This window comes from Stenotrophomonas maltophilia (assembly GCF_004920835.1).
Taxonomy (GTDB): Bacteria; Pseudomonadota; Gammaproteobacteria; order Xanthomonadales; family Xanthomonadaceae; genus Stenotrophomonas; species Stenotrophomonas maltophilia_AQ.
In genome coordinates this window covers 1-56183 of sequence record NZ_QFHO01000008.1, presented here as the reverse complement: position 1 = coordinate 56183, position 56183 = coordinate 1, and the positions used below count along the sequence as shown (strand labels likewise).

The window sequence follows — 56183 nt, the reverse complement described above, 5'->3', positions numbered from 1 at the left end:
GCGACGGTGTGATGGCCACGATCCAGTTCCGGCCGAACAACAGCTGGACCAGCACCTTCGACGCGTTCCACACCGAAGCAGAGCAGATCGACACCGCCAACCAGTTCGAGCTCAACCTCAGCAACTACAACGGCAACTACACCCCGGGCCTGCTGGTCAGCAACCCGCAGGTCAATGCCAATGGCACCTTCACCGGTGGCACCGCCAGTGGCGTGTACCCGCTGGTGCGCGGCATGTACAACAAGCGCAAGGACAAGATCGATGCGTTCGGCTGGAACAACGAGTTCACCTTCGGCAGCGTCAAGCTGGTCGCCGACCTGAACTATTCCAAGGCCACCCGCGACGAACTGAACCTGGAAAACAACCTGCAGCTGACCCCGATGCCGCAGCTGGATACGGTCGGTGTGCAGTTCCGCCAGGATGGCTTCTCGCAGATCAGCCCGGGCCTGAACTACTCCAACCCGGACGCGCTGTTCCTGACCAACACCATCTACGGTTCTGGTTACGGCAAGGTGCCGAAGGTGGAAGACCGCCTGAAGGGCGGCAAGCTGGCCGCGACCATCGCCCTGCCCGAAGCAATGGCGTCGTGGGCACCGGATGTGGATATCGGCGTGAACTATGCCGACCGCCGCAAGGTGAAGACCCAGTCCGAAGGCAACATCCTGCTCGGCGCGCAGGGCGATGCCAACATCGCATCGGATCTGCAGTACCGCCCGGTCAACCTCGGCTTCGCTGGCCTGGGCACCATCCCGGCCTGGAACGTGCCTGGCGCGGTCGGTCGCTACATGACCTTCAATCCGGTCGACAACCTGGACTACCTGATTCCCAAGTCGTGGACGGTGCAGGAAAAGATCACCACCGCCTGGGCGCGCCTGAACATCAACACCGACATCGGTGTGGTGGGCGTACGCGGCAATATCGGCGTGCAGATGCAGCACACCGACCAGAGCTCGGACTCGCGCTATTGGGACAGCTCGCAGGCGGCCGGCAACAACATCCAGCCCTACTCGGACGGCCGCAAGTACAACGACTGGCTGCCCAGCTTGAACCTGGCCTTCATGTTCCCGCATGAGCAGACCCTGCGTTTTGCTGCAGCCAAGCAGGTCGCGCGCCCGCGCGTGGACCAGATGCGCGCGGGCCTGGAGTTCGGCGTGGATACCGGTACCGGCCGCCCTGGCGGCAGTGGCGGCAACCCGCTGCTGGATCCGTGGCGCGCCACCGCGCTGGACCTGTCCTACGAGAAGTACTTCGGCGAGAAGGCCTACGTGGCCGCCGCGATCTTCTACAAGGACCTGAAGAGCTACGTCTACACCCAGTCGGTGGACAACTACGACTTCACCGGCCTGCTGGGCAACTATGTGCCGCCGCCGGGCATGGTGGTGCCGGTGCTGCCGACCGGCACCTTCTCGACCCCGGTGAACGGCAAGGGCGGCACCTTGAAGGGGCTGGAGCTGACCGGGTCGTTCCCGCTGGAGATGCTGACCGACAGCCTGCGCGGCTTCGGCGTGCAGGCCAGCGCGACCTTCAACAAGAGCGACATCACCATCCTGGATCCGGAAAGCGCGTCCAGCGTGGGCACCGACCCGATCAGCCTTCCCGGCCTGTCCAAACGTGTCTACAACTTCACTGCCTACTACGAGCGCAGTGGCTTTGAAGCACGCGTGAGCCAGCGCCGCCGTTCGGACTTCATTGGTGAAATCGGCAACTTCAACGGTAACCGCACCCTGCGCTACGTGGTGGGCGAGAACGTGACCGATGCCCAGGTCAGCTACACCTTCAGCGACAGCAGCACCCTGCGCGGCCTGACCCTGCTGCTGCAGGGAAGCAACCTGACCAACGAGCCGTACCGCACCTACGCCGGCAGCAAGGACCGCCCGCTGGAATACATCGAATGGGGCCGCACCTACATGCTGGGCGTGAACTACAAGTTCTGACCACGACCGGGTAGTGCCGGCCGCTGGCCGGCAACGACCCATCGGAAACCCGCTGCGCAGGCAGCGGGTTTTCTTTTGCGCGAATGCCGGCAGTAGATCCACGCCATGCGTGGATGCGTTTCGCCGGAATCCCGGCCACAAAAAAGGGACGGGGCGCTTCGGCCCCGTCCCCGCAAGTACCGCCACCGGAGAAAACGGTCAGCTGCGTCGGGCGCAATACACCGCGCGCGGCGGCAGCTGGAGTTCATTGCCCTGCACCGTGCCCGCATCCGGGCCCGGTACCGCCACCTGCTGCCAGTTGCCCGGCGGCAGCGGATGGCTCACCGCCTCGGCCGACAGGTTGAACGCCAGCAGGAGGGTTTCATCTGCAAGCATACGCTCGAACAGCAGCACTGGTTCGGCGCTTTCGATGAATCGGATGCTGCCATGCAGTAGCGCAGGCTGGGTATGCCGCCAGCCCAGGAATGCCCGGAACGCGGCCAGCACCGAGTGCGGATCCCGCTCCTGCACGGCCACCGCCGTCGCCCGGTGCTCGGCCGGGATCGGCAGCCACGGCTGGCCCGTGGTGAAACCCGCCAGCGGCGCATCGGTCCACGGCAGCGGGGTGCGGCAGCCGTCGCGGCCCTTGAAGTTCGGCCAGAAGGTGATGCCATACGGGTCCTGCAGGGCCTCGAACGGCACCTCGGCCTCGGCCAGGCCCAGTTCCTCGCCCTGGTACAGACAGACCGAACCGCGCAGCGAGCACAGCATCGCCACCAGCATCCGCGCCAGGCGGGGATCGGCCGGGTGGCCGCCCCAGCGGCTGACCGCCCGCTCCACGTCGTGATTCGAAACCGCCCAGCACGGCCAGCCTTCGGTCATTGCCGCTTCCAGCCGCGAGACCGTGTCGCGGATGTAGGCCGCGCTGTAATCGTCCACCAGCAGCTCGAAGCTGTAGCCCATGTGCAGGCGGCCATCGCGGGTGTACTCGGCCGTGGTCGCCAGCGAGTCCTCCGAGGAGATCTCGCCCAGGCTCACCGCGCCCGGGTACTCGTCCAGCAGCGCGCGCAGCTGCTCCAGGAACGGCAGGTTTTCCGGCTGGGTGTTGTTGTAGTAGTGATACTGGTAGGCGTACGGATTGTCCGCGCTGAAGCCGCGCCCTACCCGCTTTTCGGCCGGCTTGGCCGGGTTGTCGCGCAGCTGCGCATCGTGGAAGCAGAAGTTGATCGCGTCCAGGCGGAAGCCATCCACGCCACGGTCCAGCCAGAAGCGCACGTTGTCCAGGGTCGCCTGCTGCACGTCCGGGTGATGGAAGTTCAGGTCCGGCTGGTCGACCAGGAAGTTGTGCAGGTAGTACTGCTCGCGGCGCGGCTCCCACTGCCAGGCGCCGCCGCCGAACAGCGACAGCCAGTTGTTGGGTGGGGTACCGTCCTCGCGCGGATCGGCCCAGACGTACCAGTCCGCCTTCGGGTTGGTGCGGTCCTGGCGGCTCTCGCGGAACCAGGCATGCTCGATCGAGGTGTGGCTCAGCACCTGGTCGATCATCACCTTCAGGCCCAACCCGTGGGCCTTGGCCAGCAGGCGGTCGAAGTCCTCCAGGCTGCCGAACAGCGGGTCGACGTCGCGGTAATCGGCGATGTCATAGCCGAAGTCGGCCATCGGCGATTTGAAGAACGGCGAGATCCAGATCGCGTCCACACCCAGCGCGGCGATGTGGTCCAGGCGCTGGATGATGCCGGGCAGGTCGCCTACCCCGTCGCCGTTGGCGTCGAGGAAACTGCGCGGATAGATCTGGTAGATGACGGCTCCGCGCCACCATGGATAGTGCGACATCGACAGCCCCCCTCCGGGCGTGCGGGACCCGCCGGGAGCGGGCCGAAATCCTGATGCCGCAAGCTTAGCGGTGGGTCCCCGGGCTTGGCGCAACCTGCATACGTATTCACGCGGGCGGCAGCCGTGGCCGGGCCAAGGACGTCGGCCAGCCCGGTTTGCGCCCGAATTCACAGGCAACGCCTATAATCAGCGATGAGCCTGAAAGCCTGATCGCATGACCATCACCGAAGACACCCGTCCCGCCCTGGGCCTGCCCCAGATCCAGTCGCTTGCCGCGGCCGACATGGCCGCCGTCGACGCCCTGATCCGGCGCCGGCTGTCCTCGGACGTCGTGCTGATCAACCAGATCGCCGATCACATCATTTCCGCCGGCGGCAAGCGCCTGCGCCCGATGCTGGTGATGCTGGCCGGCCATGCGGTCGGCCAGGCCGGCCCGGATCACCACCAGCTGGCGGCGATCATCGAGTTCATCCACACCTCCACCCTGCTGCACGACGACGTGGTGGACGAATCCAGCCTGCGCCGCGGCCGCAGCACCGCCAACGCGCTGTGGGGCAACGCACCCAGCGTGCTGGTCGGCGACTTCCTGTACTCGCGCAGCTTCCAGCTGATGGTCGAGCTGGAGCGCATGTCGGTGATGCAGATCCTGGCCGATGCCACCAACCGCATCGCCGAGGGTGAAGTGCTGCAGCTGCTGCACGTGCACAACCCGGATACCGACGAAGCGGCCTACCTGCGCGTGATCGAGCGCAAGACCGCGGTCCTGTTCGCTGCCGGTACCCGCCTGGGCGCGCTGGCCAGCGGCGTGGACGAAGCCACCCAGCAGGCCCTGTTCGACTACGGCATGCACCTGGGCTACGCGTTCCAGATCGCCGACGACGTGCTGGACTACTCGGCCAATGCCGAGGAGCTGGGCAAGAACCTGGGCGACGACCTCGCCGAGGGCAAGGCGACTCTGCCGCTGATCCACGCGATGGCCCACTCCGACGACGCCACCCGCGAGCGCCTGCGCACCATCGTGCAGGACGGCGACGCCTCGGCGATGCCGGAAGTGCTGGCCGCGATCCGCGCCACCGGCGGACTCGAGTACAGCCGTGCGCGTGCCGAGGAGTATGCCGAAGCCGCCGAGCGCGCGCTCGATGGCCTGGGCGACAACGATGCCGTGGCCGCCCTGCGCGGCCTGGCCCGCTACGCGGTGCAGCGTTCGCATTGACCAGCGGAGGTGTGCCGAGCAACGGTCGGCACCCACAATGACCGGTAGGTGCCGACCGTTGGTCGGCACTGAAACATCGGTAGGTGCCGACCGTTGGTCGGCATATCTCTTCAGCGTTTCTCGAAGCGCTCCTCGAAGAACTCATCCAGCGCCTTCCACGCGCGCTTGGCCGCCCGTTCGTTGTACTGGCAGCCCGGCGGGCTGTTGGCATCGCGCTCGGCGAAGCAGTGCACTGCCCCGCTGTAGTTGGTGAATTCCCAGTCGACCTTGGCCGCGTTCATTTCCTTCTGGAAACCGGCGATGTCCTCGGCGCTCACGCTCTTGTCATCGGCGCCATTGAGCACCAGCACCGATGGGTGCGTGCCACCGGCCTGCGCCGGCAGCGGCGAACCCAGCCCGCCGTGCAGGCTGACCACACCGGCCAGCGGCGCACCGGCACGGGCCAGCTCCAGCACCGTGGTGCCGCCGAAACAGAAGCCCACCGCGCCGATCCGGTTCGCATCGAGCGGCGTCTTGCCGGCCTGGGCCTTGAGCACGTTCACCGCCTCCAGCGCGCGTGCGCGCAGCAGCGACCGGTCATTGCGCAGCTTGGTCGCCACCGGCCCGGCCTCGGCATCGGTCTTCGGCCGCACGCCCTTGCCGTACACATCGGCCACCAGCACCACGTAGTCATCGCCAGCCAGCTGTTTGGCCTTCTCGACCGCCGATTCGTTCACGCCCTTCCAGTTCGGCACCATCACCAGACCGGGACGCTTGTCGTTGTCGCCGTCGTCATAGACCAGCACGCCACTGAAGGTCGTGCCCTGGTGTTTCCACTCCACCGGCTGCGTCTTCATTGCCGCCCACGCCGGCATCGCCGCCAGCCCCAGCATCACCGCTACACCGCATCGCCAACGATTCATGCGCCTGCTCCGCAAGAAAAAGGGGACGGAGGGGATTAAGCCGTATTTGCCCCTCCCGCGTCGCATTCTGCATTGGCGACGTGACGCAGGTGTGGTTGGATACGACTTAATCCCCTCCGTCCCCTTTTTCGCATGAACCTGGTTGATCGCTTTCTGTCTGGCCTGATTCCACGCCTGCCTGCCGACGATGCCCCGCAGTGGGGCCACGTGCAGGGCGCCAACGCCGAAGACCTGCAGCGCCTGCGTGCGCAGTGGCCGCAGGTTCCGGACAGTCTGGTCGCGTTGCTGTCGCGCGTGGATGGCACGCACTTCCGCGAGTACCCCGGCGGCGAGGTCTGCGTGCTGATGCTCGGCTCGGACGTGGAGGAAGGTGGCTATCCGTACTACCTGCGTTCGGTGGCGCAGGTCTTCGAAGACCAGCGGCAGTGGGACGACAGCATCCGCTCGATCTACGAAGAGTGGCTGGACGACGAGCCGGAGATCCTCGGCGATGGCATCGACCCCGATCTGCCGATGGACCGTCGCCTGTGCTTCTCGCACTGCATGAACAACGGCGGCACCTCGATGCTCTACCTGGATTTCGACCCGGCACCAGGCGGCACCGTCGGCCAGGTGGTGCGCTACCTGCACGATCCGGACAGCTATGCAGTCATCGCGCCGAGCTTCGATGCGTACCTGCAGCAGTTGATTGATGGCGATTACGCGTTCATCGATCAGGACGACTGAAATCCAGCCGAGCGTGGGCTCGGCTCTACAGTAGATCCACGCCATGCGTGGATGGGATGCACAGGATCCCGCTGGGGTCAGAGCCCTTTCCTGCGGAAAGGGATCCGACCCCGGACCGGTGGCTCAAACGATGCCCAACCCCGGAATCGCGCTGTTGCTGTCCGGGTCGAAGCCGGCCAGCTCGGCGAAATGGCGACCACGAGCCACGTAATCGCGGTAGGCACCAAAACTCGGCGCGCCCGGCGACAGCAGCACCACCCCGCCCTGCGTACCCAGCGCCGCGCGTGCCAGCGCCATCGCTTCGGGCAGGTCACCGGCCGCGTGCAGGCCGAAGCGGCCGGCATCGGCCAGCGGCTGCAGCATCGCGTGGATGCGCGGGCCGTTGCTGCCCATGGTCACGATCTCCACCGGCGGCACGTCGTGGGCCATGTGCTGCATGAAATCGCTCCAGTCCAGGCCGCGATCATGTCCGCCCACCAGCAGCGCGATGCGCTGGCCGGCGAAGCACTCCAGCGCTGCCAGGCTGGCATGCGGCGTGGTGCTGATTGAATCGTTGACGTAGGTCAGGCCATCGGCCACGCCGATGCGCTGCAGGCGATTCGGCAACGGACGGAAGTCCTGCACCGCCGGCGCCAGCGCCACGGCATCCAGCCCCAGCGCTTCCAGAGCGGCCAGTACCGCGCATAGGTTGCCACGGTTGTGGCGGCCCGGCAGTGGCGTGTTGCGGGTGTCGAACACCGCCTGCTCACCGCGATGCACGATGTCACCGCGCATATGCCAACCCTGCGGCTGGTTGAACCAGACCACTTCGCTGTCAGGCAGAGACAGCGCGGCCAGATGCGGATCGGCGGCGTTGAGCACGGCGATGCGCGGTGCGGCTTCAGTCACCAGCCGCAGCTTGTCGTCGATGTAACGCTGCTCGCTGCCGTGCCAGTCCAGGTGTTCCGGGAACAGGTTCAGCACCACCGCCACCTGCGGGCGGGCGCCACTGCGGGCCACTTCGCCGGTCTGGTAACTGGACAGTTCCACCGCCCAGTACTCGGGCGCGGGTTGCGGGTCCAGCGCTTCCAGCAGCGGCAGGCCGATGTTGCCGACCAGGCCGGTGCGGTGGCCGGCGGCACGCAGCAGGTGCGCGACCAGCGCGGTGGTGGTGCTCTTGCCCTTGGTACCGGTCACGCACACGGTGTCGTGCACGATGCCATCAGCACCCGCATGCTCGGCAAACCACAGAGCAGTGCCGCCGATGAAAGTGGTGCCCTGCGCGGCGGCGGCCAGCGCGATTTGCTGGTAAGGGCTGATGCCCGGCGACTTGATCACCACATCGAAGGCAGCCAGCGCCTCGGCCGACGGCTCACCACGGACGTCCAGCGCACCGTGTGTTTCCGCACGCGCTGCCTCGACTTCGGCAGCTGGACAGAACAGGCTCAGGCCAAGCCCGGGCAGGCGCGAACGCAGCACCGCAAACGCGGCGCGGCCCTCGCGGCCCCAGCCCCACAGCGCAACGCGCTTTCCTTCAAGCTTCGAAATCTTCACGTACCCGTTCCCACAGCGCAGCCGGAATACGGTATTCGCCCTGCAGCTGCAACAGCGGTGCCAGTTCCAGTTCGGCGGCATCCAACTGCGGCTGAATCTCATTGCAGAAGCGCTTCACCAGCACGTCTTCCTTCCACTCGGCGCGCTGCGCCAGGGTTGCCATCGCTGCGCGCGACTCGCGGCCTTCGCCCACGCACTCGAACGGCTTGTGGTCCTGGAATTCCAGCAGTGCGTCGAAGCCGCCAGCCTGCTCGATGTCATCCAGCAGGTTGCGGCCGAAGATGCGTACCAGGCGCGTCTTGGGCATGAACGGGGCCAGTGCCAGGAACACGAAGTGGCACTTCGGGCAGACACCGCACCAGCGGTTCACCGGGCGCTCGCCGAGGATGTGGAAGTTGCGGTTGCAGCTGGAGAAGTGCGCGTCGTAGAAATCGGTCTTGGCGAACTGGCGCGCAACCGCCAACTCGGACATCGGCCGCAGCAGCGAGTAGTACTGCAGATCGGCGGCCAGCTGCTTCTGCACATGGCTGCCGAACGCCTGCTCGAACGCCCAGCCCTTGGACCACTGATGGTTGACTTCACCGGTGCCCGGAATCTGGCTGCCGTAGCTGGCCGAACGTTCGTTCGAGAACACCACCTGGTCCACGCCCTGCAGCAGCGCGGCCAGCACCATGATCGCCGAGTTCACCGCGGTAACCGGGATATGCCCGTTCCAGGCGCCCTGGCGGTTGAGCTCGAACAGTTCCGGCGCCAGCGCGCGGCCCAGGTTCAGCGTCGGCAGGCCGGTGCGCTCGGCACAGGCGCGGATCAGCTGCGAGCCACCGATCCAGGTCACCGTCTCGTCCACGCCGGCACGGCGCAGCGCTTCGATGCTGACCAGCGAATCCTTGCCGCCGCCAATTGCCACCAGCGCGTGCGGCTGCAGGCCCAGCACCGGTGCCTGCACCGCTTCGCCCTGTACCGGCAGGCGGAAGCGCCCGCGCAGGTTCAGGCCGTTGCGGTAGGCAAATTCGCCCAGGCCATTGAGGTAGACCGTCTCCACCAGCGCAGCGGTTTCGGCATCAATGTTGTAGCTGTCGATGCTGACCGTCTCCGGCACGCCCGCCTTGTAGTAGCTGACACCGGCAATCAGGTGCAGCAGCTGCAGCGCTCGCTGCACGGCGGCGGCACGCGCCTGGTCCAGTACGAACGGCGCGCCGGGAACGGTGATGGTTTCCACCATTTCCGGGCCGTCGTCGAAGGCGTAGACCAGCTTGGCCACGCCAGTGTCCGCGGCGAATTCGCAGCGGACGAAGCGGAAGCGGGAAACCTGGTGTTTATCGAAAGCAGTCATGGTGTATCCGGTCAGGCACCTGCCCGCGCGCAGGCGCGGGAGGTGTCGGTGGGCGGGTGCAGGGCGCGGAAGGCAGCGATCACTCGATCACGTCTTCGCGCGGCATCGCCCGCTGGTTGTAGGTGTTGGACATCACGTAGCCGTAGGCACCGGCATCGGCGATCAGCATCACATCGTCCGGCGCGGTTGACACCGGCAGCTTGCGGCGCTTGCCGAACACATCGCTGGATTCGCAGATCGGGCCGACCACATCAAACGCCGCTTCGGCATAACCGCCCTGGCGGCTGAGGTTCTCGATGTCATGCCAGGCGTCGTACAGCGCCGGGCGCATCAGGGTGTTCATGCCCGCATCCAGGCCGACCCGGCGCACGCCATCCTTCTCCACCACCTGGGTGGCATGGGTCAGCAGCACGCCCGATTCGGCCACCAGGAAGCGGCCCGGTTCGATCGCCAGACGGAACGCCGGATGCAGCGCCTTGACCTCGGCCAGACCCTCGGCCCAGGCCTCCAGGTCGAACGGCTCGTCTTCGTCGCTGTACGGAATCGGAAGGCCACCACCGATGTCGATGGTCTGTACGCTGCCGATGCGGCGGGCGAAACCGGCCAGCTCATCGCACATCAGGCGCCAGTGCTGCGCGGTTTCCACACCGCTGCCCAGGTGCGCATGCAGGCCGACCACGCGGGTGCCCAGTTCGGTAGCCGCGCGCACGAACTCGTCGACGCGGGCGATCGGCAGGCCGAACTTGGAATCCTTGCCACCGGTACGCACCTTGGCGTGGTGGCCCTCGCCACGACCCAGATCAACGCGCAGCCACAGCTCGCGGTTGCGGAACAGGTCCGGCCAGCGCTGCAGCGCCTCGACATTGTCGACGGTGACGGTCACGCCCAGCGCGAATGCCGCTTCGTATTCCTCGCGCGGGCAGAAGCTGGGGGTGAACAGCACGCGCTTGGGCGACAGTTCCGGCAGATGCTGGAACACGTGCTTCAGTTCGCCATGCGATACGCACTCCAGTCCAAAGCCCTCGGCTTCCAGCAGCTGCAGGATGGCCGGATGGCTGTTTGCCTTGATCGCGTAGTAGCGCTGGTCGATCGGCTTGATCGCCGCCAGCGCGCGGGCACGCGCCCGCACCGTCGGCAGGTGGTAGACGTAACGCGGGGTGCCGGCATCGGCCAGCTGCAGCAGGTGCGCACGCTGGCCGCGCCACCACGGCGTACCACGCGGACGCACGGTGCCGGCAATCTCGCGCCAGCGCGGGCCGAACACTTCGGTCTCTTCCACCGGCATCGCGCCGCTGTCGATAAGTTCGGCGTGCAGGATCGGCAGCAGGCCATCGGCATCGGCTTCGTCGATGACGAAGGTCAGGTTCAGGTCGTTGGACGACTGCGAGATCATGTGCACGCGTTCGCGGCCGAAGGTCGCCCACACGTCCGACAGCTTGTGCAGCAGCGAGCGCATGCCGAGACCGACCAGGGTGATCGCTGCGCACGGCACGATCACCTTCACCTTGCAGATCTGCGACAGGTCGGCCGACAGCGCGGCCAGCACATCGGTGTTGACCAGGTTCTCGGAGGGATCCAGCGACACGGTGACATTGGTCTCGGCCGAGCCGATCAGGTCTACCGACAGGCCATGCTTCTTGAACAGATTGAACACGTCGGCCAGGAAGCCGACCTGCTGCCACATGCCGATGCCTTCCATCGACACCAGCACGATGCCGTTGCGGCGGCTGATCGCCTTCACCCCCGGCACCGGTGCGGCATTGCCGTCGATGCTGGTACCCGGCAGTTCGGGACGCTCGGTATCGAGAATGGCCATCGGCACGCCAGCATCGCGGCACGGCTTGATCGAACGCGGGTGCAGTACCTTGGCACCGGTGGTGGCGATTTCCTGCGCTTCGTAATAGTCCAGCCGGGTCAGCAGCCGCGCATCCGGAACGTCCTTGGGATTGGCGCTGAACATGCCCGGCACGTCGGTCCAGATCTCCACGCGGCTGGCGCCGAGCAGCGCACCGAAGTACGCCGCCGAGGTATCCGAACCACCACGACCGAGGATGGCGGTGCCGCCGTCGGCGTGGCGCGAGATGAAGCCCTGGGTAATCAGCAGCCGGGTCGGCTGCGCGCGGAAGCGCTGCGCCCAGGCTGCGTCCGCACGCCACTGGCAATTCACCGACAGGCGCTGCGACCAGTCGCTCTGGTTCGGCTGTGGCGGCAGTGCATCCAGCCACTGGCGGGCATCCATCCAGCCGAAATCCAGGCCGCTGGCACGCAGGTAGGCCGCACCCAGGCTGGACGACAACAACTCGCCCTGGCCCAGTACCTCGGCCTGCCAGTCCAGCGGACGAGCAGCGGCGCGCGGGTCATCGAGCAGGCCCTGCAGCACGGCCAGTCGTTCGGCCAGCACCTCGGCGCCCAGCTCCAGTTCCTGCAGGAAGCCCTGGTGGCGCTCGACCAGCGCGGCCACACGATCACGGCTGTCCGGCGCGCCATCGGCAATCGCGGTCAGTTCGTTGGTGACCCCGGACAGCGCCGACACCACCACCAGCACGCGCGAGCCGGTCTCTTCCGCGCGTTTTTTCGCCAGCTTCCCGATCGTGTCCCAGCGGTGACGACGCGACACCGAGGTGCCGCCGAACTTCAGTACGATCCAACGATCGACAAGGGGGGAAGCTGACATGGATTGGCTATGTAGAATGTGGGGAAGCCGCCCTCGGGGGCGGAACCTTTGATTCTAAGCGCAATATCCCCGTAGATGGCCGTCCTCCGTTACCTCCAGCTCGATGTCTTCGCCCCCCGCCCCGGTACCGGCAACCCCCTGGGCGCCGTGCTGGACGCCGACGATCTCTCCGGCGAGCAGATGCAGGCTCTGGCGGCCTGGCTGAACCTGTCCGAGACGGTGTTCTTCCTGCGCCCCAGCGCGCCCGACGCCGACTACCACATCCGCATCTTCACCCCGACCCGTGAGCTGGCTTTCGCCGGCCACCCCAGTGTTGGCGCGGCCTGGACGGCGGTGACCTGCGGCCTGGCCCAACCGCGCGAGGGTGCGCTGGTACAGCAGTGCGCCGCAGGGTTGCTGCCGGTACGGGTGAGCGGCCCGGCTGAGGCGCTGCAGATCCAGCTGGCCAGTCCGCCGGCGCGGCAACGGGCGACGACAGCCGACGGGGTGCCCGAAACGCTGCTGGCCCTCGCCGCCAACGGGCATGCGCCGGAACTATGGGACAACGGCGCGCGCTGGTGGCTTCTGCCGCTGCGCGATGCCACCACCGTACGCAACCTGGTGCCGGACATGGCCGCCCTGCGTGACTGGAGCCTGGCCACCGACGCAACCGGCGTGGCCGTGTTCGCTGACGAAGCCGGTACTGACCATTCCCGCGTGGTGCGCGCGTTCTGCCCTGCGGATGCGGCCAGCGTGCCCGAGGATCCGGTGACCGGCAGCGCCAATGCCCTGATCGGCGCCTGGCTGCGGCAGCGCAACGCCCTGCCCGGCCGCGAGGGCTGCTACGAGGCCAGCCAGGGCCGCGAAGTCGGCCGCGATGGCCGCGTACAGGTAAAAGTCGATGCAGAGGGCACGGTCTGGATCGGCGGCCAGGTGCAGCCGGTCATCGACGGCAACATCCGCTGGTAGCGCCGGGCCATGCCCGGCGGCCTTGCCGCGCTGCGCACTCGCGGGGCATGGCCCCGCGCTACCGTATTCCCCTTCATTCCTGGAGTTTCAACCCGATGACCACCCGCCGTTTCCTGCAGCTGGATGTGTTCTCGCCGCGCCCCGGCGCGGGTAATCCGCTGGCCGTGGTACTCGATGCCGGAGGCCTGGACGACGCCAGCATGCAGGCCATCGCGCGTTGGACGCGCCTGCCGGAAACCACCTTCGTGTTCCCGCCGCAGGCCGCCGGCGCCAGCTATCGGCTGCGCATGTTCAGCCCGCAGAAGGAAGTACCGTTCGCCGGCCACCCCAGCGTCGGCACCGCGCACGCGGTACTGCAGGCAAACCTGGCCGCGCCGGTCGACGGCATCCTTGTGCAGGACGGCATTGCCGGCGCGCTGCCGCTACGCGTCAGTGGCGAGGCTGCGCAGCAGCGCATCGCCATACGCACCCCGCGCGCGCAGCTGGCCGAGACCGCCGACGCCACCGATCCACGCCTGCAGGCAGTCCTGGAAGGCTGGCCGCTGGGCACGCTGCCGCCGGCACGCATGCAGGGCGGGCGCAGCTGGTGGGTGGTGCAGGTAGCCGATGAGGCCGCGTTGCGCGCGCTGCAGCCGGACTGGGATGCGGTGGCCGCACTGGCTGAGTCCACCGACAGCATGGGCGTGTTCGCCTATGCCTTCAGCGATGGCAGCGAGGGGTTCGACCTGGCGGTGCGCGCCTTCGTCGGCAACGGCCGTCGCTTCGAAGACGCCGCTTCCGGCGCCGCCAACGCCGTGCTCGCCGCATGGCTGGACCTGCGCGACGCCTTGCCCAAGGGCCGCGCACCGTTTGAAGTCAGCCAGGGTCGCGAAGTCGGTCACGATGCGCGCTTGACCCTTTTCGTCGATGAAGACGGGGAAGTCTGGTCCGGTGGGCAGGTTCAGACTGTGATCAGCGGCACCATTGATTGGTGATCCCGTACGGCGTGGTGGCGCCGGGCCATGCCCGGCGCTACCGACCTCAACCCAGCTCGGCTTCCAGGCTGATCGGCACCGCGCTCAGCGCCTTGGACACCGGGCAGTTCTGCTTGGCGTCATCGGCAATGGCACGGAACTGTGCCGCATCGATGCCGGGCACCACGGCCTTCACTTTCAGCCGGATCTGCGACAGCTGCGGGCCGCCTTCCAGTGACAGATCGACCTTGGCCTCGGTATCCAGCGAGGTCGGGGTGAAGCCGGCTTCGCCGAGCTTGGCCGACAGCGCCATGGTGAAACAGCCTGCATGTGCAGCAGCGATCAGCTCTTCCGGATTGGTGCCTTTTTCGTCGCCGAAACGGCTGTTGAAGCCATAGCGCGTCTTGTCCAGCAGGCCACTCTGCGGCGTGCTCAACTGTCCCTTGCCGGACTTCAGATCGCCTTCCCAGTGCGCGGTGGCGTGTCGCGAGATTCCCATGTGCTGCTCCTGCGTGGCGGTGATGAACGTTTACCCTCGCACGGCATGCGTTAGCCCTGCGTCGCTCCGCTGCACGCCGGACGTCACCCTGGACGCAGGCACGTGGACACTTCCTCGCCATGAGAACGCGCATTTTTCCCTTGTTTTCAGTAATTTCGCGCATCCCCGTGCGACCGGGACGAGCATTGCCGGCCGCACCGCGGTACCCCCAGCCCCCACCACCGGCCATGTACTGAATCGGCCTGGATATGAAAAAACATGCACTTTCCGCACTCCAGGCTATTGGCGGCGCCCGAGAGTTGCCCTACATTGCGCTTGCCGACGGGGTTCGGCGCCGACCAAACAACCAACCGTTCACGGAACAGGAAACCATGGCAAAGACCGCTAAGAAGGCTGCCCCGAAGAAGGCAGTGAAGAAAGTCGCGACGAAGGCAGCCGCCAAGCCGGCCGCTCCGAAGCCGATCAAGGAAGTGCTGACCAAGTCCGGCCTGGTTGCACACATCGCTGAAGCCTCCGGCGTCATCGCCAAGGACGTCCGCGCTGTGCTGGCCTCGCTGGAAAGCGCTGTCGCCTCCTCGGTGCACAAGAAGGGCGCTGGCTCGTTCACCCTGCCGGGCCTGCTGAAGATCAGCACCGTCAATGTGCCGGCCAAGCCGAAGCGCAAGGGCATCAACCCGTTCACCAAGGAAGAACAGTGGTTCGCCGCCAAGCCGGCCACCACCAAGCTGAAGGTGCGTCCGCTGAAGAAGCTGAAGGACGCTGCGCTGTAAGCGCGCGCCCCAACGCGGATTCCGACGGGACGGCTCAGGCCGTCCCGTTTTTTTTGTCCGAACCGCAGGCCGCAACACAGCGTTGCCGCAGCCAGCGGATTGCCCGCACAGGCCCGCCGCCATTGGATGAGCGTGTTACCTGCCGGCACGGAACCTACCGGGTGGAACACTGCGTGCAGCGCCGGCCATCGCCGCCGGCCGTGGCCTTGCCTATCGTGGGCACATCCTCCACAGCTACGGCGAGCACACCCTCATGGCCAGCCCCTCCACCCGCTACCGGATCTCGGTGACCCCCATCGAAAAGGACGGGGTGCAGTGCACCGGGCGCTGCACCATCGAACTGGAGCACCGCGCCAGCCGCGACCTGATGCGCCTGCTGGAAGCTGCACCACGCACCGCTGGGCTCAGCGGCGACGAGCGTGCGACAGTCGTGATCGCCACCCAGCTGCTGCGCGATATCGTGCAGCGCCATGCCGAAACCGAAGGCCACGCACTGGGCGCGATCGCCACGCAGGTGCTGCCGGCGCTGGATGCGCTGGAACAGCTGCCGTCCTCCCGCTGAGACCGGCGCAGTCGATACACTGCCCTCCTTCACGTCGCCCCGGGGAGGAGGCAGGCATGCGCAGGTTCCTGTTGTTGATCGCGCCGCTGGTGCTGTTCGGCTGTTCGCGGCCGGAGGCGCAACCGGATCCAACCAGCGCTCCTGCGCCGCCGCCGGCTCCGGCCGCTGCCAGTGCAGAGGGCGAAGCGCCCGCACTGCAAGCCACCGCGGTCGACCCGCTGTTTGCCGCCGTCGCGGCCGAAGCCGAGCTCCCGGCCGCAATGCTCAATCGCTATGTCATGGCACTGCTCAACCGGGACCGCAAAGGCGCCGATGCCGCCTGGACCTTCCCGCCCAGCGATGCACGACGCGCGGACGACGCCGCGTTGCGCCAGCTGGAGGACGTCCGCAGCCTGCGCCTGACGACCGGGTCGCCGATCGCCCGCGATGGCCACCAGCCACCACAGTTGCTGGAGATCCCGGTACAGATCCGTGCAGCGACCCCCCAGGGCACGTTCCGCTTCGGCGGCTGGTACCGGGTGCACCCCAGCAGCGATGGCCGCGCCTGGCAGATCCAGTCGGCGCAACTGCGGCCAACGCTGGACTGAACCGTTGCAGCGGCATGCACGCACGATTCAGCCGGCAAGGCTACTCTTTGATCCATCCATTCCGCATTCACCGGTCACCGCCATGCGCCTGCGTTCCCTGATGACCCGCCTTGCCGCCTCCACCGTACTGATCGCCGCGGCGATCGGCGCGCAGGCCGCCCCTTCCATTTCCGGTCGCGAACTGTCGGTCGGCGCCAGCGATGTGCAGCAATACCTCGATGGCAGTTTCCCCCGTACCCAGGACGCCCTGGGTGGCCTGATCGCGCTGACCATGAGCCATCCGCAGCTGAGCCTGCCGGCCGGCGAACGACTGAACCTGGGCATGGATGTGGCACTGGCGACCGCTGGCGGCAACCCGGCCAAGCTCGGTACGGTGAAGCTCAGCAGCGGCCTGCGCTACGACGCACAGACCCAGGGCTTCCATCTGCAGCAGCCCAGCGTCGATGACTTCACTCCGGCCAACCAGGGCGGTCGCCTCGACTCGCGCACCCGCGGCCTGCTCAATGCCTGGCTGAGCGACTACGCCCAGCGCGAGCCAATCTACAAGCTGGACCCGGCCATGGCCGGCGTGCTCGGTGCACTGCAGGTGCAGTCGGCACAGGTGAAGAACGGCAAGCTGGTGGTCACCTTCAACCAGAACCTGGGCAACCTGGTACCGGCAGGCGTGCTCGGAAAATAAAACAAGGCAGCGCCGGGCCATGCCCGGCGGCTTCTGATTCTCCCGCGCACCGCGATCGCCGGGCATGGCCCGGCGCTACCGCAATCAGCGCTTGGGCTGCAGCATGGTGCCGGTGCACTTGGGCGAACCGCAGCGGCACTCCCAGATCTTCTTCAGCTTGGCCGTATGGCGCTCGGCCAGGGTGATGCCGTAGTTGTAGGTCAGCTCTTCGCCGGCCTTGATATCGCGCAGCGCTTCGATGAAGACCTTGTCGCCGCGGCTGTCACCGTCTTCGTCTTCCTCGATCACCGCCTCGCAGTTCGGGTCGCAGCTGTGGTTGATCCAGCGCGCATCGTTGCCCTTGTAGTTGGCATCGATCACCCAGTCGTCGTTGAGGGTGAACAGGAAGGTATGGCCACTTTCAACATCGCCGCTGTCATCGGCATCGACGTCGCCGTGGCTGCGCAGCAGGCCCTTGTACTGGATCACGCGCTCGCCCTGCTTGATCGGGGCCACGGAAAACACACCGTTGCCGTGGATGGCGGACTTGCGGGCTTGGATCTTCTTGGGCATCGGCAAGGGAGGTCTGCAGCGAAAGGAACGTTGATTCTCGCCCATTCCGGGTGATTGCGAAAATCATCTCGTTGGCTCAGCATTGGCGCCCTGGCAACGGCCCCGGTGAGTGCTCCCGGCCCGGCCCCCCCGGCGCCAGCTGAATGCCCGGCTTGGATGGTGGCGAATAAAAGCGTACAATTTCAGTCCGCTTTAAGAACCGCTCGCATCCCCATGTTGCGCGTCACCAAACTCACCGATTACGCCACCGTGGTACTGACCGTACTCGCCGCCCGCCCGGGCGAGGTGCTCAGTGCCACCGAGCTGGCCGAATTCACTGGTCTGGAACCGCCGACCGTCAGCAAGGTACTCAAGCCGCTGGCCCAGGCCGGCCTGGTCGAGGGCCTGCGCGGCGTCCGTGGCGGCTACCGGCTGACCCGCGCGGCCGTCGAGATCTCGCTGTTCGAAGTGGTCGAAGCGATGGAAGGGCCGCTGGCCCTGACCGAATGCAGCCACGACCACCACCAGTGCGGCATGGCGCCCAAGTGCGGCGCGCGCAGCAGCTGGCGGCTGATCAACGACGTGGTCTCCGAGGCCCTGCGCGACGTCACCCTCGCCCAGATTCTCCCCCCTCTCCCCCTTGCCGATGACGAACAGCGCCGCACCATCGCTGTCGACGTCGTCTCCTGATCCGTAGGCAGCCCCCCCATGGCCACCGAAACCATCGAAAACGTCGCCCACGACGACACCCCCAACCGCGAGATCCACGAGCAGCTCGGCCGCAAGTATTCGGCCGGCTTCATCACGGACATCGAATCAGACTCCCTTCCCGCCGGCCTGGACGAGGACACCATCCGTGCCCTGTCGGCCAAGAAGGAAGAGCCGGAATGGATGACGCAGTGGCGCCTGGACGCCTACCGCCACTTCCTGACCATGCCGATGCCGAACTGGGCCAAGCTGCAGATCGCCCCGATCGATCTGCAGGCGCTCAGCTACTACTCCGCGCCGAAGGGCCCGAAGTACGCCTCGCTGGATGACGTGCCCAAGGAACTGCTCGACACCTACGACAAGCTGGGCGTGCCGCTGCACGAGCGCGCCAAGCTGGCCGGCGTGGCGGTGGACGCGGTGTTCGACTCGGTGTCCGTCGGCACCACCTTCCGCAAGGAACTGGCCGAGAAGGGCATCGTGTTCTGCTCGATGTCCGAAGCGATCAAGGAACATCCGGAGCTGGTCAAGCAGTACCTCGGCACCGTGGTGCCGGTCGGCGACAACTATTTCGCCGCGCTCAATTCGGCGGTGTTCTCCGATGGCAGCTTCGTGTTCATCCCCAAGGGCGTGCGTTGCCCGATGGAGCTGAGCACCTATTTCCGCATCAACGCCGGCCACACCGGCCAGTTCGAGCGCACGCTGATCATCTGCGAGGACAAGGCGTACGTGTCCTACCTGGAAGGCTGCACCGCGCCGATGCGCGACGAGAACCAGCTGCATGCGGCGGTGGTCGAGCTGGTCGCGCTGGAAGATGCGGAAATCAAGTACTCCACGGTGCAGAACTGGTACCCGGGCGACGAGAACGGCGTCGGCGGCATCTACAACTTCGTCACCAAGCGTGCCGAATGCCGCGGCGCACGCAGCAAGGTCACCTGGACCCAGGTCGAGACCGGCTCGGCGATCACCTGGAAGTACCCGTCCTGCGTGCTGCTGGGCGACGACTCGGTCGGTGAGTTCCACTCGGTGGCGTTGACCCACCACCGCCAGCAGGCCGACACCGGCACCAAGATGATCCACATCGGCAAGCGCACCAAGAGCAAGATCATCAGCAAGGGCATCAGCGCCGGCCGCGGACAGAACACCTACCGCGGCCTGGTCCGGGTCGACCGCAACGCAGATGGCGCGCGCAACTACACCCAGTGCGATTCACTGCTGATCGGCAAGCAGTGCGGTGCCCACACCTTCCCCTACATCGAGGTGAAGAACCCCGGCGCCACGGTCGAGCACGAGGCCACCACCTCCAAGATCTCCGACGACCAGCTGTTCTACTGCCGCGCTCGTGGCATCAGCCAGGAAGACGCGGTGTCGATGATCGTCGACGGCTTCTGCAAGCAGGTGTTCCGCGAGCTGCCGATGGAGTTCGCGGTGGAAGCCAAGAAGCTGCTGGAAGTCTCGCTGGAAGGCTCGGTGGGCTGACCGCCTGCCGCCCCTCGCACAACGCATTCTCTTTACCGGCGGGCCACGGCCCGCACCACGGAAACCCCCACCATGCTGAAGATCGAAAACCTCCACGCCCGCATCGGCGACAAGGAAATCCTCAAGGGCCTGTCGCTGGAAGTGAAGCCCGGCCAGGTGCACGCCATCATGGGCCCCAACGGCGCCGGCAAGTCCACCCTGGGCAATGTCCTGGCAGGCCGCGACGGCTATGACGTGACCGAAGGCAGCGTGCAGTTCGAAGGCACCGACCTGCTCGACCAGGATCCGGAAGCGCGCGCCGCCGCCGGCCTGTTCCTGGCGTTCCAGTACCCGGTGGAAATTCCGGGCGTGAACAACACTTACTTCCTGCGCGCGGCACTGAACGCCCAGCGCAAGGCACGCGGTGAGGAAGAACTCGATTCCATGCAGTTCCTCAAGCTGGTGCGCCAGAAGCTGGCCGTGCTGCACCTGAAGGACGAACTGCTGCACCGTGGCGTCAACGAAGGCTTCTCCGGTGGCGAGAAGAAGCGCAACGAGATCTTCCAGCTGGCCGTGCTGGAGCCGAAGCTGGCGATCCTGGACGAGACCGATTCGGGCCTGGACATCGACGCGCTGAAGAGCGTCGCCGACGGCGTCAACGCACTGCGCAGCGCCGACCGCTCGTTCCTGGTCATCACCCACTACCAGCGCCTGCTGGACTACATCAAGCCGGACGTGGTGCACGTGCTGGCCGACGGCCGCATCGTCAAGAGCGGCGGCCCGGAACTGGCGCTGGAGCTGGAAGCGCACGGCTATGACTTCCTGAAGGATCGCGTGGTGCGCGAGGCGGCGGTCTGATGAGCGCCCTGCTCGACTCGATGGCCCAGGCCTTCTGCGGCAGCGATGCGCGCCGCGAAGTGTTGGATGCGGCCCTGCGCGATGGCCTGCCGGCCGCCCGCAACGAAGCCTGGAAGTACACCTCGCTGCGCCAGCTGGAGCGCCGCGCGTTCGCCGCGGCACCGCTGCAGGGCCCGGCCCTGGACGTCGCGCTGCTGGAAGACATTCCGGCGCCGCGCCTGGTGTTCGTCAACGGTCGCCTGGATGCCACGCTGAGCGACGTGCAGGCGTTGCCGGCCGGCGTGCAGCTGCAGCCGCTGTCGGCCGCGCTGGCGGACGGTGAGGATGCCGTTCGTTTCCTCGGCCGCCGTTACGAGCGCAGCGAAGAAATCTTCGCCCGACTCAACGCCGCCCTGGCCGATGAAGGCGTGGTGCTGCGCGTGGACGAAGGCGTGCAGGTCGAAGCCCCCCTGCAGCTGGTGTTCGCCAGCGTGGCCGGCGACACCGACCTGGCCTGGCATCACCGTCACCTGATCGAACTGCGTGCCGGCGCACAGCTGGGCGTGGTCGAGCACCGCTTCAGCGTCGGCGATGCCGCCCATCTGGACAACACCGTGCTGCATGCCCACGTCGCCCGTGACGCGGTGCTCCAGCATGCCCGCGTACAGGCCGGCAGCGCGCGCCAGACCAGCTTCCTGCGCACCGATGCGGTGCTGGCCCGCGACGCGCAGTACCACCGCGTCGACCTGGAACTGGGTGCCGCGCTCAGCCGCCATGAACTGAACGTGCGCCTGGAAGGCGACAACGCCCACCTGACCGCCAATGGCGTGCTGCTCGGCAACGGCCGCCGCCACGTCGAGACCCGCCTGGGCATCGACCACATCGCGCGCGATACCAACTGCGAGCTGCTGTGGCGCGGTGTTGCGGCCAACCGCAGCCGCGTGGTGTTCCATGGCGGTATCCAGATCCGCGAAGGCGCCGACGGCACCGATGCGAACCTGTCCAACAAGAACCTGCTGCTGTCGCCCGACGCCGAGATCGACACCCAGCCGACGCTGGTGATCGACGCCGACGAAGTGAAGGCCGCACACGGTGCCACCGTCGGCCAGCTCGATGCCAATGCGCTGTTCTACCTGCGCACGCGCGGCCTGCCGCAGGCGCAGGCGCAGGCACTGCTGAGCGCCGCGTTCTGCCACGAGCCGCTGAAGGTGCTGCCCGAAGCGCTGCGCGCGCAGTTGGCACGCCGCCTGGACAAGGCGCTGGCCGAGGCAGGTGTGGCATGAACCTGTCCTCGCCGCGACCGATCGAAGAACGCACCGGCAGCCCCGACTGGGACCGCGTCCGCCTCGACTTCCCGCTGCTGATGCGCGAAGTGCACGGCAAGCCGCTGGTCTATTTCGACAATGCCAACACCGGCCAGAAGCCGGTGCAGGTGATCGGCGCGGTGGACGAGTTCTACCGCCGCTACAACGCCAACGTCAGCCGCGCAGTGCACGCACTGGGCAGCGAAGCCACCGATGCCTATGAAGGCGCACGCAACAAGCTGGCGCGCTTCCTCAACGTGCGCCCCAGCGACCTGGTGCTGTGCAGCGGCACCACCTTCGCCATCAACCTGGTGGCGTACTCGTGGGCACTGCCACGGCTGAAGGCCGGTGACGTGATCCTGATCACACGCATGGAGCATCACGCCAACATCGTGCCGTGGCAGCTGGTTGCGCAGCGCACCGGCGCGACCATCCGCGTGGCCGAGATCACCCCCGATGGTGCGCTGGACCTGGACGCGCTGCGCGTGGCGATGACCCCCGAGGTCAAGCTGCTCGCTGTCACCCACGTGTCCAACGTGCTGGGCACGGTCAATCCGGTGCGCGAGATCTGCCGTGAAGCGCGCAAGCGCGGCATCATCACCGTGGTCGATGGCTCGCAGGCGGTGCCGCACCGCAAGGTCGACGTCGCCGCGATCGGCTGCGACTTCTACGCCATCACCGGCCACAAGATGTGCGGACCGACCGGTACCGGCGCACTGTGGGCCCGTCGCGAGCACCTGGACGCGATGCCGCCGTTCCTCGGCGGCGGTGAGATGATCAAGGAAGTCAGCTTCGACGGCACCGTGTTCAACGATGCCCCGCACAAATTCGAAGCCGGCACCCCCAACATCGCCGGCTTCATCGGCCTGGGCGTGGCCGCCGACTACCTGCAGCAGCTTGGCCAGGAGAACGTGGAATCGCGCGAAGCCGAACTGCTGGCACACTTCACCGAAGAGCTGCGCCGCGTCGACGGCCTGCGCATCATCGGCGAAGCGCCGGAGAAGGCCGCCGTGGTCTCGTTCCTGATCGACGGCGCGCATGCGCATGACCTGGCGACCCTGCTCGACCTGGAAGGCGTGGCCGTGCGCTCGGGCCAGCACTGCGCGCACCCGCTGCTGCAGTACTTCGGCGTCGCCGCCACCTGCCGTGCCTCGCTGGCGTTCTACAACACGCACGCCGAGATCGAGCGCTTCATGACCGCGTTGACCAAGGTGCGCAAGCTGTTGGGCTGAGCCCGCAGACCGGGGTCAGATCCCTTTCGCCTCGCGAAAGGGCTCTGACCCCATCAACGTTGCCGCCATCCGCCGCTGCGATTGCACCGCCTTCCGTATCGAAGAGAGATCCTGCGCAGGGATACCCTGCTCGATGAACTCGGCGTAGCACCTGCACCGCTCATCCGCATCGGTGGCAATCAACTCAAAGGCCGGATGCGGCACGAGCAATGCGTTCACCCTGCCCTGCGCATTCGCGCGATAGCTCGACCAGCGATAGTCACCAGGATGCGCCACCCTCCCCGCCCGAACCGGGTTGAGTTCGATGTAGCGCTGGCAGGCCAGCAGATAGCGATCCGTATCCACCAGCGTGGAGTGGAAGCGCCCTTCCCATAACGTGCCGGTGCGGCCCTGCCGATCATTCACCCGACGTACGTAGGTCCGGCTCACGGCCTGCATCATCCGTGACAGCCCGCCGCAGACATCAGGCGTTGCCAGAAGATGGACGTGATTGTCCATCAGCACATAAGCGTGGACCCGGCAGTGCTGCTGGCCTGCGTGATGACACAGCAGACGCAGGTAGGCCACGCGGTCGTCATCCGTGAAGAACACGGGCTGGCGATTGTTGCCACGTTGAATGGCATGTTGCGGGTATCCGGGCGCATCGATCCTTCGGGGGCGTGGCATGAGCGTTTCCTGGGGCTGAGGGGTCAGAGCCCTTTGCTGCACAAAGGGATCTGACCCCACCTCCCCATTTGCGCCCGCCCACGCCCCACCTAGAATGGGGCAATGAGCACCCTGACCTACCGGGCCGCCACGTCGGCCGACATCCCCGCCCTGATCACCCTGGTCACCTCCGCCTACCGTGGTGACGCCAGCCGTGTCGGCTGGACCACTGAAGCCGACCTGCTGGACGGCGCCCGCATCGACGCCGAAGGCATCCAGGCCGACCTGGACCGCCCGCGCTCCACCATCCTGCTGGCCGAGCGCGGGAACCAGCTGGTGGCCTGCGCCCACGTTGCCGATGTCGATGGCAAGGGCTACTTCGGCATGTTCTCGGTCGACCCGGCCCAACAGGGCGGCGGTGTCGGCAAGCAGATGATGGAGGCTGCCGAAGCGCTTGCCGCGCGCGAATGGAGCGTGCCAGTGATGCAGATGACGGTGATCGACGTGCGCGACGAGCTGATCGCCTTCTATGAACGCCGCGGCTACCAGCGTACCGGCATCAAGAAGCCGTTCCCGTATGGGGACGAACGCTTCGGCATCCCCAAGCGCGACGACCTGCGCTTCGAGATCCTGGAAAAGCCGTTGGCCGGAGCCGCCACGTGAGCGAGGCCTGGACCTTTGTCTGTGCCGGCGCCGAGCTGTTGCCGGGTGAAATGAAGAGTGTGTTCGACGAGGTGACCGGAACGCCGATCGTGGTGTTCAACCTCGACGGCGAGCTGTACGCCCTGGAAGACCAGTGCACGCATGAAGAGTTCGAGCTCTCCTCGGGCGAGTTCAACACCACCGAGGGCAGCGTGGAGTGCGTGCTGCACGGCGCGCGCTTCGACGTGCGCGATGGCCGTGCCCTGTGCGCCCCGGCCTACAGCCCGGTGCCGAAGTTCCCGGTAAAGCGCGAGCACGACGCGATCTGGACCCGCGACGACCGCGATTGAGGCGGTGCCGCCCGGCAGGGACCCGCCCATGCGCGCGCCTGCCGGGGAGCACACCCATGGGGTGGATCTACCGGATCGCCCTGAGCGGCCTTCCAGGGTCTTTCGGGGGCATCGAGATCGCACGCCCGATTGCGCACATGCGAATCATTATCGTTGATGTTATTCTACGTAACATCTTCGTAACGACTCCGCCTCCGCGCCATGGCTTCGCCCGCGCCCACCGCCACGCTGCGCCAGCTCGCCCGTCAAGGGTGGCCGCTGCTCGTGGCCGCGCTGCTGACGCTGTTGCTGGGCTGGTCGGCACTGCACGAAGGACGCGGCAACGGCCCTGCTGCCCACGGCTGGCAGGCACACGCTGACGATCTGCAGCAGGTCATGCCGATGCCGGCCCCGCCGGCGGACGAATGCCCGCACCATGCCGCGCCAGCACCGGAGCCGCCGCTGGATGGCGAGGGCACCACGCCCTGTACCGGACTGGCTCCCCCGCGCGCCGCCCTGGTCGCGCATGTTCCGCTGTGGCGTTCCGACGCCCTGCGCTGGCAGCTGCATGATCCCGCGCTGCGGTTGAACCCCGGCCACGCACCGCCCGCACCGCACGCCAGCTGAGGCGCCCTGCGGCCGTTGGCGTGTGCCTGAGGTCGTTCACCGCGTAGCCGAGCATCGGCTCGGCTCTACAAACCGCTTTCTACGTGCCGTCGCGCTGTCTGCGCTTCGGCCCTCGCCCTTTCCTGATCCAAGCCACCGCCATCCAGACCATGACCCACATCACGTCCCGCAAGCACGGCCCGCGCGTTTCCCTGCTCGCTACCGCCACCCTGGCCGCCGGCTTCGCACCGCTGGTCGCACAGGCCGCCGACAACGCCGATGCCAGCTCCCGCAAGGCCACCGACCTGGACAAGGTGCAGGTGCGCGGCAGCTGGTTCAATCCGTCCTCGCCGAAGTTCACCGCTGAACTGCTGAACACTCCGAAGTCGGTGTCGATCGTGTCGGAGAAGCTGATTGCCGAAACCGGCGCGACCAACCTGCAGGATGCGCTGCGCATGGTCCCAGGCATCACCTTCGGTGCCGGCGAAGGCGGCAACCCGACCGGCGACCGCCCCTTCATCCGTGGCTTCGATTCGCAGAGCAACATGTTTGTCGATGGCTTGCGCGACGTCGGCTCGCAGACCCGCGAAATCTTCGACCTGGAGCAGGTGGAAGTGGTCAAGGGCCCGAGCTCGGCCTACGGCGGCCGTGACTCCGGTGGTGGCAGCCTGAACCTGGTGAGCAAGACGCCGAAGCTGAAGAACGAGACCAGCGCAAGCATGGGCATCGGCACCGACAGCTACGCGCGCGGCACCGTGGACGCCAACTACGTGCTGGGCGATGGCATCGCCGCCCGCCTGAATTTGATGAAGCACGAGTCGGACATCGCCGGCCGTGACGCTGCCAATGTCAGCCGTTGGGGTATCGCACCGTCGATCGCGTTTGGCCTGAACGGTCCGGCGCAGCTGATCGCCAGCCACTACCACATGCAGAGCGATGACCTGCCGGATGCAGGCGGTTTCCCGTACAACAATCCGTTCGCCAGCGGCCCGAACGTGGCCAAGAACGGCGATGGCCGCCCGATGGTGCCGGACCGCAACAACTACTACGGCCTGGTCGACCGCGACTTCCAGCGCACCCGCGCCGACATCAGCACCCTGGACGCCAGCTACGACTTCGGCGGCCACAAGCTGCGCAACATCGCGCGCCTGGGCAACACCAGCAACGACTACCTGTGGACCCAGCCGGACGACAGCAAGGGCAACCCGAACAATTACGGCACCTTGTGGCGCCGCACCAACAGCCGCGCCGTCGACGTCAAGAGCTTCGCCGACCAGCTCGGTCTGACCGGCGCCTTCCAGACCGGCGCGCTCAAGCACAGCTACAGCGCCGGCGTGGAATACAGCGACGAGAAGATGACTCGCGGCAGCTACCTGATGACGCCGGGCACCGCCAACCCGCTGGAAACCGCCGCCAACAGCTCCGTGTGCCGGGTGTCCGGCGCCGCCACCAACTACAACTGCACCGACTTCAACAACCCGAATCCGAACGATCCGTGGGCTGCCGGTCAGATCGTCTATCGCAGCAACAAGGCGCTGGACGTTGAACAGCGCACCAAGACCAAGTCCGCCTATCTGTTCGACACCATCGAGCTCAATGCACAGTGGAGCTTCAACGTCGGCCTGCGCTATGACGATTACAGCACCACGCTGACCACGCCGGTGCTCAACGCAGCGCCGACCCGCCTGCGCAACGACAACGACTTCGTGAACTACCAGGCCGGCGTAGTGTTCAAGCCGGCGGCCAACGGCAGCATTTACCTGTCGTGGGGCACCTCCTCGACCCCGCCGGGCATGGACGGTGGCGATGGCTCCGACGGCCTGACCGGGCTGGTGGCCGACCTCAAGCCGCAGGACACCAAGAACCTCGAATTGGGTACCAAGTGGGACCTGCTGGACAACCGCCTGAACCTGACCGCGGCGATCTTCCACACCGTGATGAACAATGCACGTGTGACCATCGACAACGGCACCAGTCAGAACGCCGGCAAGAAGGAGATCAACGGCTTCGAGCTGGGCTTCAACGGCCAGCTGACCGACGCCTGGAGCCTGTATGGCGGTTACACCTACCTGGACTCGGAACTGAAGGACAACGGCTTCGTCTGTGCCGTGTCCGGCCGCACCTGCCCGTCCAACGTCTACGTGCCGTCGCCGAACAACGGCAACGAGTTCCCGAACACCGCCAAGCACAGCGCCAACCTGTGGACCACCTACCGCTTCCCGATCGGCCTGACCGTCGGTGCCGGTGCGTTCTACTCGGACAAGCAGTACGGTGATGTGGCCAACACCAAGTGGATCGCCAGCTACACCCGCTTCGACGCGATGGCCAGCTACGCGATCCAGGACAACATCAGCCTGCAGCTCAACGTGCAGAACCTGACCGACAAGACCTACTTCACCAAGGCCTATGCCTCGCACTACGCGAGCATCGCCCCGGGTCGCTCGGCCACCCTGGCATTGAACGTGAAGTTCTGATGTAACTTGGCTCCACCACGGCGGCAGGCTCTCCTGCCGCCGTTTTTGTTTCCGGCGATACTCACCCCCATGGCAACCCTTACCCCCATCGACAGCGATGCTCTGGCCGAGCTGCTGCAGCACGACCCGCAGGCTGCCTTCGCGCGCGTGCGCGACGCCGCGCAGGCCGGACAGGTCGAGGCACAACTGCTGCTCGCGCAGATGCACATGGAAGGCAAAGGCACCGCACAGGACGCCCCGGCGGCACTGCTCTGGTACGAAACCGCCGCCAACAACGGCGCGCCGATGGCGATGAACATGCTTGGCCGCTGCCACGAACTGGGCCAGGGCACCGCCCCCGACCCGACACTCGCCGCAGTGTGGTACCGGCGCGCGGCCGACACCGGCCTGGACTGGGGCCTGTACAACCTGGCCAACCTGCTGGCCACCGGCCGCGGCGTGACCCAGGACCGCGCGCAGGCACTGGCCCTGTACACCCGTGCCGCACACCTGGGCCATGCCAAATCGATGAACCTGCTGGCCCGCCACCTCGAAGACGGACTGGATACCGCGCCCGATCCACAGGCAGCGCTGGCCTGGTACCAGCGCGCGGCCGAGGCCGGTGATTTCCGCGGCCAGGCCAACTACGCCTCGATCCTGCTGCAGGCCGGCCAGGTCGAGCAGGCCGTGCACTGGCTGCGACTGGCGCTGACCCACGGCAGCCCGGCGTTCATGGCGCACATCGTGCCGGAACTGGCCGCGTCGCCGCATCCGCAGGTGCGCGCACTGGTCGCACCGCCGTCCCTCTGAGGAGTCCCGCATGCTGCTGCACATCCCCGACATTCTCAGCGCCGACCAGGTCGCCGACTTCCGGCGCCGCCTCGACGCCGCCGACTGGACCGATGGCCGCGAAACCGTGGGGCATCTGGGCGCACAGGCCAAGCACAACCAGCAGCTGCCCGAGGCCTCGCCGCTGCGCCGCGAACTGGGCGAGATCATCCTCGTCGCGTTGGCCCGGCACCCGCTGTTCTTCAGCGCCGCGCTGCCGCTGAAGTACCTGCCGCCGCGCTTCAACCGCTACAGCGGGGGCGGCACCTATGGCTTCCACGTCGATGGTGCGGTGATGAACCTGGCCAACGGTGAGCAACTGCGCTCGGACATCTCCTGCACCCTGTTCCTGTCCGCGCCCGAGGAGTACGAGGGCGGCGAGCTGATCATCAGCGACACCTACGGCGAGCACGAAGTGAAGCTGCCCGCCGGCGACCTGATCGTGTATCCGTCCAGCAGCCTGCACCAGGTGCGGCCGGTCACCGGCGGCGCGCGCGTGGCCTCGTTCTTCTGGGTGCAGAGCATGATCCGCGACGACGTGCAGCGGCGCCTGCTGTGGGAAATGGATGGCTCGATCGAGCGCCTGCGGCAGACCGGCGGCGACGCCGAGGCGGTGCTGCAGCTGACCGGCGTGTACCACAACCTGCTGCGGCGCTGGAGCGAAGTCTGAGCCCCGTCGGGGCGGCCTGCGACATTTTGGCAATCATTCTCATTTGCAACAGCTAACAGCTCTCATTACAATCACGCCCCGTTGATGCCGCCCGCTGCCGGCAGACCCTTGGGGACCCCCGCTTGCTGCGCCCGCTTCGCCCTCGTCCACTCATCCATCGCAAGATGGGCACCGCCATGCGCGGCCAGCGTCCCGCGCTGGCCAGCCTGCTGGCGTGGGTGGCGATGCTGGCCTTGCTGCTGGGCACCCTGCCGCTGCTGCCACACGGCCAGGCCGGAATGGCCGTGCAGATGCCGCTGGAAGAGCGCGGTGGCGAAGCGCCGCTGCAGGAAGAGGCACCGGCCAAGCTGCGCCGTTGTGCTGCCGCTCCGGTGAAATCAGCCGAGAAGGCACGCCCGCCGTTGCTGCTGGCCAGCCACTGGCTGCGCACTGAGCTGGAACTCGTACCCGCCACGCCGGCCATGCCCGGCGTGCGCCTGGACTGGCCACTGGCCGCTCCGGACACGCCCTGGGCCGATGCGCCCGGGCGTCGCCAGCAACGCGGCCAGGCGCCGCCGCTCGCCTGATCCACGGCCCGACGTGACCGCCCGCGCGGTCGCGCCTGCACGCCGCTGCCTGCTTCATCCCTGCCGCCCCTGACCGGGCCTTCCGTGCCTGCCGCGCCCTTCGCGCACGGCGTCGCACCACCCTGCATCCTTCGAGGTTACTGCCATGGCCCAGCGCCATCGTGTCCGTTCGTCCCTGTCCCGTACCCTGCTGACCAGCGCCGTGCTGGCGGCCATGGCCACCCCTGCCCTCGCCCACGGTGACGCTTCCGGCGCGCCACAGACGCTGGACAAGGTGGTGGTCACCGCCTCCGGCTTCGAGCAGAAGGTGGTCGATGCACCGGCCAGCATCAGCGTGGTCAGCCGCGAAGAACTCAGCAAGCGCCCGTACACCAACCTGGTCGACGCGCTGCGCGACGTCGAAGGCATCGACGTCGGCCTGGAAGCCAGCGACAAGAACGGTCGCGCCACCATTTCCATGCGCGGCCTGCCGTCCGAGTACACCCTGGTGCTGATCGACGGCCGTCGCCAGAGCAATGTCGGCCAGCTGTATCCGAACAACTTCGGTGGCGGCCAGTTCGCCTACCTGCCGCCGCTGGACGCGATCGAACGCATCGAAGTCGTGCGCGGCCCGATGTCCACGCTGTACGGCTCGGATGCGATGGGTGGCGTCATCAACATCATCACCCGGCGCAACCAGGACAGCTGGCACGGCGCGGTGACCCAGGGCTTCACCGTGCAACAGGATGACCAGTTCGGTGATGCACGCACCACCGACCTGTACCTTAGTGGCCCGCTGCTGAAGGACCGCCTGAGCCTGGCGGTGCGCGGCAGCTACTACGACGCCAAGGCCTCCAATCCGGAGTGGGATGCACTGACCCTGCCGGACGGCAGCCTCTGGGAGCGCAGCATTGGCTTCGGCGGCGGTGGCAAGTCGGTGGCCAACACCAACTGGAACACCGGCGTACGCCTGGACTTCCGCGTCAACGACGATCACGAACTGTGGCTGGACTACGACGTGTCGCGGCAGAAGTACGACAACAGCGAGGGCCAGACCGGCACGCTGGACAGCCTGGCCAGCCTGTGGCGCGTCGGCAACGCAGTCATCCCCAACCCGAACGGCAGCGGCACCGTCACCCGCCGCGTGGTGCAGCCGCGCGTGGGCTACACCGCCTACCAGCGCTACGAGCGCGACCAGTTGTCGCTGACCCACCAGGGCCGCTACAGCTTCGGTACCTGGCAGACCTCGCTGACCCACAGCAAGAGCAGCAACCTGGGCCGTTCGCTGCCGCTGACCCTGGACGAACGCGCCAACCTGCAGACCCTGTGGAACGACGTCTGCCGCCGCACCGGTGCCGCCAACAACTGTGCGGCTGGCCGCGGCAATGCGCTGACTGCCCTCAATCCAAGTGAAATGGCACGGCTGCAGGCGTTCCTGCCGCGTCCGCTGCGCACCATGGAACTGGAAGGCTACGTGCTCGACACCATGCTCGACCTCGACTTCGGCGCGCACAAGCTGACCGTTGGCGGCCAGTACAACGACACCGACATGATCGACGGCGTGTTCGGCATGGATGGCGCCGGTTACCGCAGCAACACCAAGCAGAAGCACCGCATGTGGGCCCTGTTCGCCGAGGACAACTGGTCGCTGACCGATACCCTCACCGCTACCTTCGGCCTGCGCTATGACGACCACAACGTGTTCGGCAGCCACGTCAGTCCGCGCGGCTACCTGGTATGGAACGCCAGCGACGCGTGGACCTTCAAGGGTGGCGTCAGCACCGGCTACAAGACCCCGCGTCCGGACCAGCTGTTCCCGGGCATCACCGGCTTCGGTGGCCAGGGCGTGCTGCCGCTGGTGGGCTCGCCTAACCTGAAGCCTGAAACCAGCACCAACTATGAGCTGGCCGCCTACTACGAAGGCCAGCGCTGGGGCTTCAACGTGACCGGCTTCTTCAACAAGTTCGAGGACAAAATCGCCAGCGGCGGCACCTTCCCGAACTGCGAAGTGGCCCGCGCCGGCAGTGGCTACTGCGTAGACATCGGCCCGGGCTGGGCGGCGCTGGGCTACAGCACCTTCACCCAGAGCGTGAACATCGACAAGGCCGAGACCCGCGGTACCGAACTGGCCGCGCATGTCGACCTGCTCGACACCCTGCAGCTGCGCGGCAACTACACCTGGACCAAGAGCGAGCAGACCAGCGGCCCCGACAAGGGACGCCCGATCTCGGGCACCACGCCGGCAAAGCACATGGCCAACGCCAGCCTCAACTGGCAGATCAACGAAGCGGTCAGCCTGTCGCTGATCGGCGAGGGCCGCTACGACCGCTATCGCGACACCCTCATCGACAGTGCCGGCACCCGCCACGTGCGCTATTACGAGGACTACACGATCTTCCACCTGGGCGGCAGCTGGAAGGCCACGCCGTGGCTGACGGTCAACGCACGTGTCAACAATTTGTTCGACAAGGACTTCGTTTCACAGTCGTGCCTGCTGCTCAATCCCAGCGAGTTCAGCTGCGTGGACGACTACGCGACCAAGGACCAGCGCCGCAGCTACTGGATTTCGTTGAACGCGAAGTTCTGATCGCCGCGCACCGGTAGTGCCGGTCGCTGGCCGGCATTGCCCCGGTGGGTGCCGATCTTGGTCGGCACCACTTCATCCACGCATGGTGTGGATCTGCCGTATCCCGCCGTCGATCCGGCGGTGGGATACAGAACGACACGCAATTGCGAGCTATTCTCATCAATGATGTAATGGGCAGTCCCCGTCCGCCTCGAACCGTGCCGTGAGCCGTCCTGCCTCCTCCACCGTGCAGCAGCAACAGAACCGTGGCTTCTGGCTGCGGACGCTGCACCAGTGGCACTGGATCAGCTCGGCGGTGTGCCTGATCGGCATGCTGCTGTTCGCGGTGACCGGCCTCACCCTCAACCACGCAGCGAAGATCGAGGCCAAACCCGAGGTGCAGAACCAGCAGCTGGAACTGCCGGCTGATCTGCTGGGCCAGCTGGGCACGCGCGAGGAGGGCAACGCACCGATTCCGCGCCCGGCCAGGCAATGGCTGGACACGCAGCTGGGCATCGCCATCGGTGGGCGTCCGGCCGAGTGGTCGGCCGAAGAAATCTACCTGTCATTGCCGCGCCCCGGTGGTGACGCCTGGCTGAGCATCGATCGCGAGACCGGCGCGGTGGAGTACGAATCGACGTCGCGCGGCGTGGTGTCCTACCTCAACGACCTGCACAAGGGCCGCAATGCCGGCCCGGCGTGGGGTTGGTTCCTGGACCTGTTTGCCGTGGCCTGCCTGGTGTTCTGCATCACCGGCCTGTTCCTGCTGCACCTGCATGCGCGGCAGCGGCGCATGACCTGGCCGCTGGTCGGCCTCGGCCTGATGATCCCGCTGCTGATCGCCCTGCTGCTGATCCACTGACTTTCCTTCGTTTCCGGAGCCGCCCCATGCGCGTCACCCTGACCATCGCCCTCAGCGGCCTGCTGGCCACCTCGCCGGCTTACGCCACCACCCTCGACATCAACGTCGAAGTTCCCAAGCTCAACGTGGCCGAGTACCACCGCCCGTATGTGGCGGTGTGGCTGGAAGGCGCCGACCAGAAGGTCGCGGCCAACCTGTCGGTCTGGTATCAGCAGACCAGCAACAGCGAAGGCCATGGCACCAAGTGGCTGCCCGACCTGCGCCAGTGGTGGCGCAAGAGCGGCCGCACCCTGCAGGTGCCGGTGGACGGCGTGACCGGCCCGACCCGCCCGGCCGGCAAGCACGCGCTGTCGTTCAACGACAAGCAGCCGGCACTGAAGCAACTGGCCCCGGGCAACTACACCCTGGTGGTGGAAGCGGTGCGCGAAGTCGGCGGCCGTGAACTGCTGAAGATCCCCTTCACCTGGCCGGCCACCGCCGCACAGAACGGCAAGGCGCAGGGCGCCACCGAACTGGGCCAGGTCACCCTCGCCGTCAAACCGTAATTGCCTGAGCCGGGGTCAGAGCCCTTTCCGCTGGAAAGGGATCCGACCCCATCGCAGCACCCTTGGGGTCGGATCCCTTCCGCAGGAAGGGCTCTGACCCCACCACCACCCCTGGAGTCTTCCGCATGAAGCGCACGCTCGTCCTCGCCGCCGCTCTGGCCGCTGCCCTTCCGTTCTCGGCCCTGGCCCACAAGGCATGGCTGCTGCCCTCGCAGACCGTGATCGCCGGCAACGCGCCGTGGATCACCGTCGACGGTGCGGTCTCCAATGACCTGTTCTATTTCAATCACGTGCCGCTGCGCCTGGAGTCGGTGGTGATCACCGCGCCGGATGGCAGCACCGTGCAGGCGCAGAACGCCGCCACCGGCAAGTACCGCAGCGTGTTCGATGTCGAGCTGAAGCAGCAGGGCACTTACCGCATCGCGTCGGTCAATGACGGCCTGTTTGCCACCTACGAGCAGAACGGCGAGCGCAAGCGCTGGCGTGGTACCGCCGCCACCTTCGGCGAACTTCCCAAGGATGCGAAGAAGCTGGAAGTGAGCCAGTCGGTGGGCCGCGTGGAAACCTTCGTCACCAACGGCGCGCCGAACGACACCGCGCTGAAGCCGACCAATCGTGGCATCGAGCTGGTCGCCGTCGGCCACCCGAATGATCTGTTCGCCGGCGAGGAAGCCACCTTCCGGGTACTGGTCGACGGCAAGCCGGCCGCCGGCCTGGAGTTCGAGATCGTGCGTGGTGCCACCCGCTACCGCAACGCGCAGGACGAGCTGAAGGTCACCAGCGATGCCAAGGGCGAGATCAAGGTGACCTGGCCGGAAGCCGGCATGTACTGGCTGGAAACCGGCACCGAGGACAACAAGACGTCGGTGAAGCAGGCCGCCAAGCGCCGCCTCAGCTACGTCGCCACGCTGGAAGTGCTGCCGCAGTAATGACGTGGACCGCGATGCCGGGCAGACCCGGCATCGCATCTACAGCACACCACCATGACCGATCTCCTGCTCGACATCGCCCGCCTCGGTGGCACCACCATGGGCACCACCTGGAGCGTGTCGCTGGTCGCGCCGCCCCAGCGCGACCTGCATCCGCTGCATGCCGGCATCCAAGCGCGGCTGGATGAGGTGGTCGCGCAGATGAGCACCTGGGAACACGGTTCGGATCTGAGCCGCTACAACCGCGCCGACGCTGGCCAATGGTGCGTGCTGCCGGCCGAGACCCGCCACGTTCTGGCCTGCGCACAGGCCATCGCTTCCGCCAGTGGCGGCGCCTTCGATCCCACCATCGGCCCGCTGGTGGCGCTGTGGGGTTTCGGCGCACACGCCGGTGAACGCACTCAGCCCGATCCCGCACGCCTGCAGGCCACGCGCGATCGCTGCGGTTGGCAGCGCTTGCAGTGGCAGGACGATGCGCTGCTGCAACCGGGCGGGCTGGAACTGGATCTCTCTGCTATCGCCAAGGGCTTCGGCGTCGATCACGTCGCTGCCTGGCTGCGTGGACAGGGTATCTCTGCTGCGCTGATCGAAGTCGGCGGCGAACTGGCCGGCTACGGCCGCAAGCCGGACGGCCAGCCGTGGCGGGTGCTGGTGGAGTCCGCACCCGAAGAAGACGCGCACACTGATACCCCGCCACGGGTGCTGGCGCTGGACGGCAAGGCGGTGGCCACCTCCGGCGATCGCTGGCATCAGTACCAGGCCGATGGCGAGGCCTACAGCCACAGTCTCGACCCACGTACCGGCATACCGGTGCGCCAGGTTGCGGCTGCGGTAACCGTGGTGGCCGACGATGCGATGCACGCCGATGCCTGGGCCACGGCACTGACCGTGCTCGGCCGTGACGCGGGCATGGCACTGGCCGAGCGCGAAGGACTGGCTGCGCGCTACCTGCAACGCGCAGCGGATGGTCCACGCGAATTCCTCAGCAGCGCCTTCCAGCACCTGCTCGACGAGCAGGGCGCATGAGCACCCGTCCGTCGCGCGCGTGGCTCGGCAACGCTCTGGTGCTGTTCCTGCTGGCAGTGATCGGCTGGGTGCTGTTGCGCCTGCACCTGGGCGAGGCCTGGTGGCAGGGCGCGCCGCCGGCGCGGCAATCGCAGATCGCAGTGCTCGCCACGGCGCTGTATGCGCTGGCCTGCGCGGCCCTGTGGTGGCGCGGGCGCGCGCGCGACGATGCCGCAACCGGAGACACCCCACCGATCTTGCTGGTCTGGTCCAGCCAGACCGGCTTCGCGCGTGAGCTGGCCGAGCGAAGCGCCGAGGCCCTGCGCGCTGCCGGCCTGCCGGTACGCGTGCGCGGCCTGCACGAAGTGGACACGGCGCTGCTGGCCAGCAGCCAGCGCGCGCTGTTCATCGCCAGTACCACCGGCGAAGGGGACCCGCCCGACCATGCCCTGCCCTTCCTGCGCGGGGTGATGACCATACCGCCGCCGCTGCAGCACCTGCACTACGGCGTGCTGGCTCTGGGTGATCGCAGCTATGGCCACTTCTGCGGATTCGGCCACCAGCTCGACCAGTGGCTGCGCCAGCACGGTGCGCATCCGCTGTTCGATGCGATCGAAGTCGACAACGCCGATCCGGCGGCGCTGCGTCATTGGCAGCAGTTGCTGGGTCTACTCGGTGGTGGTGCCAGCGAACTGCCGGACTGGAGCCCGGCCGAGTACCAACCGTGGACGCTGCTGCAACGCGAGCACCTGAACCCGGGCAGCCCCGGCGGCCCGGTGTACTGGTTGCGCCTGCAGCCTCCCGCTGGCGTCGACGTGCAGTGGCAGGCCGGCGACATCGCCGAGATTGGTCCGCAGCATGCATCGCACACCGTGCGTGCCTGGCTGGACGCACAACGATTCGATGCGGACACCATGCTGGATGACGGGCAGACACTGCTGGCCCGTGTCGCACGCTCGCACCTGCCTTCGCTGGTTCCACCGGGCGACCTGCCTGCGTTGCTGGCGACCCTGCAGCCATTGCCGCATCGCGAGTACTCGATCGCCTCGGTGATGACCGACGGTGCGGTCGAGCTGCTGCTGCGCCGTCAGCTGCGCGCCGATGGCACGCCCGGCATCGGCAGCGGCTGGCTGTGCGACTACGCAGCCATCGGAGAAGCGGTGCAGCTGCGCCTGCGCCGCAACGACAATTTCCACGGCGTGGCCGCCGACGTGCCGCTGCTGCTGATCGGCAATGGCACCGGCATCGCCGGCCTGCGCGCGCACCTGCACGAACGCACGCGCAATGGTGCACGGCGCACCTGGCTGCTGTTCGGTGAGCGCACCGCCGCGCACGACTTCCACTTCGGTGAAGAACTGCAGGCGATGCTGGCCGACGGCAGGCTGGCGCGGCTGGATGCGGTGTTCAGCCGCGATGGCGACGCGCACCGCTATGTACAAGACCGGCTGCTGGCCGAAGCGGCAACGCTTCGCCAGTGGGTCGATGAAGGCGCGACGATCCTGGTCTGCGGCAGCCTGCAGGGCATGGCCCCGGCGGTGGATGCAGTGATCGAGCAGGTGCTGGGTGCCGCGGGCAAGGAAGCGCTGCTGCTGGCCAGTCGTTACCGGCGCGATGTGTATTGAGGTCGCCGCCTTCTGGTGGGTGCGAACCTTGGTTCGCACCGTGACGCGGTGTCGGTGGCCGCATTCACGCACGGCTCGACTACACGGTCATGCCGCCATTGCCGCGCTGACCCGTATCGCCAACAACTCGCCGCCTCCCTGCAGCGCATGCCGTTGCCGCTCACCGGCCGCCAACCACGCGGTATCGCCCGCCTGCAGCGCCGGCAGGCCACTGTCGGCACCAAACTCCGCCTGACCTGCCAGCAGATGCAGCGCCCAGGCCACACCCGGTTCGCAGAAGAAGAACATGGCGCCCACCAGCGGCCGGTGCAGCAGCTCGGCCTGCAGCAGCTCGCGCTTCCACATCAGGTTGAAGTCGTGGGTGGTGCCATCGACCAGTTCGCCGTGCAGCGCTTCCTCACCGGCAAAACGCACGCGCCCGTGCGGTGGCAGCACCTCGGCCACACGGCCAGCGTCGAAGCGAAGACGCACACCATTGCCCTGCAGCAGCACCAGCTCACGCTCCACGCCGGGGAAGGCAGAGAACGCGGCATCCTGCTCGATCTCGGCCACCGACAGGCGCAGCGCCCAGTCATCGCCCTGCGCCGGCAGGCGCAGGATCTCGCGGGTCCAGCCAAGTCCATTCCGCCAACGTTCGCGGCGGTAGTCCAGGCTGGAGATCACCTGGCTCGGAGTGTGCAGCAGGGAGTCGATGTTCATCCGCGCATTGCATCATGCCGCGCGCCGTCGTGCATCACCGCGTGGCGAGCGTGCCCTGGCCACCGCACTCGCCGGCCAGCAGCTGCGAGTGCTTCAACCAATCCTGGTCGGGGTAGTAAGCAAACACCATCGTGCCGCCACGCAACGCATCGATCAGCGGCTTGGCCACCGACAGCCGCACCGCCGGGCAACCCAGGCTGCGGCCCAGCCGCCCCTGCAGCTGCGCGGTAGCCGGGTTCACGTACGGCGCACCATGGATGACGATGGCTCGGTCACGCGCGCGGTCGTTGAAGCCCGGTTCCAGCCCGGCCAGGCGCAGCGAATAGCCGTTGCCGCCCATGTAGGTCTCCTGCGCGGTGAACGCGCCGAGGCTGGACATGAAACTGCCATCGCGGTTCGAGAAGTGCTCAGTGCGGTTCTCGCCGCTGTTGCGGCCATGCGCCACCCATTCCTCGAACAGCAGGCGCTGGTGGGCCAGGTCGAACACCCACAGGCGCGGCTCGGTGGACGGCCGCGAATAGTCGATCACGCTGAGGCGATCGCCATTGATGCCCAGCTCCGGCCGCTGCAGCGCGCAGCGCATGGCGTGCGCCGCCAACTGCAACACGTGGCGGTCGGCCTTGGGCGCACTGCGCGACAGCAAGGCAGCCAGATCATCGGCGCTGGTGGCAAGGGCGGGCGTCTGTGCCAGCGCCGGGGCGCTGGCCGAGGTCGCCAGCAGGCCGAACGCGGCCAGCCGGCACAGGCGGGATGCAGTCATGGGCACAACAGGGGGGACTCAGTTGCCCTTGAGGGTGGACCCTGGCGGCTCGGATTCCAAGACCGGCTGCATTCCGGATTCAGCCGGGCTTGGGCGGACCGCCGGCAGCGAGGTCACCAGCAGGGTCGTGCCCGGCACCAGCACCTGGTACAGCTGGCGGGCGAAATCGGCCGGCAGCGCCATCGGCAGCGAGGGCGTGGCCAGCAGGTCCGGGGTGGCCTGGGCACGGTCCTGGCCCAGCAGCGGATAGGCCGTCCACTGGTGCAGGCGCTGGTTCACGTCCAGCGGGCTGGGTGTGTCGCTGTAACCCTGCCCCATCACGAACAGCGTGGTGCCCTGGAAGGCCGGCAGGGCGTCGGCCTTCAGTGGCGACTCGCCGATCATCACGCCATCGCGCAGCACGTACAGGCGCTGGTCGTGCAGGCTGACCAGGATGCCGACCTGCCCCGCCGGCGCCGCGCTGTCGTTCCACCAGGCCTGCACCGGCGCCCCACCCTCGGTCTCCGGCAGGGCCTGGCCGCGCGCGTTGACCGGCGCCAGCACCGACGGATAGGCCAGGGTCATCGGCGAGCTCTTGGCATCGGCCACGACCACGGTGTCGCCGCGCTGGGTTTCACTGAACAGCTTCTGCGCGAAAGCCTGCGGCAGCCGCACGCAGCCGTGCGAGGCCGGATGCCCGGGCAGGCTGCCGCCATGCAGGGCGATGCCGTCCCAGGTCAGCCGCTGCATGTACGGCATCGGCGCGCTGTTGTAGAGGTTGGACTTGTGGTCCTTGTCCTTCTGCAGGATGGTGAACACACCCGTTGGCGTCTCGTGCCCGGCCTTGCCCGAGCTGATCGTGGTCAGGCCGATGGCAATGCCGTTGCGGTACACGTAGGCGCGCTGTTCATCGAGGCTGACCACCAGCACGATCGGTCCGGTCGGCGAGATTTCCGGATGCCACAGGTACTCGCCCGGCTTCAGGTCGGTCGGTCCGCGCACTTCGGCGGTGCTGGCTGCGGCAGCTGCAGGTTTGGCAGCCGACGCCGGCGCAGCGGCATGGGCCAGCAGCGGCAACGCCAGTGCAAGGGCGAGCATCAGGGTGGTGGGGCGGTGCAGAAGCATCCAGCGGGTGTCCTTTCCATGCGGAGCGGCCACCGTACACCATCGGCCTGTGGTGGCCGCGGCAAAACCAGGCGCCGGAAATGAAACTGCCCGGCGACACAGCCATGTGTCGTACCGGGCAATCGTTACGTCCTTGTCGGCCTGCTGCCGCCCCCTCGCATCCTGCGCTGTGGGGGTAGCGTTGCATCCTGCACGCGGCCGCGTCTGTCCTGCTTGTATCTCAGCCCCTTCCACAGGTCTGTGATGCCACCATCCTGGTGATTGGTGCCGCGTCCTGCGGCGGTCGGTGGTCACGGCCTTCCTGTCCGCGACCGGTGAACCAGCTTCCTGCCGGTTCCGACGATTCCTGCTGTCAACGCCTGGGTACGGTTCGCACCGGTACCGATCCGGGTACCGGATCCGCCGGCAACAACCTGTTGCCTACGGTGATCCGCTGTCGATTCCGTTCGACGATTGCTTTCCCTATCCCCTTCACCTGCGTCAGGTCCTCGACGCGATGAAACGGGCCGTGTCTGCGCCGGTGCTCGACGATCGCCTCGGCCTTGGCGGCTCCGACCATCGTCAATCCCTGCTGCAGCGCCTGGACATCGGCGCGGTTGATGTCGATCGGTTCGGCGGCATGCGCCCCAGCGATCCACATGACCAGCACCAGTGCCCTCAACACGACACTCCAAGGCACGACGTGTATCTCCTTGTGATTCTGGCCGTCCCGACCGGCAATCCCGTCGGTAGGAACAGTGTCCGTCACCACATGCACACAGCCTATCGGTTTCCTGGATTTCTAAAAGCCAGCCAAATACCCGACGTGATGTAGGAAAAACCCTACCCGGGCCACAGGCGTAGAATGGCCGGATCAGCCCATGCAACCGGAGTTTCAGATGGACAGCGCCAAGCTCGGCCAATTCGTCAATGACAAGTGGGACAGCGAAATCGTCCCGCAGTTGGTCGACTACATCCGCATTCCCAACAAGTCGCCGATGTTCGACGCCAATTGGGTGCAGAACGGCTACATGGAACAGGCGGTCACGCTGATGGAGAACTGGGCCAAGGCCCAGCAGCTGCCCGGCCTGAAGGTTGAAGTGGTCCGCCTGGAAGGCCGTACCCCGCTGATCTTCCTGGAAATCCCGGCTACCGGCGCCGAAACCGGCGACGACACCATCCTGCTCTACGGCCACCTGGACAAGCAGCCGGAAATGACCGGCTGGGACGACGACCTTGGCCCGTGGACCCCGGTCCTGCGCGGCGACAAGCTGTATGGCCGCGGCGGTGCGGACGACGGCTACGCAATCTTCGGCTCGCTGGCCGCCGTGCTGGCGCTGCAGGCCCAGGGCCTGCCGCACGCCCGCTGCGTGGTGCTGATCGAAGCCTGTGAAGAGTCGGGCAGCTACGACCTGCCGGCCTACGTCGACCACCTGGCCGACCGCATCGGCAAGCCGTCGCTGGTGGTGTGCCTGGATTCGGGCTGCGCCAACTACGACCAGCTGTGGTGCACCACCTCGCTGCGCGGCCTGACCGGCGGCAATTTCACCGTGAAGGTGCTCAACGAAGGCGTGCATTCCGGCGATGCCTCCGGCGTGGTGCCGTCCAGCTTCCGCCTGCTGCGCCAGCTGCTGTCGCGCATCGAGGACCAGGACACCGGCCGCATCCTGATCGACGGCATGAACGTTGAAATTCCGGCCGAGCGCCAGGCGCAGGCCAAGCGCGCCGCCGAAGTGGTCGATACCGAGATCTTCGAGAAATTCCCGATGGTCGACGGCCTGCGTCCGATGAACGAGGACCTGACCGAGCTGGTGCTCAACCGCACCTGGCGCCCGGCGCTGTCGGTCACCGGCGTGGGTGGCATGCCGGCACTGGAATCGGCCGGCAACGTGCTGCGCCCGCAGACCTCGGTGAAGCTGTCGCTGCGCCTGCCGCCAACCGCCGACGGCAAGACCTGCGGCGAACTGCTGAAGGAAGCCCTGCTGCGCGATCCGCCGAACGGCGCCCAGGTCACCCTGGACCTGGAAAAGGCCTCCACCGGCTGGAACGCCCCGGCCATGGCACCGTGGCTGACCCAGGCCATCGACGACGCCAGCCAGGCCTTCTTCGGCAAGCCGGCGATGTACATGGGCGAAGGCGGCTCGATCCCGTTCATGGGCATGCTGGGTGAGAAATTCCCGGGCGCCCAGTTCATGATCACCGGCGTGCTCGGCCCGCACTCCAATGCGCACGGCCCGAACGAGTTCCTGCACATCCCGATGGGCAAGAAGGTCACGTCCTGCGTGTCCAAGGTGATCAGCGAGCACTATGCCGCCAGCCTGCGTGGCGAGACCAGCGGTTCGCCGGTGGCTGCCGACAGCGGCACCCGCCACGGCGACCACGGCTGCTGCTGAATCCGGCACACCGTGACGGACGCAGCCTGGCCTTGCTAGGCTGCGTCCACTCTTGGTGGAAATCGCACGCATGAATGGTCTGTTCGGCAGCAGCAGCTGGCTCTACATCATCCTGGTCGGCTTCTTCGTCGGCCTGCTCGGGCGTTTCTTCATGCCCGGCAACAACCGCATGGGCTGCCTGCTGACCATCGTACTGGGCATCCTCGGTGCGCTGCTGGCCGGCTGGTTCGGCCAGTACATGGGCTGGTACGCCGCCGGTGAGCCGGCCGGTTTCTTCGGTGCGGTGGTGGGCGCCGTCGTCGTGCTGGCGATCCTGCGTCTGTTCAGCGGTCGCCGCTGACCCTGCCCCTCCTTCCTTTCCTGTTGCCGACGTTGGCGCGCCCGGCGCGCCCGGATATGCCTGCATGACCGAACCCGCCTCCGATCCCCAGCGCAGCGCGCAGCGCCTGCAGTGGGCCCGTACCCAGCTCGATGATTCCAGTGCGGTGGTCGAACGCGCTTCGGTCGATGCCGGCATGCGCAGCTACTGGCGCACCACCAGCACGCGCGGCAGCCACATCGTGATGGACGCCCCGCCGGGGCTGGAAGATCCGCGCCCGTGGCTACGCATGCGCGGCCTGCTGCACGACAACGGCCTGCGCGTGCCCGCGCTGCTGGCACAGGATCTGGATGCCGGCTTCCTGCTGCTGGAAGATCTCGGCGGCCCGACCCTGGCGAAGATCCTCGACGAGCGCAACGCTGACGAATGGTTCGGCCGTTCGATCGAACAGCTGCTGCGCCTGCAGGCGATCCCGGTGCCGGCCGACTTCGGCCAGTTCGGTGAAGCGCTGCTGCAACGCGATGCCGGCCTGTTCGACGAATGGTTCCTGCAGCGCCACCTCCACCTGGAGCTGGACTGCGGCGAGATCGAAGGCCTGCAGCTGGTACACCGCCGGTTGATGGATAACGCCCTGGGCCAGGCGCAGCTGCTGACCCATCGCGATTACATGCCGCGCAACCTCATGCCGGTCGACGACGGTCCGGCGGTGCTGGATTTCCAGGACCTGGTGCGTGGTCCGATCGCCTACGACGCGATGAGCCTGTTCAAGGACGCATTCCTGAGCTGGCCACTGCAGCGCGTGGACGAGTGGCTGGCGCAGTACCACGAGCGTGCGCGCAGCGCTGGCCTGCCGGTGCCCGACCGCGCCACCTTCCTGCGCGATGCAGACTGGATGGGCATCCAGCGCCACGTGAAGATCCTCGGCCTGTTCTGCCGCCTGCGCTATCGCGACAACAAGGGCCATTACCTCGACGACGCGCCGCGCTTCATCACCTATCTGGATGAAGTGCTGCCGCGCTACCGCGAACTGGCGCCGCTGCAGCTGCTGCTCGAAGACCGCATCAAGCCGGCGCTGGCCGAGCTGGCGGCACCGATGCGCGTGGCCCGATGAAAGCACTGGTCTTTGCCGCCGGCCTGGGCGAGCGCATGCGCCCGCTGACCCTGCACACGCCCAAGCCGCTGCTGGAAGTGGCCGGCAAGCCGCTGATCGTCTGGCACCTGGAGCGCCTCGCGGCATTGGGTGTGCGCGAGGTGGTGGTCAACACCGCATGGCTGGCCGAGCAGTTCCCCGCGACGCTGGGGGATGGCAGCCAATGGGGCCTGCAACTGCATTTCCTGTACGAAGGGCCGACCCCGCTGGAAACCGGCGGCGGCATCCTCAACGCATTGCCGGTGCTGGGCGACGCCCCGTTCCTGGTCGTGAACGGCGACATCTGGACCGATTTCGATTTCGCCACGCTGCCGCGCGAGCCGCAGGGCCAGGCGCACCTGGTGCTGGTCGACAATCCGGTTCAGCACCCCGAAGGTGACTACCGCCTCGATGCGCAGGGGCTGCTGCACCACGACCGCGAAGGACCGTGCCTGACCTATGCCGGCATCGGCGTGTATCGCCCTTCCGTCGTGGCCGACTGGCGCACGGTGATCGGCGATGCGCCGGGCAGCGAGCGGATGCCGCCGAAGTTCTCGGTGGTGCCGCTGCAGAAGCATTTCATGGCGCAGGGGTTGATGAGCGGTCAGCACCATCGCGGGCGCTGGACCGATGTCGGCACCGTTGATCGCCTGCGTGCGTTGGATGTTGAGTTGGCTGCGAACGGCTGAGCCCCTCGTGGTTGGTCGCATCTGAAGCAGAAGCCTTGCTTGGCCGGGCGGGATGGGCTGCGCAGGGGACGCTGCAAGTACGTCCATGTAAGCTCGGTCGCCGCATCCATGCGGCTCACGCCCCTGCGCAACCCACCCCGCCCGGCCTCTGACAGTTTCCGTGTGCGTCCAACCACGGAAAAGAAAAAGAAAAGCAAAAGCGGGTCGCTTCGCTGCGCTTGCTCTGGTGACGACCAACGGTCGTCACCCACCACAAGCAAGACACGTGTCGACCAAGGTCGACACCCCCCAACAACAGTGCAGAACGCCGACACGGCAGATCGCGGGAACCTGTCGAAGGCGGGGTGGCTCAGGTTGCGGGGGCGTGAGCGCCATGGATGGCGCGACCGAGGCTACAGGGACGTACTTGCGCCGTCCCCCGCAACCTGAGCCACCCCGCCATCCCACGGATAGCGAGCTTTTGCTGTTGACGTTGAAGTTGACGTTGCCCTGGCTTCGGCGGGTGCAGGGCGCAGCCCTGCCGAACCACACCCCTCAGTAACGCGGCCGGCCTTCTTCCAGCACCTGGCGCAGGAACGGCACGGTGATCCGCCGCTTCGCCGCCAGCGACTCCCGGTCCAGCCAGTCCAGCAGCGTGATCAACCCACCCAGCTCGCGCCCGGTGTGCGACAGCAGCCACTCGATGGACGCTTCGTCGATGGCCAGGCCACGCCGCAGCGCACGCTCGCGCAGCACCGCTGCCCGCCCTTCCTCGTCCAGCGGCTGCAGCAGCACACGCACGCACTGGCCCAGCCGCGAACGCAGGTCGGGCAGTACCAGGCCCAGTTCTTCCGGCGCCTTCTGCGCGGTGTACAGCACGGTCACGCCCGCAGCGCGCGCGCGGTTGTGGAAATCGAACAGCGCGATCTCGTCCTCGCGGTTGCCGGCGACCTCGTCCAGGCCGTCCAGCGCCACCAGCTCGCGCGCCTCAAGCCCATCCAACGCCGCGCGTACGCGGCCGGCGGCGCTGGCCAGCGGTACGTAGGTCGGCAGTCGCCCGGCCTGCTCGGCGCTGGAGCACATCGCCAGCGCCTGGTGGGTCTTGCCCGTGCCCGCCGCGCCTTCCAGGTAGATCCAATCGTGGCTGGCGCCGACCGCGATCGCACGCAGCTGCGCCAGCGCGCCATCCGGCGCGCCGATGAATGTCTCCAGGCGCTGGTCCCTCGGGTAATGCAGGGCCAGCGGCAGTTGCGGCACACCCATCACTTCAGGTCGGGGCCCTTGTCGTTCGGAATGATGATATGGGGGGCATCGACCACGCCATCAAGCACGATCGCCGGCTTCTCACCCACGTACAGCTCGCTCTGGCGATAACGCTGGTGCGCGTAGCGCAGCAGCACGTTGGTCACCGCTGCCACCGGCAGCGCCAGCAGCATGCCAAGGAAGCCGAACAGCTGGCCACCGGCCATCACTGCGAAGATCACCGCTACCGGGTGCAGGCCGATCTTGTCGCCGACGATGCGCGGGGTCAGCACGTAGCTTTCCAGCAACTGGCCCACGGTGAACACCACGCCGACCAGGATCAGCAGCTTCAGGTCGAAGCCCTGCGCCTGCACCAGCGCGGCGACGATGGCCATCAGGATGCCGGTAGTCGCGCCCAGGTAGGGAATGAAACTGATCAGGCCGGCAATCAGTCCGATCAACAGGCCCAGCTTGAGGCCGACCAGCGACAGGCCACCGGCATAGATCACGCCCAGTGCCAGCATCACCAGGAACTGCCCGCGGATGAACGCACCGAGCACTTCGTTGGATTCGCGTGCCAGTGCGGAGATGGTGCCGATCTGGTTGCGCGGGATCACCGACGCGACCCGCTCGACCAGCTTGTCCCAGTCACGCAGGAAGTAGAACGCCAGGATCGGCAGCAGCAGGATGTTGACCACCCAGGTCACCATCGCAAAGCCCGAGCGCGAGACGTAACCCATGAACGTGGTGGCAAAGCCGCCCGCCTGCTGCCAGTGGCTGCGCACCCATTCGATCAGGCGGTCCGGATCCATCCACTGCATCACTTCCAGACCGGTCTTCTGCTCGAACCAGGGAATGCCCTTTTCCATCAGCCACGCCTGCGCCTGCGGCGCAACCGCGATCAGGGTGGTGATCTGGCGCTCGATCATCGGCACCAGCACCAGCAGCAGCGCCACGATCACCAGCACCATCGCCGCGAACACCAGCACCACGCCGGTCATGCGCGAGCGGCCGGTGGCCTCGATGCGGTCCACCAGCGGGTCGCCCAGCCAGGCCAGTGCCAACGCCAGCACGAACGGAGTCAGGATCGGGGCCAGCAGCCAGACGATCCAGCCGATCAGGCCGGCGAACAGGATGTACTTCAGCCGGCGCAGGAACTGCGCGATTTCCGCTTCCGGGGTCAGGGTCATCGCAGGCGGTACTCGTTGCTGACAGGCGGGGCCACCGGGGTACCGGTGGTGTCATCGATCGGCGTCGGCAGGGCCGGCAGCGGTGCGCTCGGCACCAGCACGCCACCGTCGCCGAGCATGCGATTGAAGCCGGCCAGGCCGGTGGTCATCTCCAGGCTCAGCTCCAGCTGGCCGGCCGAGGCATGCAGCGGGGTGACGTTGCGCACCACCGGCACCTCGCGCAGGCCAGCGGCCAGGCGCAGGTAGTCGTCGGCGCTGTTGATGCCGGTCACCACCACGCGGTAGGTCCCGGCCTGGCCGGTGGCCACGCCGGCCTTGGCATAGCGCTTGACCAGCGCGTCGGCGGCGCCGTCGGCACCGGCGGCCATCGCACGCATGGCGTTGGCGTCCTTGCTGGTCCACTTGTTCAGTTCACGGCCGTTGTCGACGAACACCCAGTCCGCCTGCCAGCCGCCATTGGCGCGGTACAGCTTGCCGATCAGCTGCATCGGCGGCGAGTAGCGCGAGGAGGCGCGGGCCACCGCGGCGCTGTCCTGGCGCCAGATGGCACCGGCCAGGGCCTGCTCGGCGGCACCGCCGCTGGGCAGGCCCAGCTTGTAGCCGCGTTCTATGGCGCGGTTCAGCAGCGGGCGCGCGGCGTTGGCCTGCTGCACGCTGACCAGGCGCGGGCCGCTGCCGTCGTCGACGGCCAGCCACAGCACCGGCTTCGGCCGCGGCTGCGGCCACAGCGGCAGGCCCAGCGCCGACACCAGCGAATCAACATCATCCTCGCGGAAGCGGGCGACCAGCAGCGTCCGGAAGCTTGGGGCGCCGCCGGCGCCCACGCTCTGGTCCTGCTTGTAGTCGTAGCTGGCCACGTAATCCTTGGCATTGCGCAGCGCCTGCACCACGCCGGGGCGGGACATGGCGTTGCGGTCGCCGGACAACTTGCCCAGCACCACGCTCAGGGCGCGGGCCAGGGCGCCGTTGCGATCGGCCTCGGCTTGGCTGTTGACGGGCACTTCGGCCTCGTACGCGCCACTGGCGGTGGCGACATCACCCTCGGTGCGAAGGCCGCTCTGGGCCATCGTGGCCACCGGCAGGCTCAGCGCAAGGAGCAGGGTCAAAATCAGGCTGCGGCGCATCAGGACATCCATTGGCTCGACGTATCCGGGGGAATTGTTGCCCGAATACGGCCTTTGCGCCAATGCGGCCTGTTAAAATCGCCCGTTCAACCCCTGCCAGCGCCGACGCCCGTGACCAACACCCCGTCTTCCGCCCCTTCCCCCCTCACCTACCGTGATGCGGGTGTCGACATCGACGCCGGCAACGAGCTGGTCGAGCGGATCAAGCCCCTGGTCAAGCGCAGCTTCCGCCCGGAAGTGATGGGCGGCCTGGGTGGCTTCGGCGCCCTGTTCGACCTGTCCAACAAGTACCGCGAGCCGGTACTGGTGTCGGGAACCGACGGCGTGGGCACCAAGCTGAAGCTGGCCCACCAGCTGAACCGCCACGATACGATCGGCATCGATCTGGTCGCCATGTGCGTGAACGACGTGCTGGTGCAGGGCGCCGAGCCGCTGTTCTTCCTGGACTACTTCGCCACCGGCAAGCTGGACATCGACACCGCCGCGGCGGTCGTGGGCGGCATCGCCAACGGCTGCACCGAGGCCGGTTGCGCGCTGATCGGCGGCGAAACCGCTGAAATGCCCGACATGTATGCCCCGGGCGAGTACGACCTGGCCGGCTTCACGGTGGCCGCGGTCGAGAAGAGCGAGCTGAAGGACGGCGCCAGCGTCGCCGCCGGTGACGTGCTGATCGGTATCGCCTCCTCCGGCCCGCACTCCAACGGCTACTCGCTGGTCCGCCGCATCTATGACCGCGCCGGCCGCCCGGCCGAGCTGGAGCTGGAGGGCGGCGTGAAGCTGGTCGACGCGCTGATGGCGCCGACCCGCCTGTACGTCAAGCCGATCCTGTCGCTGCTGAAGTCGCACGGCGCGGCTATCCACGGCATGGCCCACATCACCGGTGGCGGCCTGACCGAGAACATCATCCGCGTGGTACCTGAAGGCCTCGGCCTGGACATCCAGGCCTCGTCCTGGACCCTGCCGCCGGTGTTCCAGTGGCTGCAGAAGGAAGGCGCGGTGGCCGACAGCGAGATGTGGCGGACCTTCAACTGCGGCATCGGCTTCGTGCTGATCGTCGCAGCGGACCAGGTCGATGCCGTATCCGAGGCTGTCCAGGCCCAGGGCCTGGACCACTGGACCATCGGCCAGGTGGTCACCGCTGACGGCGCCGAGCGCGTCCACATCGGCTGATCCCGGCAACCCAGGAGCCCGCATGGACGCAACGCCCCCCTTGTCGCCCGCTCCGGTGCCGCCGCCGCTGGCGACGGTACCGGTGTTCAGTGCGCAGGATGCCGACCACCTGCGCATGCTGGCCATCGCGCACTATGTGGTCGGCGGCCTGATCGCGCTGTTCTCGCTGATCTTCATCATCCACATCGTGCTGGGCATCGCCGCGCTCACCGGCAACCTGCCGATGAATTCCGGCGGCCAGCCGTCGTCGCCTGCGGAGCAACGCCTGTTCGGCTGGATGTTCACCATCATCGGCTGCGTCATCGTGTTCGGTGGCGTCACCCTGGGCGCGTTCGTGGCCTATGCCGGCCGCTGCCTGACCCGTCGCCGCCGCTACCTGCTGTGCCTGATCGTGGCCGGCCTGGCCTGCCTGTTCGCGCCAGTCGGCACCGTACTGGGGGTGTTCAGCCTGATCACCCTGCTGCGCCCGCAGGTCAAGGCCGCCTTCGACCTGCCTGCCGCGGCCGCATGACCGCCTCCGGCAATCCGCCGCCGCTGCCGCGGCAGACCCTGGCGCAGCTGCAGCTGACCAGCCATCTGCAGACGCTGAAAGTGCTGTTCTACGCGTTGGCCGGCTTCCATTGGGTCGCCACAGTGGCCTTCCTCGGCCTCAGCGGCTGGGTGGCCCACTCGCGCGGGCTGGACGATGCCTGGATGCTGACCACGGTCTATGCCTCGATCGCCGTGCTGGCCATCGTGCTCGGCTTCGTGCAGCTGCATACCGCGCGTCTGTTGACGGCCGGCACCGGGCTGGCCTGGTGCCGGCGCGCGGCGTGGCTGGCGGTGCTGGCCGGTCCGCTGGGCATGGCGCTGGCCGCCTATGCATGGGTGTTCCTCGGCAAGCCGGAAATGGCTGCGCTGTTCGACCGCGGCGACCACCTCAGCGTCTGAGCCGGCAGGCAGACGAACCATCCCCCTTCGATCGACCCGACATGTCCTCGCCTGCCATCGCTACCACCGCCGCTGCAAGCGCCTACCGTTTCTCCGGCCCCAAGAAGCTGGCCTTCGCCGCCGTACTGGCGGTGTTCGCGATCAGCTGGATCCATCCGCTGTGGCCGATCGAGCAAGCCCTGCACAGCACGCTGACCGTGATCGGCCTGGCCGCACTGCTGTGGGTCGACCGTCGTGGCGGTTGGCTGGGCAATGGCGCCTTCATCGCGATCTGCGGCTTCATCGCCCTGCACTGCGTGGCAGCGCGCTGGCTGTATTCCAACGTACCCTATGACGCGTGGTCGCAGGCGTTGTTCGGCTGGTCGCCCAACGCGGCGTTCGGCTGGCAGCGCAATCACTTCGACCGCCTCATCCACTTCCTGTTCGGCGTCTGCTTCACCCCCGCCCTGCTGCAGCTGGCCCGCCACGCCTGGCCGGCGCTGCGGGTGGGCCAGGCCTTCACCCTGGCGGTGATGACGGTGATGTGTGCCAGCCTGGTCTACGAGTGGTTCGAGTGGGCCATCGCGCTGGCCCTGTCGCCGGATGCCGCCGAGGCCTACAACGGCCAGCAGGGCGACATGTGGGACGCGCATGCCGACATGCTGATGGCCACCGTGGGCAGCCTGCTGACCTGGCCGCTGATCCGCCGGAGTTCGCTGCAATGACCACCCCTACCCGTATCGCCGTGCTCGCCTCTGGCCGCGGCAGCAACCTGCAGGCCATCCTCGATGCCATCGGCAGCGGGCGCCTGCCGGCTGAAGTGGTCGGCGTGTTCTCCGATCGCCCCACCGCGGAGGCGCTGCAACGCGTGGCACCGGCACTGCGCTGGGCGCATGCACCAAAGGAATTCAGCGACCGCGACGCCTACGAGCAGGCACTGAGTGATGCGCTGGCCGCGGTCGCACCGGACTGGATCATCTGTGCCGGCTACATGCGCATTCTCGGCGCTGGCTTCGTGCAGCGCTTCGATGGCCGCCTGGTCAACATCCACCCGTCGCTGCTGCCGCTGCACAAGGGCCTGGACACGCATGCACGGGCCCTGCAGGCCGGCGATGCCGAGCACGGTGCCAGCGTGCACCTGGTGGTGCCAGAGCTGGACGCCGGCGCCGTGCTGGCCCAGGTGCGTGTCCCGGTGCAGCCGGGCGATGACGCGGACAGCCTGGCCGCGCGCGTGCTGGCGGTGGAGCATCCGCTGCTGATCGCCACGCTGCAGCTGCTGTGCGGCGGCCGCCTGGCTGAACGGGAGGGACAACCCTGGCTCGACGGTCACCCCCTGTTTAGTCCATTGGCCCTAGATTCCGCCGGTAACCTGAACCGGTAAACCCTTTGCACACGCCCCGCTGACTGCGGGGCTGGCATCCTGCCTCCTCCTGCGGTCCCTGTCCTCCATGAAGACCACGACCCTGTTGTCCACTTCACTGCTGTTGTCGCTTGCCGTGCTTCCCGCCGTGGGCTGGAGCCAGGCGCAGGCGCCTGCCGCTTCGCCAGCACCAGTGCCCGTGGTGCAGCCGCCCGCCGAACCGGCCGTACCGATGCCGGCGGCGCTGGCCTGGGAGCCGCCGCCGCTGCAGCCGTTCAGCGCCACTTACCAGGCCTTCTACAAGGGCAAGGAGGCCGGCGATGCCAGCATGCAGGTCACCCATACCGGCGGCAGCCAGTGGCGGGTGGACATGCAGGTGGTCGGTCGCCGCGGCTTCGCCAGCGTGCTCGGCCTGAACATCGAACAAAGCACGGTGTTCGAGGAGCGCGGTGGCATCTATGCACCGCTCAGCCAGAGCACCGTGCGCAAGGGCCTGTTCCTCGGCAAGAAGGCCGTGGGCACCTACAACTGGCAGGCCGGCACCGCACAGTGGACCGGTGACGTGAAGAAGGAACGCGCGCAACCGATCCCGCTGCAGGCCGGTGACCAGAGTGCGCTGCTGATCAATCTGGCGATCATGCGCGATGCCCGCCCGGGTGCCGCCATGCACTACCGCTACGTGGACATGGGCAAGGTCCGCCAGCACGACTACCAGGCCGCAGCACAGACCGAGAACGTCGAGGTCGGCGACCTGTCCTACAACGCGCTGCGGGTCTACCGGACCAACGGCGGCAACAACGAAACCATTCTCTGGATCGCCAACGGTGTCCCCACCCCGGTGCGCATCCTGCAACGCGAAGACGGCGAAGATCGCGTCGATCTGCGCCTGATCGAATACCAAGGAGTCTGAGCATGAACACCCTGACCCGCCCCCTCACCTGGATCGCAGCGGCCGCACTTACCGTGGCCAGCCTGCCGGCCATGGCGCTGGAACCGTTCAAGGCCGATTACCTGGCCAGCTACATGGGCATGCAGGCCAACGGCACCATGACCCTGGCCAGCGAAGGTGCCAACAAGTGGCGCTACAGCCTGCAGGTGAAGAACCAGCTGGCCGATCTCAGCCAGAGCACGGTGTTCGAGGAAGTGCGTGGCCAGCTGCGCCCGCTCAGCAGCCAGGACCGTTCTGCGCTGCTGGTGAAGAAGCGCAACGTGCAGGCCAACTACAACTGGAGCAGCAACCAGGCCACCTGGACCGGCGACATCAAGCCGGACCGCGCCGGACCGATCGCATTGAAGGCCGGTGACATGGACGCGTTGCTGATCAACCTGGCGATCGCCCGTGACCTGGCTGCTGGCAAGCCGCTGACCTATCGCATGGTCGACGAAGGCCGCATCAAGAACATGACCTACCGCGTGATCGGCAAGGAGTCGATCACCGTGGGCGGCAAGAGCTATGAAGCCACCAAGGTCTCGCGTGCCGACGGCAACAAGGAACTGATCGCCTGGATCGTGCCCGAGTTCCCGGTGCCGGCGCGCATGCTGCAGCGTGAAAGCGGCCGCGATGCGCTGGACCTGACCATCAGGGCGATGAACTGACCAGCAATCCGGTAGTGCCGGCCGCTGGCCGGCATTTTCGCGATGCTCCGCGAGGTTCATGGGGTTGCCGGCCAGCGGCCGGCACTACCGAAAAGAAACGCCCGCTTTCGCGGGCGTTTTCTTATTTCTTCGCTTCAGCCGGCTTCTGTTCCTCGGCCGGCTTGAACTCGGTCCGGCAATCCACCCGGATCTGCTCGCCGGTGCTGCGCCAGACGAAGGTCCGGCAATGGCGGCTGCCGTCCTGGTTGTCATTGACCGACACCGCATAGAACGACTGGATGATCTCGTCACGCGAGACCGTGCCGTCGCCGTTCCAGTCCATATCTTTCTGCTCGATGCCCTGGGTGATGGCCAGGTTGGCGTACCAGGCATAGCCCAGCCACGCCAGCACGATCAGCACCAGCACCAGCAGCGCCTTGCGACGCGGGCTGAACCTGCCGCGCAGGATCATGGCACGCGCCGGATGGTGGCACCGAGCGAAGACAGCTTCTCTTCGATGTTCTCGTAGCCACGATCAAGGTGGTAGATGCGGTCGATGGTGGTGTCGCCGCTGGCCATCAGCCCGGCCAGGATCAGCGAGGCCGACGCACGCAGGTCGGTGGCCATCACCGGCGCGCCGCTCAGGTGTTCGTTGCCACGCACGATGGCGGTATGCCCTTCGACCTGGATGTCCGCGCCCAGCCGCAGCAGTTCGTTGACGTGCATGAAACGGTTCTCGAAGATCGTTTCGTTGATCACGCCGACGCCGTCGGCCACGCAGTTGAGCGCCATGAACTGCGCCTGCATGTCGGTCGGGAACGCAGGGTACGGCGCGGTGGTGAGGTTGACCGCCTTCGGTCGCTTGCCCTGCATGTCCAGGGTGATGGTGTCTTCGGTGGTCTCGATCTTCGCGCCCGCCTCGACCAGCTTGGACAGCACTGCGTCCATGGTGTTCGGGCGCGCACGGTTGACCGTGACTTTGCCACCGGTCATCGCCGCGGCCACCAGGAAGGTGCCGGTCTCGATGCGGTCGGGCAGCACTTCGTGGCGGCCACCGGACAGGCGCTCGACGCCTTCGATGACCAGGCGGGCGGTGCCCAGGCCTTCGATCTTCGCGCCCAGCGCGATCAGGCAGTGCGCCAGATCGGTCACTTCCGGTTCCATCGCGCAGTTGTCGAGGATGGTGGTGCCTTCAGCCAGCACCGCGCCCATCAGCACGTTCTCGGTGCCGGTGACGCTGACCATGTCGAAGGTGAAGTGCCCACCCTTCAGGCGCTTGGCGGTGGCCTTGATGAAGCCGTTCTCGACCACGATCTCGGCACCCAGGGCCTGCAGGCCCTTGATGTGCTGGTCGACCGGACGCGAACCGATCGCGCAGCCGCCCGGCAGCGATACTTCCGCCGCGCCGAAGCGGGCCAGCAGCGGGCCCAGCACCAGGATCGAGGCGCGCATGGTCTTGACCAGCTCATACGGTGCCACGTGCTGGTTGACCGAACGCGGGTCGACCACGATCGCGCTGCCGCGCGACAGGGTGCCCTGGTCGATGGTCACTTTCGCGCCCAGTTCGCCCAGCAGCTTCACGGTGGTGACCACGTCGTGCAGGTGCGGCACGTTGGTGATCTCCACCGGCTCGTCGGCCAGCAGGGTCGCGCAGAGAATGGGGAGGACGGCGTTCTTGGCGCCGGAGATGCTCACTTCACCGTGCAGCGCAGCGCCGCCGGTCACAACGATCTTGGCCATGTATTCGGGATCTTCTGCGGTTCAGCCGGCTTCGGCCGGGGTCACGGTTTTCAGTGCCAGCGCGTGGATCGCGCCGCCCATCAGGTCGCCCAGAGTGGCATACACCATGCGATGGCGTGCCAGCGGCATCTTGCCGGCGAAGGCGTCACAGACCACGGTCGCTTCGAAATGCACGCCATCGTCGCCCTGCACGTCGGCGCGGGCGCCGGGCAGGCCGGTTTCGATCAGATTGCGGATGGTGTCGGCGTCCAACGGGCTTTCCTAATAAAATGTACGTCCATTCTACTTCCGCTGCGTGGCGTCCGCATGGCCGAATCCCTGTTGCCCCCCCGTTCCGTCGACCCTGCCGGCCTGGTCGCCAGTGGCCGCCGCGTGTTCGAGATCGAGCGGCAGGCGCTGGATGCCGTGGCCGACCGCCTCGGCGAGGCCTTCCAGCAGGCCTGCCAGGCGATCCTGGGCAGCCGCGGCCGGGTGGTCGCCACCGGCATGGGCAAGTCCGGGCATATCGCCCGCAAGATCGCCGCCACCCTGGCCTCCACCGGGACCCCGGCCTTCTACGTGCACCCTGGCGAGGCCGGTCATGGCGACCTCGGCATGATCACCGAGGACGACGTAGTGCTGGCGCTGTCCTATTCGGGTGAGTCGGACGAGGTGCTGATGCTGCTGCCGGTGCTCAAGCGCCAGGGCAACGTGCTGATTTCCATGACCGGGCGCCCGCAGTCCAGCCTGGGCACCGCCGCTGACATCCATCTGGACGTCAGCGTGCCGGCCGAGGCCTGCCCGCTGGCGCTGGCCCCGACCTCCAGCACCACCGCCTCGCTGGCGATGGGTGATGCGCTGGCGGTGGCCCTGCTCGACGCGCGCGGCTTCACCGCCGATGACTTCGCCCGCTCGCACCCGGCCGGCAGCCTCGGCCGCCGCCTGCTGCTGCACATCACCGACGTCATGCACACCGGCGAAGACCTGCCCAGCGTCGGCGCCGACGCCAGCCTCAGCGAAGCCCTGATGGAGATGAGCCGCAAACGGCTCGGCATGACCGCCGTGGTCGACGCGGACGGCGTGCTGATCGGCCTGTTCACCGATGGTGACCTGCGCCGTGCGCTGGACAGTGCACTGGATGTGCGCACGGCGAAGATCGCCGATGTGATGACCCGCAACCCGCGCACCATCGGTGCCGACCAGCTGGCAGTCGAAGCCGCGCGCCTGATGGAGACCCACAAGATCACCGGCCTGATCGTGGTCGATGGCCAGGGCCGGGCGGTCGGTGCCCTGAACATTCATGACCTGTTGCGGGCCCGGGTGGTTTAACCGACAGTCCGTAGACCCCATTCAGTCTGTAACGCCGCACCCGCCCCCACCGAGCCTGTCGCCCTGATGCCCTGG

General features: G+C 67.1%; 57 protein-coding genes (1 of these 57 running past the window's edge). 39 read left to right on the top strand and 18 right to left on the bottom strand.

Annotated elements, in window-relative coordinates; all coding sequences use genetic code 11:
• Positions 1–1934, top strand: partial view of a TonB-dependent receptor gene (locus DI041_RS08035; protein WP_169050322.1) — the 3' portion only. Its footprint begins 823 nt before the window's first position; only the last 1934 of its 2757 coding nucleotides appear in the window; its start codon lies beyond the left edge, outside the window; its stop codon occupies positions 1932–1934.
• A gap of 198 nt (positions 1935–2132) precedes the next feature.
• Here DI041_RS08035 and DI041_RS08030 read toward each other — a convergent pair whose 3' ends face one another.
• Positions 2133–3746: an alpha-glucosidase family protein gene (locus DI041_RS08030; protein ID WP_136638384.1), complete on the bottom strand. Its 1614-nt coding sequence runs from the start codon at positions 3744–3746 to the stop codon at positions 2133–2135.
• Positions 3747–3960: 214 nt separating this feature from the next.
• Between DI041_RS08030 and DI041_RS08025 the strand changes: the two genes are divergently transcribed.
• On the top strand, positions 3961–4959 hold the full coding sequence (locus DI041_RS08025; protein ID WP_004147673.1) for a polyprenyl synthetase family protein: 999 nt from the start codon (positions 3961–3963) through the stop codon (positions 4957–4959).
• A 110-nt stretch (positions 4960–5069) separates the two neighbouring features.
• On the opposite strand, the gene DI041_RS08020 is transcribed toward DI041_RS08025, so the two are convergent.
• Positions 5070–5861 carry a dienelactone hydrolase family protein gene (locus DI041_RS08020; protein ID WP_136638383.1) on the bottom strand — a complete coding sequence of 264 codons (792 nt, stop codon included), beginning with the start codon at positions 5859–5861 and terminating at the stop codon, positions 5070–5072.
• A 132-nt stretch (positions 5862–5993) separates the two neighbouring features.
• Between DI041_RS08020 and DI041_RS08015 the strand changes: the two genes are divergently transcribed.
• Complete coding sequence (locus DI041_RS08015; protein WP_046985688.1) at positions 5994–6587, top strand: SMI1/KNR4 family protein; 594 nt, start codon at positions 5994–5996, stop codon at positions 6585–6587.
• Between the two features lie 123 nt (positions 6588–6710).
• On the opposite strand, the gene murD is transcribed toward DI041_RS08015, so the two are convergent.
• The 3 genes from murD to DI041_RS08000 all read right to left on the bottom strand — a co-directional run bounded on the left by murD (position 6711) and on the right by DI041_RS08000 (position 12127).
• On the bottom strand, positions 6711–8120 hold the full coding sequence (gene murD, locus DI041_RS08010; RefSeq protein ID WP_046985687.1) for a UDP-N-acetylmuramoyl-L-alanine--D-glutamate ligase: 1410 nt from the start codon (positions 8118–8120) through the stop codon (positions 6711–6713).
• Entirely contained in the window at positions 8101–9453 is a 1353-nt protein-coding gene (murL, locus tag DI041_RS08005; RefSeq protein ID WP_136638382.1) for a UDP-N-acetyl-alpha-D-muramoyl-L-alanyl-L-glutamate epimerase, read from the bottom strand. Before murL ends, murD begins: the two co-directional genes overlap by 20 nt.
• 79 nt (positions 9454–9532) lie before the next feature.
• Positions 9533–12127 carry a bifunctional aspartate kinase/diaminopimelate decarboxylase gene (locus DI041_RS08000; protein ID WP_046985685.1) on the bottom strand — a complete coding sequence of 865 codons (2595 nt, stop codon included), beginning with the start codon at positions 12125–12127 and terminating at the stop codon, positions 9533–9535.
• 75 nt (positions 12128–12202) lie between these two features.
• Between DI041_RS08000 and DI041_RS07995 the strand changes: the two genes are divergently transcribed.
• Positions 12203–13075 (top strand): PhzF family phenazine biosynthesis protein, encoded by an 873-nt coding sequence (locus tag DI041_RS07995; protein WP_136638381.1) that lies wholly within the window; start codon positions 12203–12205, stop codon positions 13073–13075.
• A gap of 95 nt (positions 13076–13170) precedes the next feature.
• The gene (locus DI041_RS07990; RefSeq protein WP_136638380.1) at positions 13171–14049 is read left to right on the top strand and encodes a PhzF family phenazine biosynthesis protein; all 879 of its coding nucleotides are present in this window, start codon (positions 13171–13173) and stop codon (positions 14047–14049) included.
• Positions 14050–14095: 46 nt separating this feature from the next.
• Here DI041_RS07990 and DI041_RS07985 read toward each other — a convergent pair whose 3' ends face one another.
• A complete protein-coding gene (locus DI041_RS07985) occupies positions 14096–14527 on the bottom strand; it encodes an OsmC family protein (protein WP_014646276.1) in 432 nt (143 codons plus the stop codon).
• Between the two features lie 371 nt (positions 14528–14898).
• Between DI041_RS07985 and DI041_RS07980 the strand changes: the two genes are divergently transcribed.
• From DI041_RS07980 to DI041_RS07965, 4 genes are all read left to right on the top strand, one after another.
• A complete protein-coding gene (locus DI041_RS07980) occupies positions 14899–15297 on the top strand; it encodes an HU family DNA-binding protein (protein ID WP_012510328.1) in 399 nt (132 codons plus the stop codon).
• Between the two features lie 253 nt (positions 15298–15550).
• Positions 15551–15859, top strand: coding sequence for a DUF3861 family protein (locus tag DI041_RS07975; protein WP_046985682.1), 309 nt, complete (start codon positions 15551–15553; stop codon positions 15857–15859).
• Positions 15860–15915: 56 nt separating this feature from the next.
• Positions 15916–16446, top strand: a complete 531-nt coding sequence (locus tag DI041_RS07970; protein ID WP_046985681.1) for a hypothetical protein — start codon at positions 15916–15918, stop codon at positions 16444–16446.
• Positions 16447–16528: 82 nt separating this feature from the next.
• Positions 16529–17125, top strand: coding sequence for a YceB family lipoprotein (locus DI041_RS07965; protein ID WP_046985680.1), 597 nt, complete (start codon positions 16529–16531; stop codon positions 17123–17125).
• An 84-nt stretch (positions 17126–17209) separates the two neighbouring features.
• Here DI041_RS07965 and DI041_RS07960 read toward each other — a convergent pair whose 3' ends face one another.
• Positions 17210–17677 (bottom strand): SET domain-containing protein, encoded by a 468-nt coding sequence (locus DI041_RS07960; protein ID WP_010483549.1) that lies wholly within the window; start codon positions 17675–17677, stop codon positions 17210–17212.
• 213 nt (positions 17678–17890) lie between these two features.
• Between DI041_RS07960 and DI041_RS07955 the strand changes: the two genes are divergently transcribed.
• The 5 genes from DI041_RS07955 to DI041_RS07935 all read left to right on the top strand — a co-directional run bounded on the left by DI041_RS07955 (position 17891) and on the right by DI041_RS07935 (position 23192).
• Entirely contained in the window at positions 17891–18346 is a 456-nt protein-coding gene (locus tag DI041_RS07955) for an SUF system Fe-S cluster assembly regulator (protein ID WP_046985679.1), read from the top strand.
• Positions 18347–18364: 18 nt separating this feature from the next.
• On the top strand, positions 18365–19840 hold the full coding sequence (gene sufB, locus DI041_RS07950) for a Fe-S cluster assembly protein SufB (protein WP_046985678.1): 1476 nt from the start codon (positions 18365–18367) through the stop codon (positions 19838–19840).
• 72 nt (positions 19841–19912) lie between these two features.
• Positions 19913–20677: a Fe-S cluster assembly ATPase SufC gene (sufC, locus tag DI041_RS07945; protein ID WP_004147524.1), complete on the top strand. Its 765-nt coding sequence runs from the start codon at positions 19913–19915 to the stop codon at positions 20675–20677.
• Positions 20677–21939 (top strand): Fe-S cluster assembly protein SufD, encoded by a 1263-nt coding sequence (gene sufD, locus DI041_RS07940; RefSeq protein WP_136638379.1) that lies wholly within the window; start codon positions 20677–20679, stop codon positions 21937–21939. Before sufC ends, sufD begins: the two co-directional genes overlap by 1 nt.
• Positions 21936–23192, top strand: a complete 1257-nt coding sequence (locus DI041_RS07935; protein ID WP_136638378.1) for a cysteine desulfurase — start codon at positions 21936–21938, stop codon at positions 23190–23192. The genes sufD and DI041_RS07935 overlap by 4 nt, the downstream gene beginning before the upstream one ends.
• Before the next feature lie 15 nt (positions 23193–23207).
• Here DI041_RS07935 and DI041_RS07930 read toward each other — a convergent pair whose 3' ends face one another.
• The gene (locus DI041_RS07930; RefSeq protein ID WP_136638377.1) at positions 23208–23858 is read right to left on the bottom strand and encodes a transposase; all 651 of its coding nucleotides are present in this window, start codon (positions 23856–23858) and stop codon (positions 23208–23210) included.
• Positions 23859–23960: 102 nt separating this feature from the next.
• On the opposite strand from DI041_RS07930, the gene DI041_RS07925 reads away from it, so the two are divergent.
• The 13 genes from DI041_RS07925 to DI041_RS07865 all read left to right on the top strand — a co-directional run bounded on the left by DI041_RS07925 (position 23961) and on the right by DI041_RS07865 (position 37439).
• On the top strand, positions 23961–24500 hold the full coding sequence (locus tag DI041_RS07925; RefSeq protein ID WP_046987137.1) for a GNAT family N-acetyltransferase: 540 nt from the start codon (positions 23961–23963) through the stop codon (positions 24498–24500).
• Complete coding sequence (locus tag DI041_RS07920) at positions 24497–24829, top strand: non-heme iron oxygenase ferredoxin subunit (RefSeq protein ID WP_010483575.1); 333 nt, start codon at positions 24497–24499, stop codon at positions 24827–24829. The genes DI041_RS07925 and DI041_RS07920 overlap by 4 nt, the downstream gene beginning before the upstream one ends.
• 201 nt (positions 24830–25030) lie before the next feature.
• Complete coding sequence (locus DI041_RS07915; protein WP_046987136.1) at positions 25031–25435, top strand: hypothetical protein; 405 nt, start codon at positions 25031–25033, stop codon at positions 25433–25435.
• A gap of 149 nt (positions 25436–25584) precedes the next feature.
• Entirely contained in the window at positions 25585–27888 is a 2304-nt protein-coding gene (locus DI041_RS07910) for a TonB-dependent receptor (protein ID WP_136638376.1), read from the top strand.
• 69 nt (positions 27889–27957) lie between these two features.
• The gene (locus DI041_RS07905; protein ID WP_136638375.1) at positions 27958–28677 is read left to right on the top strand and encodes a tetratricopeptide repeat protein; all 720 of its coding nucleotides are present in this window, start codon (positions 27958–27960) and stop codon (positions 28675–28677) included.
• A 10-nt stretch (positions 28678–28687) separates the two neighbouring features.
• On the top strand, positions 28688–29365 hold the full coding sequence (locus DI041_RS07900) for a Fe2+-dependent dioxygenase (RefSeq protein ID WP_136638374.1): 678 nt from the start codon (positions 28688–28690) through the stop codon (positions 29363–29365).
• Between the two features lie 164 nt (positions 29366–29529).
• Entirely contained in the window at positions 29530–29931 is a 402-nt protein-coding gene (locus tag DI041_RS07895) for a hypothetical protein (RefSeq protein ID WP_136638373.1), read from the top strand.
• A 145-nt stretch (positions 29932–30076) separates the two neighbouring features.
• The gene (locus DI041_RS07890) at positions 30077–32497 is read left to right on the top strand and encodes a TonB-dependent receptor domain-containing protein (RefSeq protein ID WP_136638372.1); all 2421 of its coding nucleotides are present in this window, start codon (positions 30077–30079) and stop codon (positions 32495–32497) included.
• 202 nt (positions 32498–32699) lie between these two features.
• On the top strand, positions 32700–33338 hold the full coding sequence (locus DI041_RS07885) for a PepSY-associated TM helix domain-containing protein (RefSeq protein WP_046987131.1): 639 nt from the start codon (positions 32700–32702) through the stop codon (positions 33336–33338).
• 26 nt (positions 33339–33364) lie between these two features.
• Positions 33365–33883 (top strand): DUF2271 domain-containing protein, encoded by a 519-nt coding sequence (locus tag DI041_RS07880; RefSeq protein WP_004147429.1) that lies wholly within the window; start codon positions 33365–33367, stop codon positions 33881–33883.
• Between the two features lie 125 nt (positions 33884–34008).
• The gene (locus DI041_RS07875; RefSeq protein ID WP_046987130.1) at positions 34009–34812 is read left to right on the top strand and encodes a DUF4198 domain-containing protein; all 804 of its coding nucleotides are present in this window, start codon (positions 34009–34011) and stop codon (positions 34810–34812) included.
• Between the two features lie 54 nt (positions 34813–34866).
• Positions 34867–35838 carry an FAD:protein FMN transferase gene (locus DI041_RS07870; protein ID WP_046987129.1) on the top strand — a complete coding sequence of 324 codons (972 nt, stop codon included), beginning with the start codon at positions 34867–34869 and terminating at the stop codon, positions 35836–35838.
• A complete protein-coding gene (locus DI041_RS07865) occupies positions 35835–37439 on the top strand; it encodes a sulfite reductase subunit alpha (RefSeq protein WP_136638371.1) in 1605 nt (534 codons plus the stop codon). Before DI041_RS07870 ends, DI041_RS07865 begins: the two co-directional genes overlap by 4 nt.
• 87 nt (positions 37440–37526) lie before the next feature.
• On the opposite strand, the gene DI041_RS07860 is transcribed toward DI041_RS07865, so the two are convergent.
• From DI041_RS07860 to DI041_RS07845, 4 genes are all read right to left on the bottom strand, one after another.
• Positions 37527–38138 (bottom strand): HutD/Ves family protein, encoded by a 612-nt coding sequence (locus tag DI041_RS07860; protein WP_046987127.1) that lies wholly within the window; start codon positions 38136–38138, stop codon positions 37527–37529.
• A gap of 34 nt (positions 38139–38172) precedes the next feature.
• A complete protein-coding gene (locus DI041_RS07855; RefSeq protein ID WP_012510304.1) occupies positions 38173–38898 on the bottom strand; it encodes a murein L,D-transpeptidase catalytic domain family protein in 726 nt (241 codons plus the stop codon).
• An 18-nt stretch (positions 38899–38916) separates the two neighbouring features.
• Entirely contained in the window at positions 38917–40002 is a 1086-nt protein-coding gene (locus DI041_RS07850; RefSeq protein WP_136638370.1) for a L,D-transpeptidase, read from the bottom strand.
• A 352-nt stretch (positions 40003–40354) separates the two neighbouring features.
• Positions 40355–40666, bottom strand: coding sequence for a ComEA family DNA-binding protein (locus DI041_RS07845; RefSeq protein ID WP_248298439.1), 312 nt, complete (start codon positions 40664–40666; stop codon positions 40355–40357).
• Between the two features lie 214 nt (positions 40667–40880).
• On the opposite strand from DI041_RS07845, the gene DI041_RS07840 reads away from it, so the two are divergent.
• From DI041_RS07840 to murU, 4 genes are all read left to right on the top strand, one after another.
• Positions 40881–42374 (top strand): M20 family metallopeptidase, encoded by a 1494-nt coding sequence (locus DI041_RS07840; protein WP_136638432.1) that lies wholly within the window; start codon positions 40881–40883, stop codon positions 42372–42374.
• 70 nt (positions 42375–42444) lie between these two features.
• Positions 42445–42714, top strand: a complete 270-nt coding sequence (locus DI041_RS07835; protein WP_088024918.1) for a GlsB/YeaQ/YmgE family stress response membrane protein — start codon at positions 42445–42447, stop codon at positions 42712–42714.
• Positions 42715–42778: 64 nt separating this feature from the next.
• Entirely contained in the window at positions 42779–43804 is a 1026-nt protein-coding gene (locus tag DI041_RS07830; protein WP_136638369.1) for an aminoglycoside phosphotransferase family protein, read from the top strand.
• Positions 43801–44511, top strand: coding sequence for an N-acetylmuramate alpha-1-phosphate uridylyltransferase MurU (gene murU, locus DI041_RS07825; RefSeq protein WP_136638368.1), 711 nt, complete (start codon positions 43801–43803; stop codon positions 44509–44511). Before DI041_RS07830 ends, murU begins: the two co-directional genes overlap by 4 nt.
• Before the next feature lie 534 nt (positions 44512–45045).
• Here the strand turns inward: murU and hda are convergent.
• From hda to DI041_RS07810, 3 genes are read right to left on the bottom strand one after another with little or no spacing between them, the layout of a single operon-like run.
• On the bottom strand, positions 45046–45753 hold the full coding sequence (gene hda, locus DI041_RS07820; protein WP_046982523.1) for a DnaA regulatory inactivator Hda: 708 nt from the start codon (positions 45751–45753) through the stop codon (positions 45046–45048).
• Positions 45753–46922, bottom strand: coding sequence for an AI-2E family transporter (locus DI041_RS07815; RefSeq protein WP_046982522.1), 1170 nt, complete (start codon positions 46920–46922; stop codon positions 45753–45755). The genes hda and DI041_RS07815 overlap by 1 nt, the downstream gene beginning before the upstream one ends.
• On the bottom strand, positions 46919–48058 hold the full coding sequence (locus DI041_RS07810; protein ID WP_046982521.1) for a DUF2066 domain-containing protein: 1140 nt from the start codon (positions 48056–48058) through the stop codon (positions 46919–46921). Before DI041_RS07810 ends, DI041_RS07815 begins: the two co-directional genes overlap by 4 nt.
• A gap of 99 nt (positions 48059–48157) precedes the next feature.
• On the opposite strand from DI041_RS07810, the gene purM reads away from it, so the two are divergent.
• The 7 genes from purM to DI041_RS07775 all read left to right on the top strand — a co-directional run bounded on the left by purM (position 48158) and on the right by DI041_RS07775 (position 53081).
• Positions 48158–49216, top strand: coding sequence for a phosphoribosylformylglycinamidine cyclo-ligase (gene purM / locus DI041_RS07805; RefSeq protein ID WP_136640043.1), 1059 nt, complete (start codon positions 48158–48160; stop codon positions 49214–49216).
• A gap of 22 nt (positions 49217–49238) precedes the next feature.
• Positions 49239–49727, top strand: coding sequence for a hypothetical protein (locus tag DI041_RS07800; RefSeq protein WP_136640042.1), 489 nt, complete (start codon positions 49239–49241; stop codon positions 49725–49727).
• Entirely contained in the window at positions 49724–50146 is a 423-nt protein-coding gene (locus tag DI041_RS07795) for a hypothetical protein (protein ID WP_136640041.1), read from the top strand. Before DI041_RS07800 ends, DI041_RS07795 begins: the two co-directional genes overlap by 4 nt.
• A gap of 41 nt (positions 50147–50187) precedes the next feature.
• Positions 50188–50850 carry a DUF2238 domain-containing protein gene (locus tag DI041_RS07790; protein WP_136640040.1) on the top strand — a complete coding sequence of 221 codons (663 nt, stop codon included), beginning with the start codon at positions 50188–50190 and terminating at the stop codon, positions 50848–50850.
• Positions 50847–51506 (top strand): phosphoribosylglycinamide formyltransferase, encoded by a 660-nt coding sequence (purN, locus tag DI041_RS07785; protein ID WP_136640039.1) that lies wholly within the window; start codon positions 50847–50849, stop codon positions 51504–51506. The genes DI041_RS07790 and purN overlap by 4 nt, the downstream gene beginning before the upstream one ends.
• 67 nt (positions 51507–51573) lie before the next feature.
• The gene (locus DI041_RS07780) at positions 51574–52395 is read left to right on the top strand and encodes a DUF3108 domain-containing protein (protein WP_136640038.1); all 822 of its coding nucleotides are present in this window, start codon (positions 51574–51576) and stop codon (positions 52393–52395) included.
• 2 nt (positions 52396–52397) lie between these two features.
• Positions 52398–53081, top strand: a complete 684-nt coding sequence (locus DI041_RS07775; protein ID WP_046982514.1) for a DUF3108 domain-containing protein — start codon at positions 52398–52400, stop codon at positions 53079–53081.
• A 121-nt stretch (positions 53082–53202) separates the two neighbouring features.
• Here the strand turns inward: DI041_RS07775 and DI041_RS07770 are convergent, their stop codons facing one another.
• From DI041_RS07770 to DI041_RS07760, 3 genes are read right to left on the bottom strand one after another with little or no spacing between them, the layout of a single operon-like run.
• Complete coding sequence (locus DI041_RS07770) at positions 53203–53532, bottom strand: hypothetical protein (protein ID WP_046982513.1); 330 nt, start codon at positions 53530–53532, stop codon at positions 53203–53205.
• On the bottom strand, positions 53529–54800 hold the full coding sequence (gene murA / locus DI041_RS07765; RefSeq protein WP_136640037.1) for a UDP-N-acetylglucosamine 1-carboxyvinyltransferase: 1272 nt from the start codon (positions 54798–54800) through the stop codon (positions 53529–53531). Before murA ends, DI041_RS07770 begins: the two co-directional genes overlap by 4 nt.
• A 21-nt stretch (positions 54801–54821) precedes the next feature.
• Positions 54822–55052 carry a BolA family protein gene (locus DI041_RS07760; protein ID WP_012510288.1) on the bottom strand — a complete coding sequence of 77 codons (231 nt, stop codon included), beginning with the start codon at positions 55050–55052 and terminating at the stop codon, positions 54822–54824.
• 54 nt (positions 55053–55106) lie between these two features.
• On the opposite strand from DI041_RS07760, the gene DI041_RS07755 reads away from it, so the two are divergent.
• Entirely contained in the window at positions 55107–56108 is a 1002-nt protein-coding gene (locus DI041_RS07755) for a KpsF/GutQ family sugar-phosphate isomerase (protein ID WP_136640036.1), read from the top strand.
• Positions 56109–56183 lie beyond the last annotated feature (75 nt).

Bases quoted from the DNA above. Each gene is read 5' to 3' on its own strand.
- DI041_RS08030 (WP_136638384.1), bottom strand. From the start codon at position 3,746: ATGTCGCACTATCCATGGTGGCGCGGAGCCGTCATCTACCAGATCTAT.
- DI041_RS08025 (WP_004147673.1), top strand. From the start codon at position 3,961: ATGACCATCACCGAAGACACCCGTCCCGCCCTGGGCCTGCCCCAGATC.
- DI041_RS08020 (WP_136638383.1), bottom strand. From the start codon at position 5,861: ATGAATCGTTGGCGATGCGGTGTAGCGGTGATGCTGGGGCTGGCGGCG.
- DI041_RS08015 (WP_046985688.1), top strand. From the start codon at position 5,994: ATGAACCTGGTTGATCGCTTTCTGTCTGGCCTGATTCCACGCCTGCCT.
- murL (WP_136638382.1), bottom strand. From the start codon at position 9,453: ATGACTGCTTTCGATAAACACCAGGTTTCCCGCTTCCGCTTCGTCCGC.
- DI041_RS08000 (WP_046985685.1), bottom strand. From the start codon at position 12,127: ATGTCAGCTTCCCCCCTTGTCGATCGTTGGATCGTACTGAAGTTCGGC.
- DI041_RS07995 (WP_136638381.1), top strand. From the start codon at position 12,203: ATGGCCGTCCTCCGTTACCTCCAGCTCGATGTCTTCGCCCCCCGCCCC.
- DI041_RS07990 (WP_136638380.1), top strand. From the start codon at position 13,171: ATGACCACCCGCCGTTTCCTGCAGCTGGATGTGTTCTCGCCGCGCCCC.
- DI041_RS07985 (WP_014646276.1), bottom strand. From the start codon at position 14,527: ATGGGAATCTCGCGACACGCCACCGCGCACTGGGAAGGCGATCTGAAG.
- DI041_RS07980 (WP_012510328.1), top strand. From the start codon at position 14,899: ATGGCAAAGACCGCTAAGAAGGCTGCCCCGAAGAAGGCAGTGAAGAAA.
- DI041_RS07975 (WP_046985682.1), top strand. From the start codon at position 15,551: ATGGCCAGCCCCTCCACCCGCTACCGGATCTCGGTGACCCCCATCGAA.
- DI041_RS07970 (WP_046985681.1), top strand. From the start codon at position 15,916: ATGCGCAGGTTCCTGTTGTTGATCGCGCCGCTGGTGCTGTTCGGCTGT.
- DI041_RS07965 (WP_046985680.1), top strand. From the start codon at position 16,529: ATGCGCCTGCGTTCCCTGATGACCCGCCTTGCCGCCTCCACCGTACTG.
- DI041_RS07960 (WP_010483549.1), bottom strand. From the start codon at position 17,677: ATGCCCAAGAAGATCCAAGCCCGCAAGTCCGCCATCCACGGCAACGGT.
- DI041_RS07955 (WP_046985679.1), top strand. From the start codon at position 17,891: ATGTTGCGCGTCACCAAACTCACCGATTACGCCACCGTGGTACTGACC.
- sufB (WP_046985678.1), top strand. From the start codon at position 18,365: ATGGCCACCGAAACCATCGAAAACGTCGCCCACGACGACACCCCCAAC.
- sufC (WP_004147524.1), top strand. From the start codon at position 19,913: ATGCTGAAGATCGAAAACCTCCACGCCCGCATCGGCGACAAGGAAATC.
- sufD (WP_136638379.1), top strand. From the start codon at position 20,677: ATGAGCGCCCTGCTCGACTCGATGGCCCAGGCCTTCTGCGGCAGCGAT.
- DI041_RS07935 (WP_136638378.1), top strand. From the start codon at position 21,936: ATGAACCTGTCCTCGCCGCGACCGATCGAAGAACGCACCGGCAGCCCC.
- DI041_RS07930 (WP_136638377.1), bottom strand. From the start codon at position 23,858: ATGCCACGCCCCCGAAGGATCGATGCGCCCGGATACCCGCAACATGCC.
- DI041_RS07925 (WP_046987137.1), top strand. From the start codon at position 23,961: ATGAGCACCCTGACCTACCGGGCCGCCACGTCGGCCGACATCCCCGCC.
- DI041_RS07915 (WP_046987136.1), top strand. From the start codon at position 25,031: ATGGCTTCGCCCGCGCCCACCGCCACGCTGCGCCAGCTCGCCCGTCAA.
- DI041_RS07910 (WP_136638376.1), top strand. From the start codon at position 25,585: ATGACCCACATCACGTCCCGCAAGCACGGCCCGCGCGTTTCCCTGCTC.
- DI041_RS07905 (WP_136638375.1), top strand. From the start codon at position 27,958: ATGGCAACCCTTACCCCCATCGACAGCGATGCTCTGGCCGAGCTGCTG.
- DI041_RS07900 (WP_136638374.1), top strand. From the start codon at position 28,688: ATGCTGCTGCACATCCCCGACATTCTCAGCGCCGACCAGGTCGCCGAC.
- DI041_RS07895 (WP_136638373.1), top strand. From the start codon at position 29,530: ATGGGCACCGCCATGCGCGGCCAGCGTCCCGCGCTGGCCAGCCTGCTG.
- DI041_RS07890 (WP_136638372.1), top strand. From the start codon at position 30,077: ATGGCCCAGCGCCATCGTGTCCGTTCGTCCCTGTCCCGTACCCTGCTG.
- DI041_RS07880 (WP_004147429.1), top strand. From the start codon at position 33,365: ATGCGCGTCACCCTGACCATCGCCCTCAGCGGCCTGCTGGCCACCTCG.
- DI041_RS07875 (WP_046987130.1), top strand. From the start codon at position 34,009: ATGAAGCGCACGCTCGTCCTCGCCGCCGCTCTGGCCGCTGCCCTTCCG.
- DI041_RS07870 (WP_046987129.1), top strand. From the start codon at position 34,867: ATGACCGATCTCCTGCTCGACATCGCCCGCCTCGGTGGCACCACCATG.
- DI041_RS07865 (WP_136638371.1), top strand. From the start codon at position 35,835: ATGAGCACCCGTCCGTCGCGCGCGTGGCTCGGCAACGCTCTGGTGCTG.
- DI041_RS07860 (WP_046987127.1), bottom strand. From the start codon at position 38,138: ATGAACATCGACTCCCTGCTGCACACTCCGAGCCAGGTGATCTCCAGC.
- DI041_RS07855 (WP_012510304.1), bottom strand. From the start codon at position 38,898: ATGACTGCATCCCGCCTGTGCCGGCTGGCCGCGTTCGGCCTGCTGGCG.
- DI041_RS07850 (WP_136638370.1), bottom strand. From the start codon at position 40,002: ATGCTTCTGCACCGCCCCACCACCCTGATGCTCGCCCTTGCACTGGCG.
- DI041_RS07840 (WP_136638432.1), top strand. From the start codon at position 40,881: ATGGACAGCGCCAAGCTCGGCCAATTCGTCAATGACAAGTGGGACAGC.
- DI041_RS07835 (WP_088024918.1), top strand. From the start codon at position 42,445: ATGAATGGTCTGTTCGGCAGCAGCAGCTGGCTCTACATCATCCTGGTC.
- DI041_RS07830 (WP_136638369.1), top strand. From the start codon at position 42,779: ATGACCGAACCCGCCTCCGATCCCCAGCGCAGCGCGCAGCGCCTGCAG.
- murU (WP_136638368.1), top strand. From the start codon at position 43,801: ATGAAAGCACTGGTCTTTGCCGCCGGCCTGGGCGAGCGCATGCGCCCG.
- hda (WP_046982523.1), bottom strand. From the start codon at position 45,753: ATGGGTGTGCCGCAACTGCCGCTGGCCCTGCATTACCCGAGGGACCAG.
- DI041_RS07815 (WP_046982522.1), bottom strand. From the start codon at position 46,922: ATGACCCTGACCCCGGAAGCGGAAATCGCGCAGTTCCTGCGCCGGCTG.
- DI041_RS07810 (WP_046982521.1), bottom strand. From the start codon at position 48,058: ATGGATGTCCTGATGCGCCGCAGCCTGATTTTGACCCTGCTCCTTGCG.
- DI041_RS07800 (WP_136640042.1), top strand. From the start codon at position 49,239: ATGGACGCAACGCCCCCCTTGTCGCCCGCTCCGGTGCCGCCGCCGCTG.
- DI041_RS07795 (WP_136640041.1), top strand. From the start codon at position 49,724: ATGACCGCCTCCGGCAATCCGCCGCCGCTGCCGCGGCAGACCCTGGCG.
- DI041_RS07790 (WP_136640040.1), top strand. From the start codon at position 50,188: ATGTCCTCGCCTGCCATCGCTACCACCGCCGCTGCAAGCGCCTACCGT.
- purN (WP_136640039.1), top strand. From the start codon at position 50,847: ATGACCACCCCTACCCGTATCGCCGTGCTCGCCTCTGGCCGCGGCAGC.
- DI041_RS07780 (WP_136640038.1), top strand. From the start codon at position 51,574: ATGAAGACCACGACCCTGTTGTCCACTTCACTGCTGTTGTCGCTTGCC.
- DI041_RS07775 (WP_046982514.1), top strand. From the start codon at position 52,398: ATGAACACCCTGACCCGCCCCCTCACCTGGATCGCAGCGGCCGCACTT.
- DI041_RS07770 (WP_046982513.1), bottom strand. From the start codon at position 53,532: ATGATCCTGCGCGGCAGGTTCAGCCCGCGTCGCAAGGCGCTGCTGGTG.
- murA (WP_136640037.1), bottom strand. From the start codon at position 54,800: ATGGCCAAGATCGTTGTGACCGGCGGCGCTGCGCTGCACGGTGAAGTG.
- DI041_RS07755 (WP_136640036.1), top strand. From the start codon at position 55,107: ATGGCCGAATCCCTGTTGCCCCCCCGTTCCGTCGACCCTGCCGGCCTG.